This is a genomic window from Pseudarthrobacter defluvii (genome assembly GCF_030816725.1).
Taxonomy (GTDB): domain Bacteria; phylum Actinomycetota; class Actinomycetes; order Actinomycetales; family Micrococcaceae; genus Arthrobacter; species Arthrobacter defluvii_A.
The window spans coordinates 2912229-2969899 of the sequence record NZ_JAUSYG010000001.1 but is presented as its reverse complement, the minus strand read 5'-3'; the positions used below and the strand labels follow the sequence as shown (position 1 = coordinate 2969899).

General features: G+C 67.3%; 44 protein-coding genes and 1 tRNA gene (2 of these 45 cut by a window edge). 25 read left to right on the top strand and 20 right to left on the bottom strand.

Annotated features, from left to right (window positions below; translation table 11 throughout):
• A protein-coding gene (gene ahcY, locus QF031_RS13845) for an adenosylhomocysteinase (RefSeq protein WP_307429122.1) crosses the window boundary here: on the top strand, positions 1-366 show its 3' end. 1101 nt of this gene lie to the left of the window's left edge; only the last 366 of its 1467 coding nucleotides appear in the window; its start codon lies off the left edge, out of view; it ends in the stop codon at positions 364-366.
• A gap of 64 nt (positions 367-430) precedes the next feature.
• Entirely contained in the window at positions 431-1669 is a 1239-nt protein-coding gene (locus tag QF031_RS13840; RefSeq protein ID WP_307429119.1) for a L,D-transpeptidase, read from the top strand.
• 1 nt (position 1670) lies between these two features.
• Here QF031_RS13840 and QF031_RS13835 read toward each other — a convergent pair whose 3' ends face one another.
• Positions 1671-2471 carry an RDD family protein gene (locus QF031_RS13835; protein WP_307429116.1) on the bottom strand — a complete coding sequence of 267 codons (801 nt, stop codon included), beginning with the start codon at positions 2469-2471 and terminating at the stop codon, positions 1671-1673.
• 78 nt (positions 2472-2549) lie between these two features.
• Between QF031_RS13835 and QF031_RS13830 the strand changes: the two genes are divergently transcribed.
• Complete coding sequence (locus QF031_RS13830; protein WP_307429113.1) at positions 2550-3542, top strand: stage II sporulation protein M; 993 nt, start codon at positions 2550-2552, stop codon at positions 3540-3542.
• A gap of 124 nt (positions 3543-3666) precedes the next feature.
• The gene (locus QF031_RS13825) at positions 3667-4941 is read left to right on the top strand and encodes a TIGR01906 family membrane protein (protein WP_307429111.1); all 1275 of its coding nucleotides are present in this window, start codon (positions 3667-3669) and stop codon (positions 4939-4941) included.
• Here the strand turns inward: QF031_RS13825 and QF031_RS13820 are convergent.
• Both QF031_RS13820 and QF031_RS13815 read right to left on the bottom strand, forming a co-directional pair.
• Positions 4932-6761, bottom strand: coding sequence for an AMP-dependent synthetase/ligase (locus tag QF031_RS13820; protein ID WP_307429108.1), 1830 nt, complete (start codon positions 6759-6761; stop codon positions 4932-4934). The two genes, QF031_RS13825 and QF031_RS13820, sit on opposite strands and share 10 nt — an antisense overlap.
• Positions 6762-6828: 67 nt before the next feature.
• Positions 6829-8571, bottom strand: a complete 1743-nt coding sequence (locus QF031_RS13815; protein WP_307429105.1) for a dolichyl-phosphate-mannose--protein mannosyltransferase — start codon at positions 8569-8571, stop codon at positions 6829-6831.
• A gap of 45 nt (positions 8572-8616) precedes the next feature.
• Here QF031_RS13815 and rsmI point away from each other — a divergent pair, with 45 nt between their 5' ends.
• Together rsmI and QF031_RS13805 are read left to right on the top strand one after the other, a co-directional pair.
• Positions 8617-9492 carry a 16S rRNA (cytidine(1402)-2'-O)-methyltransferase gene (rsmI, locus tag QF031_RS13810; protein ID WP_307429102.1) on the top strand — a complete coding sequence of 292 codons (876 nt, stop codon included), beginning with the start codon at positions 8617-8619 and terminating at the stop codon, positions 9490-9492.
• Positions 9493-9673: 181 nt separating this feature from the next.
• Complete coding sequence (locus QF031_RS13805; RefSeq protein WP_307429096.1) at positions 9674-11173, top strand: NAD-dependent succinate-semialdehyde dehydrogenase; 1500 nt, start codon at positions 9674-9676, stop codon at positions 11171-11173.
• Between the two features lie 72 nt (positions 11174-11245).
• Here the strand turns inward: QF031_RS13805 and QF031_RS13800 are convergent, their stop codons facing one another.
• From QF031_RS13800 to QF031_RS13790, 3 genes are read right to left on the bottom strand one after another with little or no spacing between them, the layout of a single operon-like run.
• Entirely contained in the window at positions 11246-13825 is a 2580-nt protein-coding gene (locus tag QF031_RS13800) for a transglutaminase family protein (RefSeq protein ID WP_307429093.1), read from the bottom strand.
• Entirely contained in the window at positions 13822-15288 is a 1467-nt protein-coding gene (locus QF031_RS13795; RefSeq protein ID WP_307429090.1) for a DUF58 domain-containing protein, read from the bottom strand. The genes QF031_RS13800 and QF031_RS13795 overlap by 4 nt, the downstream gene beginning before the upstream one ends.
• A 9-nt stretch (positions 15289-15297) precedes the next feature.
• Entirely contained in the window at positions 15298-16401 is a 1104-nt protein-coding gene (locus QF031_RS13790; protein WP_307429085.1) for an AAA family ATPase, read from the bottom strand.
• A 162-nt stretch (positions 16402-16563) separates the two neighbouring features.
• Here QF031_RS13790 and QF031_RS13785 point away from each other — a divergent pair, with 162 nt between their 5' ends.
• The 5 genes from QF031_RS13785 (at position 16564) to QF031_RS13765 (ending at position 22751) form a co-directional block, all read left to right on the top strand.
• Positions 16564-17469: a TatD family hydrolase gene (locus QF031_RS13785; protein WP_307429083.1), complete on the top strand. Its 906-nt coding sequence runs from the start codon at positions 16564-16566 to the stop codon at positions 17467-17469.
• A gap of 281 nt (positions 17470-17750) precedes the next feature.
• Entirely contained in the window at positions 17751-18932 is a 1182-nt protein-coding gene (locus tag QF031_RS13780; RefSeq protein WP_307429081.1) for a resuscitation-promoting factor, read from the top strand.
• A 109-nt stretch (positions 18933-19041) separates the two neighbouring features.
• Entirely contained in the window at positions 19042-19914 is an 873-nt protein-coding gene (rsmA, locus tag QF031_RS13775; protein WP_307429078.1) for a 16S rRNA (adenine(1518)-N(6)/adenine(1519)-N(6))-dimethyltransferase RsmA, read from the top strand.
• Complete coding sequence (locus tag QF031_RS13770; protein ID WP_307429076.1) at positions 19911-20888, top strand: 4-(cytidine 5'-diphospho)-2-C-methyl-D-erythritol kinase; 978 nt, start codon at positions 19911-19913, stop codon at positions 20886-20888. Before rsmA ends, QF031_RS13770 begins: the two co-directional genes overlap by 4 nt.
• Positions 20889-20921: 33 nt before the next feature.
• Entirely contained in the window at positions 20922-22751 is a 1830-nt protein-coding gene (locus QF031_RS13765; protein WP_307429073.1) for an ABC-F family ATP-binding cassette domain-containing protein, read from the top strand.
• 365 nt (positions 22752-23116) lie between these two features.
• Here QF031_RS13765 and QF031_RS13760 read toward each other — a convergent pair whose 3' ends face one another.
• A complete protein-coding gene (locus QF031_RS13760; RefSeq protein WP_307429070.1) occupies positions 23117-23743 on the bottom strand; it encodes a TetR/AcrR family transcriptional regulator in 627 nt (208 codons plus the stop codon).
• Positions 23744-23885: 142 nt separating this feature from the next.
• Between QF031_RS13760 and QF031_RS13755 the strand changes: the two genes are divergently transcribed.
• The 9 genes from QF031_RS13755 (at position 23886) to sufU (ending at position 35837) form a co-directional block, all read left to right on the top strand.
• A tRNA-Gln gene (locus tag QF031_RS13755) sits at positions 23886-23957 on the top strand.
• A gap of 103 nt (positions 23958-24060) precedes the next feature.
• Positions 24061-25539, top strand: coding sequence for a bifunctional UDP-N-acetylglucosamine diphosphorylase/glucosamine-1-phosphate N-acetyltransferase GlmU (glmU, locus tag QF031_RS13750; protein WP_307429067.1), 1479 nt, complete (start codon positions 24061-24063; stop codon positions 25537-25539).
• A 2-nt stretch (positions 25540-25541) separates the two neighbouring features.
• Positions 25542-26522 (top strand): ribose-phosphate diphosphokinase, encoded by a 981-nt coding sequence (locus QF031_RS13745; protein WP_307429064.1) that lies wholly within the window; start codon positions 25542-25544, stop codon positions 26520-26522.
• 234 nt (positions 26523-26756) lie between these two features.
• Positions 26757-27377 carry a 50S ribosomal protein L25/general stress protein Ctc gene (locus tag QF031_RS13740; protein WP_307429061.1) on the top strand — a complete coding sequence of 207 codons (621 nt, stop codon included), beginning with the start codon at positions 26757-26759 and terminating at the stop codon, positions 27375-27377.
• A 98-nt stretch (positions 27378-27475) separates the two neighbouring features.
• Positions 27476-28081: an aminoacyl-tRNA hydrolase gene (gene pth / locus QF031_RS13735; RefSeq protein ID WP_307429058.1), complete on the top strand. Its 606-nt coding sequence runs from the start codon at positions 27476-27478 to the stop codon at positions 28079-28081.
• Between the two features lie 109 nt (positions 28082-28190).
• The gene (locus QF031_RS13730) at positions 28191-30926 is read left to right on the top strand and encodes a helix-turn-helix transcriptional regulator (protein WP_307429055.1); all 2736 of its coding nucleotides are present in this window, start codon (positions 28191-28193) and stop codon (positions 30924-30926) included.
• A 136-nt stretch (positions 30927-31062) separates the two neighbouring features.
• A complete protein-coding gene (locus QF031_RS13725) occupies positions 31063-33567 on the top strand; it encodes a helix-turn-helix domain-containing protein (RefSeq protein ID WP_307429051.1) in 2505 nt (834 codons plus the stop codon).
• A gap of 472 nt (positions 33568-34039) precedes the next feature.
• Positions 34040-35365 (top strand): SufS family cysteine desulfurase, encoded by a 1326-nt coding sequence (locus QF031_RS13720; protein WP_307429048.1) that lies wholly within the window; start codon positions 34040-34042, stop codon positions 35363-35365.
• A gap of 22 nt (positions 35366-35387) precedes the next feature.
• The gene (gene sufU / locus QF031_RS13715) at positions 35388-35837 is read left to right on the top strand and encodes a Fe-S cluster assembly sulfur transfer protein SufU (RefSeq protein WP_307429045.1); all 450 of its coding nucleotides are present in this window, start codon (positions 35388-35390) and stop codon (positions 35835-35837) included.
• Positions 35838-35926: 89 nt separating this feature from the next.
• On the opposite strand, the gene QF031_RS13710 is transcribed toward sufU, so the two are convergent.
• From QF031_RS13710 to QF031_RS13700, 3 genes are read right to left on the bottom strand one after another with little or no spacing between them, the layout of a single operon-like run.
• The gene (locus tag QF031_RS13710; RefSeq protein WP_307429043.1) at positions 35927-36148 is read right to left on the bottom strand and encodes an SCO4848 family membrane protein; all 222 of its coding nucleotides are present in this window, start codon (positions 36146-36148) and stop codon (positions 35927-35929) included.
• Between the two features lie 3 nt (positions 36149-36151).
• Positions 36152-36649, bottom strand: coding sequence for a DUF2505 domain-containing protein (locus QF031_RS13705; protein WP_307429041.1), 498 nt, complete (start codon positions 36647-36649; stop codon positions 36152-36154).
• Between the two features lie 43 nt (positions 36650-36692).
• On the bottom strand, positions 36693-38189 hold the full coding sequence (locus QF031_RS13700) for an SDR family oxidoreductase (RefSeq protein ID WP_370874565.1): 1497 nt from the start codon (positions 38187-38189) through the stop codon (positions 36693-36695).
• 286 nt (positions 38190-38475) lie between these two features.
• On the opposite strand from QF031_RS13700, the gene mfd reads away from it, so the two are divergent.
• Together mfd and QF031_RS13690 are read left to right on the top strand one after the other, a co-directional pair.
• Positions 38476-42168, top strand: coding sequence for a transcription-repair coupling factor (mfd, locus tag QF031_RS13695; protein WP_307429036.1), 3693 nt, complete (start codon positions 38476-38478; stop codon positions 42166-42168).
• 6 nt (positions 42169-42174) lie between these two features.
• Positions 42175-42987: a metal-dependent hydrolase gene (locus QF031_RS13690; protein ID WP_307429034.1), complete on the top strand. Its 813-nt coding sequence runs from the start codon at positions 42175-42177 to the stop codon at positions 42985-42987.
• A 126-nt stretch (positions 42988-43113) separates the two neighbouring features.
• Here QF031_RS13690 and QF031_RS13685 read toward each other — a convergent pair whose 3' ends face one another.
• From QF031_RS13685 to nirB, 6 genes are all read right to left on the bottom strand, one after another.
• On the bottom strand, positions 43114-43377 hold the full coding sequence (locus QF031_RS13685) for a hypothetical protein (protein WP_307429031.1): 264 nt from the start codon (positions 43375-43377) through the stop codon (positions 43114-43116).
• 53 nt (positions 43378-43430) lie between these two features.
• On the bottom strand, positions 43431-44150 hold the full coding sequence (gene deoC, locus QF031_RS13680; protein ID WP_307429027.1) for a deoxyribose-phosphate aldolase: 720 nt from the start codon (positions 44148-44150) through the stop codon (positions 43431-43433).
• A gap of 154 nt (positions 44151-44304) precedes the next feature.
• A complete protein-coding gene (locus QF031_RS13675; RefSeq protein ID WP_307429025.1) occupies positions 44305-45183 on the bottom strand; it encodes an FAD-dependent oxidoreductase in 879 nt (292 codons plus the stop codon).
• 201 nt (positions 45184-45384) lie between these two features.
• A complete protein-coding gene (locus tag QF031_RS13670; RefSeq protein WP_307429022.1) occupies positions 45385-46548 on the bottom strand; it encodes a uroporphyrinogen-III synthase in 1164 nt (387 codons plus the stop codon).
• 14 nt (positions 46549-46562) lie between these two features.
• Positions 46563-47612, bottom strand: coding sequence for a uroporphyrinogen-III C-methyltransferase (gene cobA / locus QF031_RS13665; protein ID WP_307429019.1), 1050 nt, complete (start codon positions 47610-47612; stop codon positions 46563-46565).
• 3 nt (positions 47613-47615) lie between these two features.
• Entirely contained in the window at positions 47616-50258 is a 2643-nt protein-coding gene (nirB, locus tag QF031_RS13660; protein WP_307429018.1) for a nitrite reductase large subunit NirB, read from the bottom strand.
• 259 nt (positions 50259-50517) lie between these two features.
• On the opposite strand from nirB, the gene nirD reads away from it, so the two are divergent.
• Positions 50518-50910 (top strand): nitrite reductase small subunit NirD, encoded by a 393-nt coding sequence (nirD, locus tag QF031_RS13655; protein ID WP_307429016.1) that lies wholly within the window; start codon positions 50518-50520, stop codon positions 50908-50910.
• A gap of 64 nt (positions 50911-50974) precedes the next feature.
• Here the strand turns inward: nirD and QF031_RS13650 are convergent, their stop codons facing one another.
• Both QF031_RS13650 and QF031_RS13645 read right to left on the bottom strand, forming a co-directional pair.
• A complete protein-coding gene (locus tag QF031_RS13650) occupies positions 50975-52726 on the bottom strand; it encodes a phospho-sugar mutase (protein WP_307429013.1) in 1752 nt (583 codons plus the stop codon).
• A gap of 56 nt (positions 52727-52782) precedes the next feature.
• Complete coding sequence (locus QF031_RS13645) at positions 52783-53601, bottom strand: purine-nucleoside phosphorylase (RefSeq protein ID WP_307429010.1); 819 nt, start codon at positions 53599-53601, stop codon at positions 52783-52785.
• Between the two features lie 102 nt (positions 53602-53703).
• Here QF031_RS13645 and QF031_RS13640 point away from each other — a divergent pair, with 102 nt between their 5' ends.
• Both QF031_RS13640 and QF031_RS13635 read left to right on the top strand, forming a co-directional pair.
• A complete protein-coding gene (locus QF031_RS13640; RefSeq protein WP_307429007.1) occupies positions 53704-55119 on the top strand; it encodes an NAD(P)H-quinone dehydrogenase in 1416 nt (471 codons plus the stop codon).
• Positions 55120-55246: 127 nt separating this feature from the next.
• Complete coding sequence (locus tag QF031_RS13635) at positions 55247-55495, top strand: hypothetical protein (protein WP_307429004.1); 249 nt, start codon at positions 55247-55249, stop codon at positions 55493-55495.
• Positions 55496-55568: 73 nt separating this feature from the next.
• Here the strand turns inward: QF031_RS13635 and QF031_RS13630 are convergent, their stop codons facing one another.
• Both QF031_RS13630 and QF031_RS13625 read right to left on the bottom strand, forming a co-directional pair.
• Positions 55569-57026: a benzaldehyde dehydrogenase gene (locus QF031_RS13630; RefSeq protein WP_307429001.1), complete on the bottom strand. Its 1458-nt coding sequence runs from the start codon at positions 57024-57026 to the stop codon at positions 55569-55571.
• 91 nt (positions 57027-57117) lie between these two features.
• Positions 57118-57671: the 3' portion of a hypothetical protein gene (locus QF031_RS13625; protein WP_307428999.1), read on the bottom strand. 151 nt of this gene lie beyond the right edge of the window; only the last 554 of its 705 coding nucleotides appear in the window; the start codon falls outside the window, past its right edge — the gene reads right to left on this strand; it ends in the stop codon at positions 57118-57120.

Sequence of the window (57671 nt, the reverse complement as noted above, 5' to 3'; positions counted from 1 at the left end):
AAAGTCGAAATCAAGCCGCAGGTCCACGAGTGGGTCTTCGACGAAGGCACGGGTACCGAGCGCTCGATCATCGTCCTGTCCGAGGGCCGGCTGCTCAACCTGGGCAACGCCACCGGCCACCCGTCCTTTGTCATGAGCAACTCGTTCGCCAACCAGACCATTGCGCAGATCGAACTGTGGACCAAGCGGGACCAGCACGAGTACGGGAACCAGGTCTATGTCCTGCCGAAGGTTCTGGATGAGAAGGTGGCCCGGTTGCACCTGGACGCCCTGGGTGTTGAGCTCACCGAGCTGACCAAGGAGCAGGCGGAATACCTGGACATCGACGCCGCAGGACCGTACAAGCCCGAGCACTATCGTTACTGAGATGTAAGGGCCCGGGCGCTGCCAAGCGCCCGGGCCGTTATCCGCTGCACGTAGGATCAAAAACATGGAGCCTGATGTAAAGCCCCGCAGCCGGGGGAAAGCCAAGAAAATACTTGCGGTGGTTGCCGTCTGTGTCCTGGCTGCCCTGGGCGGGGTTTTCGCCGCCGTCGCTCCGGGCCTTGCCGGCGGACCCCTGGAATCGGAAGCAGGTTCCGCGCTGCGCACATCGCCGGGCATCGCATCGCCCGTTGTCCCGCCGGTCAAGGTCGACGCCGCACCTGCCGACGGCGCCAAGCAGGTCAATCCCGCCGCGCCTGTTTCCCTGAAGGTGGGCAACGGGATCATCCAGCGCGTCACCCTCGCCAGCACTGCCGGAAAGACCATAGACGGCAGCATCGACGACGGCGGGACGTCGTGGTCGGCCACCGCGCCTTTGGAGTTCAACACCGAGTACAGCTACACCTACGTGGTCAAGGACTCTGCGGGGCGCGAAACAAGCACCACCCAGTCCTTCAACACCGTCTCCAGCTCCCACGAGGCAGACGCCGCCATCTACCCCCTCAACGGGATGAAGGTGGGTGTAGGCCAGCCCCTGCAGGTCATCTTCAGCGAGCCTGTGACCAACCGTGCTGCGGTGGAAAAAGCCATAAAAATCACCACCACGGCAGGGCAGACCGGGGCATTCCACTGGTACAGCGACACCATGGTCCGGTACCGCCCGGAGAACTTCTGGGCTGCCAACTCCACCGTCACCATGGACATGCAGCTCTTCGGCGTTGACCTCGGAAACGGGCAGATTGCCAACTTCAACAAGAAGGTGAACGTCGCCATCGGGGACAAGAAGGTGGCCGTGGCCGATGCCACGGCGCACACGTTCACGCTGAGCGTCAATGACCAGCCGGTTAAGACCCTGCCGGTCAGCATGGGGGACAAGCGATTCCCCTCGGCCAAGGGATTCGGGGTGCTGATGGAGAAGAACCGCTACGACCATTTCCGGGCGGCGAGTATCGGCCTGAAGCCGGACGACCCCGCCTATTATGGTGAGGTCGACGTCGAATACACCATCCGCCTTACCCTGAGCGGCGCCTACATCCACCAGGCACTCGAGTCCGCTTACCCGTACATCGGGAACGCCAACGTGTCCCACGGCTGCATCGGTTTCCTGCCTGACGGGGCGGCCTGGGTGTTCGACAACATGGGCACCGGTGACGTGGTCCAGATCATCAACACCGAAGGGGACTACGCGGCGAACACTGACGGGTTCGGCGACTGGAACATCCCGTGGGCTGAGTACGACAATTAGGTCAGTTGCCGAACGGCAGCCGCTGCAGCCGCTGCCCGGTTTCGGTGTACCGGCGGCGTGACTGCGACAACCTGGTGAACTCCCTGTTCCGCCGTTCAGCTACGACGGCGGCCAGGTAGTCATCGGGGCCGGTTCCAGGCGGCGGCGCCGGGGCTACATGGGCGGAAAGTTCGGCGGCGATCGCTGCAGCCATCCCGGCCCTCGACAGCGGCGCCATGCGGCCCGCCTGACGGATGAATTGAGCGGCCCTGCGCGCGGTGGCGTCGGGGATGCGCCCAATGTCCGCGGCGGCGGCCCAGGACTGCAGGTGCGGTGGTACGTAAACCTGGATGGCCTGCTCCGCCGGAACCCGGCTTCGCACGGCGTAGGTTCCGGCCAGCAGGTCGCCCAGCCGCCGGGACTTTTCGTTGAAGAGCGCCACGGCAAGGGCAAGGCCGCCGAACGTCAGGTAGATCTCCAGGAATCCGGTCAGTCCGCGGATCACGGCGTGCCGGAACCGGGTGGCGCCGCCGTCCTCACGGACCACGCGCAGGCCCGTGGCCAGTTTGCCGAGCGACCGCCCCCGGCTCAGCGTCTCCACTGCCACCGGCACCACCACCAGGCAGAACACGACCGCGGCAAGGCCAAGGGCGCGTGCGGCCGCCTCATCCAGGTCGGCGCCGGCGGCCGACAAGCCGATCATGATCAGCACGAGCAGGACCACGTGGACCACGACGTCGATGGCCAGGCCCAGGGCGCGCGCGGCGAAAGTCGCGGGCCGCAGTTCCAGTACTACGGCCTCGCCGGTGATGATTGGGCTCACTCTGCGGACCAGCCCTTCGCAGTTGATGATCGGACGGTGCGGACGCTCAAAGTCTATGCCGGGCGCTAGGCTGTAGCCGTGGACATGGATGCCTTCGCCGCCGTCAACGCGGACAAATGGGCACGGCTGCAGGCACTTGCCGGAAAGGGCAGGCTGACCGGTGCCGAGGCCGACGAATTGCTGACGCTGTACCAGTCCACGTCCGGGCACCTCTCGCTGGTCCGCTCGCTGGCCCCCGAAAGCGGGCTCTCCGCGTCCCTCTCCGCCACGCTGGCGCTGGCCAGGACGCGCTTCACCGGTGCACGGTCCAACGCAATGGCCGACCTGGCCCGGTTCTTCGTGGTGGCCCTGCCGGCGGCGCTGTACCGGCTGACCTGGCTTACCGTCGCCTGCGGAGCAGCATTCGTCCTCGTCGCGGCCAGCTACGCCGCGTGGATCGGCACGTCCCCTGAAGCACTCAGGGCGGTGGCCTCGGAGACCGCGGCAGCCCAGTACGTGAACGAGGACTTCATCAATTACTACTCGGAGAATCCTGCAGCGTCCTTTGCCGGGGCCGTGTGGACAAACAACGCATGGATCAGTGCGCAGGCCGTGGCACTGGGCATCACCGGAGTGTGGGTACCGATGATCCTGTTCAGTAACGCCCAGGGGGTGGGCATCGCTGCCGGCATCTTTGCCTCAGCCGGTAAATCCGACGTGTTTTACAGCTACATCCTGCCGCACGGGCTGATGGAGCTCACCGCCGTCTTTGTTGCCTCCGCGGCAGGCCTGCGGATCTTTTGGGCTATGGTCTCGCCCGGGCCGCGCACCCGAGGCCGCGCGGTAGCGGAGGAAGGCCGGTCACTGATCACGGTGGCCCTGGGGCTGGTCCTCGTACTGTTCGTCTCGGGGCTGGTGGAAGGGTTCGTCACCCCGAGTCCGCTGCCCACGTGGGCCAGGATCGGCATCGGCGCCGCAGTTCTCGCCGCGTACTGGGTCTATGTCCTGCTGTGGGGCAGGCGGGCGTTCCTGGCCGGGGAACGCGGGGACATCCGCCGGGAAGACGCCGGCTACACGGAAATCGCTGCCTGAATCGTTGTAATCCTGCCGGGGTGGTTCTTCGCCCAGCGGAAGTCCCGGACGGTAGGCTCGTCAGCAGAATGAATCGCGCCGGCGGACTGGGACCGGCGCGGAACCCAACGGAAGTGACGCTGCTGTGAATGACGAAACACCGGCCCGCGCCAAAAGCGCTGCGCCGCAGCCGGAACCTTTCCTGGACACGTCCGGGGACTCCGACGAGCCCGCGTTCTCCTGGCTGACGCCCGCTGGCGGAGGCACATCTCGCGGACACACATCTCACGGAGACACCCCAGAGGGGGATAAGCCCACCGGTGAAACAACGGACGGGGACAAGCCCGCCGGCGACACGTCCGGACAGGCCCAGCCCGGCGCGGAGGGGCCAGGTACGGGAGTGCCGGGCGACGAAGCCGGCCCCAAGACGCCCCGGAACAAGGCCAACGCGGCACAGCCTGAAAGCCGGGCTGACCGCAAGGCTGCGGAAGCCGCCGCCGGATCATCAACCGCTGGACATGCTCCGGCAGGATCGTCGGCAGCCGGTTCCTCAAGTGCGGGATCTTCGGCTACGGGGCCTGGCAGCAGCGACGATTCTCCTGTCTTCAAGGAACCCCTTCCCACGTCGGCGCTGCACGTCCGTCCGCCCGAGGAGGAAGTGGAGCGTCGCAACGCCCAGCGTGAAAGCGCTGCGAATGCCAAGCCAGTGGCGCCGCGCGTCATGCAGGTCCTGCTCGCCGTCATCTATCCGTTCATCCTGCTGATCCTGGCCGTCCGGGCCGTGACAAGCCCGCTCTTCCTCTGGGTGGAATACAACCGGCCCGGCTTTCCCGGCGATGGGTACGGCTTCAGCACTGATGACCGAATGACCTACGGTTCCTACGCGGTGGACTACCTCAGCAACTGGGCGGGCCCGCGGTACCTGGGCGACCTGGTGCACCGCGGCGGCGAGAAGCTTTTCAAAGACGGCGAAGTCAGCCACATGGCGGACGTCAAGGTGGTCATCCTGTCCACTTTCGGTGCCGGCGCGCTGCTGCTCCTCCTTGCCCTGATCGCCATCCTGTACCTGCGCAAGCGCAGCACCGGCGGGATCCGGCGCGGTCTCTTCGCCGGCTCCGTCATCACGCTGGTCCTGATCCTTGGCCTTGGCACGCTGGCGGCCCTGGGCTGGCAGCAGTTCTTCACTGAGTTCCACCGGATCTTCTTCGCCGACGGGTCCTGGACCTTCAGCCTGGACGACACCTTGATCCGGCTGTTCCCCAGCCAGTTCTGGATGGACGCCGGCATCGCCATCGCGGCCATGGTGCTCCTGGCATCCATCGTGACGCTGGTCCTCACCTGGCCCACCCGCCGCCGCCGTGGTGTGGTGCGCCGGGAAGAGCCTGTGGAAGCGGAGCAGGAAAAGGCTGCTCAGCCGTAGATTTTGGCGATCTCCGCGTGGAACTCCATGACGACCGCGGACCGCTTCAGCTTCAATGACGGCGTGAGGTGCCCTGACTCCACGCTGAAGTCCGCGTCCAGCAGCCTGAACGTGCGCACCGACTCCGCCTTCGAAACGGTCCGGTTAGCCCCATCCACCGCTTCCTGGAGGGCGGCCAGTACCTGGGGGTCGTTGGCGGCTTCGCTGAGGGGGAGAGGGGGCAGGTTCCGTTCAGCACGCCAGTCCGCAACGCCTTCCGGGTCGAGGGTCAGGAGGGCTGATACGAAGGGCTTGCCGTCGCCCACCACCACGGCGTGGGCCACCAGCTGGTGGGTCCGGATCAGCTCTTCCAGCGGCCCGGGCGCCACGTTCTTGCCGCCGGCCGTGACCAGGAGGTCCTTTTTCCGGCCCGTCACGCTGAGGAAGCCGTCCTTGTCCAGCTCGCCAAGGTCGCCGGTGCGGAAGAAACCGTCCACGAACGCCTCGGCGTCCGCCGCCGGGTTGCCGTGATATCCCCTGAAGACACCTATTCCCTTGACCAGGATCTCGCCGTCCCCGGCCACGCGGATGGTGGTTCCGGGGATGGGGATGCCAACCGTTCCCACCCTGGTGCGGGACGGTGTGTTGACGGTGCACGGTGCCGTGGTCTCGGTCAGCCCATACCCTTCGAGGACGGGAATCCCCACGCCCCGGAAGAAGTGCGCGTCCTCGGAAGCAAGGTGGCTGGCACCGGAGACGGTGTAGCCCACCTCGCCGCCGAATGCCTGGCGCAGCCTGGGGTAGACCAGCCGGTCATATACTGCATGGCGCGCCCGGTTCAGCAGTCCCGGGCCGGGGCCCTCCCCGCGGTTTTGCCGGTCCTGCTCGCGCGAGTACGTGATGGCGGCGGCTGATGCCGCAGCGAAAAGCCTGCCTTTGCCTGCCACTGCAGCCTTGTGTGCTGCCGTAGCCCGGACCTTTTCGAAAATGCGCGGCACCACCAGCAGGAAAGTTGGTCGGAACGTGCCAAGATCTTCGAGGAGCTGTGCCGCACCTGGGCTATGACCCAGGGTTGCGCCGGCGGTAACGCAGACCACCTGGACGGCCCGGGCCAGGACGTGGGCCAGCGGCAGGAACATCAACGTGCGGGCCAGGTCCCTCTGCAGGATCTCCGGCAGGAACGCAACGATGTTCTTGGCCACCAGGGCGAAGTTTCCGTGCGTGATCTCGCACCCTTTAGGCCTTCCCGTGGTGCCGGACGTGTACACCAGGGAGGCGAGGTCGGCCAGCCCCGCACGGCTGCGCTGCCGCTCCAGTTCAGCGTCACTGACTCCGGTCCCTGCAGCGGCGAGGCTGGCAAGGTCCGGAGCCTCGCCGTCGTAATCCATCCGCACCACGTTGACCAGGCGGTCGCTGAGCTCGGCGGAGCCCGCCACCACGCCGGTGACCAGCTGCACCATGGCCCGTTCGCCTGCGAAGACGCGCCGGACTCCGGCGTCCCGGATAATCCACTCAACCTGGCTCGCTGAGGACGTTTCGTAGATCGGCACCGTAACACCGCCGGCGAACCAAATGGCAAAGTCCACCAGTGTCCACTCATAGGAGGTGCGGGACATCACGGCCACGGTGTCGCCGGGTTCCAGGCCGCCGGCGATGAGTCCCTTGGCCAGGGCGCTGACGTCCCGGAGGAATTTCTGCACGGGAACGTCCACCCAGCCGTTGGGGCCCTTCCGCCGGTACAGGGCGCGGGCCGGGTTGGCGGCGTGCTGTTCCAGCAGCAGGTCGGTCACGTTGCTGTTGGCGTCCAGCTCAACCAGCAGTTCCGTGCTTGCTTCTCTCACAGCCGGTCTCCGTTTCCGCTGCCACGCCGCGGCAGCGGCTCCTCCAGGGTTCTGTTGACATCCTGCCCTAGATCCAGGACGGCATCCACATCCGGACCTTCCAGTCGACGTAGGGGATCACTTCGGCTGTCCAGATGGGGTAGAAAAATGCGGACAGCAGGACTGCCGCCACAAGGAACAGGACCACCAGGTACAGCCCGGAGCGGCGGCGCCAGGGCGGATCCGAGGCCCTGCCCAAGACCAGGCCAAGGCAATACACCAGTGCCAGGACCAGGAACGGCTCGAAGGACACCGCGTAGAAGTAGAACATGGTCCGCTCCGGGTACATGAACCACGGCAGGTAGCCCGCCGCGACACCCGCCAGCACGGCACCGGCCCGCCAGTCCCGGCGTCCCGCCCACCAGAACAGCAGGACCACCAGCGCGATGGCCGCCGTCCACCAGATCAGCGGGTTTCCGACGGACAGGATGGCGGACGTGCACTTCTCCACGTCGCAGCCGGGCGTGCCCTGGGGCGGGGATTCATAGAAGAACGAGGTGGGCCGTCCCATCACCAGCCAGCTCCAGGCGCTCGCCTGGTATGGGTGCTCGGAGCTGAGCCCCTGGTGGAACTTGTACGCTTCCAGGTGGTAATGGACAAGGGACCGGACCGGGTCGGGCAGCCAACCCCATTCTGCTGACGGGTTGCTTTCGGCCCAATGGCGGAAGTAGGCGTTGTCCGACAGGAACCAGCCCGTCCAGGTGGCGGCGTAGATGATTCCTGCCACCGGGACCATGCTGAGGAACGCAGGAATCCCGTCCCGGATCACGCCGCCGCTGATCCAGCCGCGGATGCCCGCCACCCGCCGTGCGTTGAGGTCCCACAGCACGGTGAGGAGGCCGAATCCGGCGAGGAAGAACAGTCCGGACCACTTGGTTCCCACCGCCAGGCCCATGCAGACGCCTGCGGCAACCCGCCACCAGCGCACACCCAGCCATGGCCCCGCCAGCAGCGCCGAAGCCGGCGGCTGCCCGCCGTATCCGGCAGCGGCACGGGCCAGCCGTGCAGCCAGGCGGCGGCGGCCGTCGTCGCGGTCCATCAGGAGGGCGCCGAAGGCGGCAAGGATCCAGAAGGTGAGGAAGATGTCCAGCAGCGAGGTCCTGGACATCACCAGGTGGTGGCCGTCGACGGCGAGGAGCAGCCCGGCGGCGCCGGCCAGCGGAAGCGAGCGGAACAGTTTCAGGGCGATCAGGGAGACCAGCAGCACCGTGAGGGTGCCGGTGAGGGCCGCCGCGAAGCGCCAGCCGAAGGGGTTCTCCGGCCCGAACAGCCACATGCCGGCCGCAATCATCCATTTGCCCACCGGCGGGTGGACTACATATTCGGGGGTGTTCAGCAGGAGGTCCGGATTGCCGCCATTGAAGGAATCGTTCGCTTTGTCCGGCCAGCTGCGCTCGTAGCCGCTGATGAGGTAGGAGTAGGCGTCCTTGACGTAATACGTCTCGTCGAACACCAGCTTGTGCGGCACCTCAAGGTGGATGAACCGGAGGAGGCCGCCGATGACTGCCGTCAGGACCGGGACCAGGACGAACCAGAGCCGCAGCGACGGAGGGTACTCGCGCCACGACGTGCCGGTGCCGATCAGCCTGGCCCGCAGTGCCTCAACGGTGAACGCTTCATCTGGCCTGCTGATCCAGGGCCGGGCGGCTTTCCTGCCAGCCTCCACCGCGACCGCGGTGGCCCCGGTTGCCCCGGCTGCCGAGGGGGATGCCGCCGGGCTGGGTTTCCCGGCACCGGCGGGCCGCGTCGAGGTCTGCGTCACGAGCCCCATGCTACCTTTTGCGGCTGGAAGACCCCGCAGCAGTAGGCTTGGTGGGTGGACCCGAACCCCAGCACCCTTCCCGAGCCCGCCCCTTCGACGGCGGGACGGATCGTCCTTGCCGCCACGCCGATCGGGAATACCGGCGATGCCTCAGCCCGGCTCGTGGAACTGCTGGGCACGGCCGACATCGTCGCCGCCGAGGACACCCGCCGGCTGCACCGCCTGGTTCAGAGCCTGGGCGTTGCCGTGGCAGGCCGCGTCATCAGCTACCACGAACACAACGAGGCCACACGGACGGCGGAGCTCCTCGACCAGGTGCGTGCGGGCAGCACGCTGCTCATGGTGACCGACGCCGGCATGCCTGCCGTATCCGACCCCGGTTTCCGTCTGGTGGAAGGTGCCATCGCGGCGGGCCTGCCCGTCACCGCGGTTCCCGGTCCGTCAGCGGTGCTTACGGCACTGGCGCTGTCCGGCCTGCCGACGGACCGGTTCTGCTTTGAAGGTTTCCTGCCCCGTAAGGCCGGAGAGCGGGCCTCCCGCCTCGCGGACCTTGCGGGGGAGCGGCGCACCATGGTGTTCTTCGAGGCACCGCACCGGCTTGAAGCCATGCTGCGCGCCCTGCAGGAGAGGTTCGGCCCGGACCGTCCCATCGCTGTGTGCCGGGAACTGACCAAGACGTACGAGGAAGTCATCCGCGGCACCGTGGGCGAACTCCTCCAGTGGGCTGAGGACAACGAGGTCCGCGGCGAGATCGCCGTGGTCCTTGGCGGCGCCCCCGAGCAGGCAGCCGGCACCCCGGAGGACCACGTAGCTGCAGTCAACGAACTGGTGGCCCAGGGTATCCGGCTGAAGGAGGCTGTGGCCGCCGTCGCCGAGGACGTGCGCGTCAGCAAACGCGAGCTCTATTCAGCTGTGCTCGCGGCCCGGTAGAGGCCCGTAGAGCCGCGTCCGGTTCCTGTGCAGCTGCACAGCAAGGCCGCGATTGTGCAGTGCGCAACGGCGTAGACCGTGGGGTTGCCCGGCAGTAGTCTGGCAGTTAATCAGCCCCATGATCCCGGTCACTCCGGCCGCGGCGGCGGGCTGCCACAACCCTACTGACGAGGGAGTCATCGTGACTGTCACTGCACAGCCGGCCGTTACCGCCGAGCGCGAAACCCGGCTTTTGGCCTCTGTCCCCACCGGGCTGCTCATCAACGGTGAATGGCGCGACGCCGCCTCAGGCAAGACGTTCGACGTCGAGGATCCCGCCACCGGGAAGGTACTGCTGAGCATTGCCGACGCCGGCCCCGAGGACGGCGCCGCCGCCCTGGATGCTGCCGCCGCTGCCCAGGAATCCTGGGCGAAGGTGCCGCCCCGGGAACGCGGGGAGATCCTCCGCCGCGCCTTCGACCTGGTGACCGAACGGGCAGAGGACTTTGCCCTCCTGATGACCCTCGAAATGGGCAAGCCGCTGGCCGAAGCCCGCGGTGAAGTGACCTACGGCGCCGAATTCCTGCGCTGGTTCTCCGAGGAAGCAGTCCGGGCCTTTGGCCGCTACTCCGTCTCGCCGGACGGCAAGTCCCGCCTGCTGGTGACCAAGAAGCCGGTGGGTCCCTGCCTGCTCATCACGCCGTGGAACTTCCCGCTGGCCATGGCCACCCGCAAGATCGCCCCGGCCGTCGCCGCCGGCTGCACCATGGTCCTCAAGTCCGCGAACCTGACGCCCCTGACGTCCCAGCTGTTCGCTGCCGTCATGCAGGAAGCCGGACTGCCTGCCGGTGTCCTCAACGTGATCCCGACGTCCACGGCGGGAGCCACCACCGGCCCCCTGATCAAGGACTCACGCCTGCGGAAGCTGTCCTTCACCGGCTCCACCGAAGTGGGACGCCGCCTGCTGGCCGATGCGTCGGAAAACGTGCTGCGGACCTCCATGGAGCTGGGCGGCAACGCCCCGTTCCTGGTATTCGAGGATGCGGACCTGGACGCCGCAGTCACCGGTGCCATGGCAGCCAAGCTGCGCAACATGGGCGAGGCCTGCACCGCGGCCAACCGCTTCATCGTCCACGAGTCGGTGGCCGGCGAATTCGCGGAGAAGTTCGCCGCAAAGATGAAGGAAATGACCACCGCCCGCGGGACCGAGCCCGAGTCCAAGGTGGGCCCGCTGATCGATGGCAAGAGCCGCGACAAGGTCCACGAACTGGTGTCCGACGCCGTGGCCTCCGGCGCCAAGGCGGTCCTGGGCGGCGCTCCCGTGGAGGGCCCGGGGTACTTCTACCAGCCCACCATCCTGTCCGGTGTGGCCGAGGGGTCGCGGATCCTGTCCGAGGAAATCTTCGGCCCCGTTGCCCCGATCATCACCTTCAGCAGCGAGGACGAGGCCGTTCGGCTGGCCAACAACACTGAATACGGGCTGGTGGCCTACGTGTTCACCAAGGACATCAACCGCGGCATCCGGATGGGTGAACGCCTCGAAACCGGCATGCTCGGCCTGAACGCCGGCGTCATCTCCAACGCTGCCGCACCCTTCGGCGGCGTCAAGCAGTCCGGCCTGGGACGCGAAGGCGGCCTGGAAGGCATCGAGGAATACCTCTACACCCAGTACATCGGCATCGCCGACCCCTACGCCTGCTAGCAGCCCGCGGTCCGCAACCGCAAGCAAACCCACAAGTGCCGCCCGGGAGTTTCCCGGGCGGCACTTGTGGTTTCAGCGTCTGCCCACCCTGCGTCCGCCGTCGTCCGCATGCCGTTTGCCGGGCCATCCTGTGGTGGCGGGCCCTCCTGTAGTTTCCCGCCTTGAATGCAGGGTAAGCGGATGCGCCGCAGCCCGGATGGCCCTGGCGGCGGCGCGGAACGGCAGCCTGAAGAGCAGGCCCAGCCGCCGCGTGACGGACGGGGGAAGCCACGCCGCGGCCAGGCGCCGGGGCAGGGTGGCGTTGGCACGCAGGGCTGCTTCCACGGCGGCAACCCCGGCGGAAATGTCCGCAACGGCAGTGTCAACGCGAACGCCGGTACCCCGGGAAGTGCCGGCGCTGAGTGAACTGCCGGCGCTCTCGCTGATACCACCGCTGGGGCGGCCGTACCGGTAGTGTTCAAACGCCGCGGTCAGCGATGCAACCGCTTGGTGCGCGTCCCGGTCCATGCCATCCTGCCCGCCCAGCAGCGCCCCACGGAACCGGGACGAATAAGCCCGCGGCGTTTCGCTGTCCGCCGGAGCCAGCCCGTAATCGGTGCCCAGGTCCCTGATCTCGCTCCAGGCCAGCGGGACTGCCTGCTCCGGTCGCTTTGGCCGCAGCCTGCGCGACCTGGTACCGGCGCGGACCAGGTGCGGGGTGGCCGCCAGGAGCGCGAGGCCGGCCACTGCGGCCGCGCCAAGGAGCCACGGCATCAACTCGGTACCGCTGCCCGTGCTGCTACTGCCTGCGCCGGGCACGGCCTGGGCGGTGGTGCTGGGCGTCGGGGTGGGTACCGGGGCGGTGTCGGGGATAAGCCCGTCGTTGTTGCCCAGTGCATCCGGGACCGATTGCACTGATGCCTCGGTGGCGTAATCCGGGACCACACCCCGGGACGGCGTCGGTTCAAATGGCACCCATCCCAAGCCCTGGAAGTAGAGTTCCGGCCAGGCGTGGGCATCGCGGGCGTCCGCCTCGTACTCCGGAAGGGGGCCTTGGCCCGCGACCGTTACCGTGGCTCCGGTCAGCCGTCCGGGGGCATATCCCACCGCGATCCTGCTGGGAATTCCTTCCAGCCTGGCCATGACCGCCATCGCCGAGGCGTAGTGGATGCAGTAGCCGCTCTTCTGCTGCAGGAAGTCTGCCAGAACGGAGAGCCCGTTGCCGTCGTACCCTCCCTGCACGGGGGACTGCAGGGAGTAGGTGAACTCGGACGAGCGGAGGTACCTCTGCATGGCCATGGCTTTTTGGAACGGCGTGGCCGCTGCCCCCGCCACGGTTTGGGCAGTGGTTTTGACGATGTCCGGGACGTTGCCCGGTATCCGGGTGAACACGTCCGGGATGCCCCGTGCCTGTCCTGTTGACTGGGCAAGGAGCGCCGACGAAAGCTTGGGCACTGCCGAGGTCACCAGGTATTCCTGCCGCCGGGTGCTGGTATCAGTGCCTTTGATGCTTAGCGTGGCGGGATCCCAGGTCCACTGGCCGCCCAGGCCGCGGACCGCTTCTGGCGCGTAGGGGACCGGCAGGTAAGGGCTGGTGAACGAGCCGGCGTCGATGGCGGTGACAAGGCGCACCTGCTCGTCGGCCAGGACCGCGTAGCCGGGGTCGATCCGGCCGTCAAGGGGAACCCGGGATGCGTTGCGGTCGTCAGGGCCCCAGGAATCGCCGTCGAAATTGTCCACTGTGACGGATCTCAGGTAAAGGGGGGTGGGGGAAGTCGTGGCATAGGTGATCCTGCCGCTCCCATCCGGGGCGCGCAGGCTGTTGCCCAGCGTGATCATCGGATTGAGGCCGGTGGCGGCACCCCATGGGTTGAGCCGCGAGCCTTGGGGGAAACTCCCGCGGTCGAACCCGGGAATTGCCAGGGGCAGCACCAGTGCGGACGCCAGGGCCACGGCGCCCGTCAGCGCGGCCCGCCGCACCAGACCCGGACTGCGCGCGGAACCGCCCTGCAACCTGCCGTCCGGAGCAAACCACTGGCTGCAGCCGAGGATTAGCAGGTATCCCGCTGCCGTCGCCACGAAACTCCATACCCCCACGCTTTGGGGCTTGATCATGGCCGGCACCACCAGCAGGGCCAGCAGGCCGGTGCCGGAGGCGGCCGGCATGGCCAGGGGAACTGCGAGTGCATCGACCAGGATGACTGCCAGGCCGAGCACGGCGCAGACCACCAGGACGATCCCGGCGTTGGGCGCCACGGGCGCTGTCTCCGACAACACCGTCTCGCTGGCCCGCCGCACCAGCCGGTCCAACTCGGGGAGGGTGGCGCCGGTGGGGACCACCCAGAGCAGACTGGAGCTGCGGAAGAACGTCAGGGTCAGGACGGCGCCGAGAGCCAGGAACCCGCCCGCGGTGACCAGAAGGGGTTGGGCGCGGAGGGAACGCAGCGCGGCGAGGGTGAAACCCACCGCCAGCACCGTGGTCATTGCCGGCCAGAACCAGTTCCAGCCGCGGAGCACCCCGTTCAGGGACAGGGCCGCGCCGCAGACCGCCACGGTGATGGCTGCTGCCATGGCCCAGGGATAGGCGCCCAAGCGTGTGCGGCCAGGAGACAGTTCCGGCTGGGGCTGTGCCTGATGCGCCGCGCCGGTTGGCCGTGCCGGTGCCATCGTCACGTGGCCACCCCCGCTCCGCGCCGTACCTCTGATGCCGGAGACTCCGGCAGGCCGGGATCCTGGTCGAACTGGCCCCATACGGCAGCGAGTTGGGCCTTTGGTGCCACGGCCACCGCCCGCCAGCCACCCTGCCGCAGCACTTCGAGGACATCCTGGAACTCCGACGGCCGTTCCACCGCCACCAGGGCGACCGCATTCGTGGCGTATGCGGCAGCAGGCGCCAGTGCGGTGGCCTCCTGGACGGTAATGCGTCCCAGCAGTGCGATCAGCGGCCCCCGCATCCGGTGGGCGGAGAGCTTGTCCATCAGGTGGTCATCAAAAGCCTGCGGCTCCTGGTCGTTGCCTGCCGTAGCCCGGGTGACCGGTTCAACCCCGGTGCCGACGTTCCTGCCCGCGATGTCCCGGAGGTTGCCGTCCCGCCGGGGGTGGACGGTGCCGGACAGATGGATTGCAGCCAGGCTTTCGGCGATGGATTGCAGCCCGGAGGTCCCGCTGAATTCTTCCACTGCCGGTTCGGGTGAGGACGGCGAGTGGAGGAACGCGGGAGCGCCGCCGGCGTCCAGCGCCCGCAGGCTGTAGTTCCGCTCGGCAAGGTGGGCACCGATGGACATGGCGGCAACGACGGACCATTCGAAGGCTGCGCTGGTGGCCAGGGGGTGTCCGTCCTGGCCGGGGAGGCCAGGCATTGCCGTTCCGGGCCCTCCGGCGAAGGCGGTGGAGCGGTGGTCAAGGATGAGGGTGGCCTCCGGAGTGGTGACGGATTCCTCCTGCCGGACCATCAGCTCGCCGTGCCTGGCGGTGGCTGCCCAGTGGACCCTCCGCATCGGGTCGCCGTGGCGGTACTCGCGGGTCATGACGTCGTCGTCGCTGGGGTTTGCCCTGACGCGGGTGGCGGTGACGCCGTCGTTACCGCGTGCTCCAGCGAGCCGGGTGGCGGGAAGGACGACGGCGGCAGGCGTCACGGTGAGGACGTCGCCGTCGTCAATGGCCTGGCGGTGCAGTGCGAGCCCGAAGGGGTCGGTGAACTCAGCGGTGACCGGACCGATCCTGTACTGGCCGCGGTGCCTTGAAGTGAGGTGGTATTCGTAACGGCTTGTGCCGCCGGTGGCAAAACGGGAGGGGAACCGAAAGGCCGGTGCCTGGCCGAACTGCGCCGGCAGCCGCTCCTCCATGGCCACCCGCCCGGTGCCGGGGCCGGTCCGGGCCACAGCAAGGTGGACGCCGGCCGGCGCGGAGGTCTCCACCGGGGACGGGTTGAATTCGCGGTAGACCTGGAACCGGGGTTTGACCAGCCGGACGCCCGCAAGGCTCGCGAGCGGGAGCACGAGCAGGAGCAGGGCCAGCGTCAGAAGGTCCCGGCGCCCCATGACCTGCGCCGCGGCCAACGTGAAGGCCCCGGCGGCGAGCATGCCCCAGCCGCGCCTGGTGAACAGGTGCCGCGGAAGCTTGTCCAGCAGGGCCATGATGCCCGCCTAGCGGTTCCTGCTGCTGCCGGCGGCAGCGGCCGCACGGCCCGGTTGTCCCGGCTGGGCCTGCGGCACGGGCAGCCGGGACAGGAGGCCACGCAGGACACTGTGCGGCGTCTCGCCCGCCCCGGCGGCTTTCCGGTCCAGGATGATGCGGTGTGCCAGGACCGCTTCGGCCACATCCCGCACATCGTCCGGCAGCACGAAGTCGCGTCCGTCCAGGGCAGCGGTGGCCTTCGCGGCGCGCAGCAGCTGCAGCAGCGAACGGGGACTGGCGCCGAGCCGCAACAGCGGGCTTTCCCGGGTTGCCCGGCCCAGGGACACCGTGTATTCCTTCACGGATTCGGACACATAGACCTGCTGGACGGTGGCTGTCATGGCTGCCACGTCCGCGGCGGTGACCACGGGGGAGACGCTGGCCAGGGGTGAGACCGCCTGATGGGTTTCAAGCATCTCGATCTCCGCCTCCCTGTCCGGGTAGCCCATCGAAATCCGGGCCATGAACCGGTCGCGCTGGGCTTCCGGCAGGGGGTACGTCCCCTCCATCTCGATAGGGTTCTGGGTTGCGACCACCATGAACGGCTCGTCGAGCTTGTAAGTGTTGCCGTCAACCGTAACCTGGTGCTCTTCCATGCATTCCAGGAGGGCGGACTGTGTCTTGGCGGAGGCCCGGTTGATTTCATCACCGATGACGATGTTTGCGAACACCGCGCCGGGCCGGAATTCAAAGAGCCTCGAGGCTTGGTTGTAGATGGACACCCCGGTGACGTCGGAGGGCAGCAGGTCGGGCGTGAACTGGATCCGGTTGACGGTGCAGTCGATGGACCGGGCAAGGGTTTTTGCCAGCAGCGTTTTCCCGACGCCGGGCACGTCCTCCACCAGCAGGTGGCCCTGGGCAAGGAGGACGGTGAGCGCCAGCTTGGCGGCATCGGACTTGCCGTCGATGACCGTGTTGACGGTGCTGAGGATACGTTGGGCCGCGGCATGGAAGGAGGCCGGGTCCATGGCTGCCGGCCGGTGCCCGTTAAGGTGGCTGACGGAATCGGCGACGCCGGCAAGGTTCAGGTTCGGTGCGCTTCCATTGTTGGCAGTGCGTCGGAGGGGTTCCATCGGCAACCTTTCAGCCCGGGTTCACCTGGACGGGACAGCAAGCCTGCCTTCGCCCCTCGGTGGGCGTGCGCGTGTGTTCGTTCCAGACTACTAACACAACTGCCGTGGCTGACAGAGAGTTCCGGCAAATATGGGGGTACCCGCGGCCACTAGGCTGATTGGATGTGCACTTCGTCGATTCCCGCCGCTTACCGGCTGCCGGCCGCGGACCAAACCCTGGACCCTGATGCCGGGCGCCGCAGGGATTTCCCGCCGGCGCCGGAGCCCCTGCCCGTGCCGGTCATGGACAACCACACCCACCTGGACTTCCCGGAAGGAAACAGTCCCGTGGGAATCAAGGCTGCACTGGATGCGGCTGCGGCAGTGGGCGTGCAGGGGGCGGTGCAGGTGGGCTGCGACCTGGAGTCCTCACGGTTCACGGTGGAGGCGGTGGAACAGGACCAACGGCTCCTTGGAGCTGTGGCACTGCACCCTAACGATGCTCCGCGGTATGCCGCCGACGGGGGGCTTGAGGACGCCTTGGCCGAGATCGAGCGCCTGGCTGCGCATCCCCGGATCCGTGCCATCGGAGAAACCGGCCTGGACTTCTACCGCACGGAAGGGGAAGGACTTCGGGACCAGGAATACTCGTTCCGCCGGCACATCGACATCGCCAAGCGCTTGGGCCTCACCCTCCAGATCCACGACCGTGACGCGCACAGTGACGTGGTGCGGGTGCTGCAGGAGGAGGGAGCGCCGGAACGGGTGGTGTTCCATTGCTTTTCAGGTGATGAGGAGCTGGCCAGGACCTGTAACAACCAGGGCTGGTGGATGTCTTTTGCGGGCACGCTGACGTTCAAGAATGCAGCCAATCTCCGGGCTGCGCTCGCCGTGGCCGACCGGCAGCTCATCATGGTGGAAACGGATGCCCCGTTCCTGACCCCGCACCCGCACCGGGGGCGTCCGAACGCCAGCTACATGGTCCCCTACACGGTGCGCGCCATGGCAGAATTGACAGGCTCCGATCTTGCCGGACTCTGCACCGCAATCAGCGAAAATACCCTGCGGGCATACGGATCCTGGGCGTGACATCCCTCGCAGTGGTACCCGCTTCATGAATACCTGGTATGTAAAAATGTTGGCCCGTTTATAACGCTCCGGTTACAGTAAGAAACTATTAGCCGGGGTCGGGGAAGGCCAGCGGGTAATTTCACTCCTTTCGCAGCCGGACGGGTATGTCCAAAAGCCAGCCATGCCGCTGCCCGGAGTGTGGCGGCGCACCGGTGCCCGGACTGTCCTTTGCAGGCTTGTTCCGGGCATTTTTCTGCGCGTTTCCCCGTGCCCGGATGGACCTAGAGTTACGGGCAATCGTGATCAAGTTCTTCACATCGGACGGCAAGTTCAGCTTTATCAAGGTTGGCGCCCAACTGTTGGTGCTCTGCGGCCTGGTCGCAGGCCTCGTAGCCTTCGTGGGCAATAACAAAACAATCACGCTCAACGTGGACGGCAATGCGTCGTCCGTGCAGTCCTTTGGCGGAACAGTGGCGCAGGTGGTCAAGAGCGCCAACCTGGACCTGAAGCCCGGTGACCGCGTGTCACCTTCACTCGATGCAACGGTGCAGAACGGCACCGTCATCAACATCAACCAGGCCAAAGAGGTCAAGGTTAGCCTGGACGGTGCCGAGAAGACCGTGAACACCACCGCGCAGGATGTTGAAGACCTGGTGACTGAGCTTGGCGTGGCCAGTGCCTCGTCCGTCTCGGCGCCCAAGGATGCCACCCTCTCGCTGGCTGGGTCCTTTGTCTCCATCTCCACCCCCAAGACCGTCAGCATAGTTGCCGACGGCAAGGTGGACACCGCCACCACTACGGCGACCACCGTCGGCAAGGTCCTGGACGAGTCCGGGGTGACCCTGGGAGCCAATGACCGTACCTCCCAGCCGGCCAACGCCAACGTGGTGAACAACATGGTCATCAAGGTCTCCCGGGTGGACACCAGCCAGACCACGGTTACCAGCGAAGAGGTGCCCTTCGAGACGGTGACGGCAGAAAGCGCCGACATGCTCAAGGGCGAGAAGGAAGTCACGCAGGCAGGCGCGGCCGGAAAGCTTGAGCGCACCTTCAAGCTGGTGCTGGTGGACGGACGGGAAGCCTCCCGCACACTCGTGTCCGAGAACGTGGCTGTCCAGCCGGTTACCGAGAAGATCACCGTTGGCACCAAGGCCAAGCCTGCACCGCAGGCCGCCCCGGCTCCTGCCGCTCCTGCCGCTGCAGGCGCCAATAGCGGCGCGGCAGCACCGGCCATGATGAATGAAGCCATGTGGGACAAGATTGCCCAGTGCGAGTCCACCGGAAACTGGAGCATCAACAGCGGCAACGGCTACTACGGCGGCCTGCAGTTCGATATCCAGACCTGGATCGGCGCCGGCGGCGGCGCCTACGCGCCGAACGCCAGCCTCGCCACCAAAGCGCAGCAGATCGACATTGCCAACCGCGTCTACGCGCAGCGCGGACTGTCGCCGTGGGGCTGCGGCTGGGCGGCCAGCCGCTGATCGCCTGATCAACAGGCCATGCAAAGTCTGGCCGGGCCCGGGTACACCGGGCCCGGCCACTGCCGTTAACCAGGCAAAGCCCAAGGGCGGCGCGGGATAGGATACCTAGGTGACTGAACCGATTCCCGCCGTGCCCGCACCATTGTTCGGCGCTTCCGACATACGCCGGATGGCAGAGGAAATCGGGGTCAGGCCCACCAAGACGCTGGGCCAGAACTTTGTGATTGACGGCAACACCATCCGCCGGATCGTAGCCGCAGCGGGCGTGGGGCCGGATGAAACCGTACTCGAGGTGGGTCCGGGGCTGGGATCCCTCACGCTGGGACTGCTGGACGCGGCAGCAGCCGTTGTCGCCGTCGAAATCGATCCCGTGCTTGCCGCCAAGCTTCCGGAAACCGTGAAGGAATGGCGGCCGGCCGCCGCCAATGCTTTCCACCTGGTGCGCGCCGATGCCATGAAGGTCACCGAACTTCCGGCGGAACCCACCGCGCTCGTAGCCAATCTGCCCTACAACGTGGCGGTTCCCGTGGTGCTGCACCTCCTGCAGCACTTCCCCAGCCTGCGGCATGGCCTGGTGATGGTGCAGGATGAGGTGGCCGACCGCCTGGCAGCCGGCCCAGGCTCCAAGACCTACGGGGTACCCTCCGTCAAAGCCGCCTGGTACAGCCAGATGCGCAAAGCCGGCGTGATCGGCATGAACGTTTTCTGGCCGGCGCCGAAAATCCATTCCGGGTTGGTGGCCTTCACCCGCCGCGAACCCCCGGCCACCACTGCCACGCGTGAACAGGTGTTCGCCGTGGTGGACGCCGCGTTCGCGCAGCGCCGCAAGACCCTCCGGGCTGCCCTCGCCGGGTGGGCGGGGGGAGCGCCGGAAGCCGAGCGCTGCCTGCTCGCCGCCGGCGTGGACCCGACTGCACGCGGCGAGGTCATCGACATCGCGGCGTTCGCCAGGATTGCCGAAGCCAGGGAAAACCGCCCGTGAGTGCGGGACTCGAGAAGGCAGGCAGAAGGCGGTTGGCCGCCAGGACCGTCCGGGTGAAGGCACCGGGCAAGGTCAACGTATCCCTGGCGGTGGGTCCGCTCCGGCCGGACGGCTACCACTCCGTGGCCAGCGTCTACCTTGCCGTGTCCCTCTACGAGGAAGTGGCGGCCACCAGCACCGCCGCCCCCGGGATCACCATCAGCCTCAGCCCCGAAAGCACCCTGGACCTCGACGCCGTCGACATCCCCCTGGACAGCCGTAACCTGGCCTACAAGGCGGCCGCCATCATGGCCGACGTCTCCGAACACGCCACCGGCGTGCACCTGGAAATCACCAAACGGGTGCCCGTGGCCGGTGGGATGGGCGGCGGATCAGCCGACGCCGCCGCTACGCTCCTGGCCTGCGACGCGCTCTGGAACAGCGGGTTGTCCCGCGAGGAACTTGCCCACCTTGCAGCCGAACTCGGGGCCGACGTCCCCTTCTCGCTCCTGGGCGGAACCGCCGTCGGCCTTGGCCTGGGCGACGAACTGTCCCCGGCCCTTGCCAAGGCGCAAACCCACTGGGTGCTGGTGGTGGCCGACTACGGCCTGTCCACCCCGGAGGTGTACCGGACCCTGGACCGGTTGCGCGAGGCCGAGGGGATCGAAGCCGGTGAGCCCACCGGGGTGGATCCGCAGATCCTGGCCGCGCTTCGGGGCGGCGACGCCGAATCCCTGAGCCGGGTGCTGGTCAACGACCTGCAAAGGGCGTCCATTGAACTGTCGCCCGCGCTGCGCGATACGCTGGGAATCGGCGAGTCCCACGGCGCTATCGCGGGCATGGTCTCCGGGTCCGGCCCCACCGTGGCGCTCCTCGCAGAGGACTCCGTCGCTGCCGAGGCACTGGCGGAGGACCTGCGGCACTACGGCCTGGCAGCCCTTCCCGTCCACGGCCCGGTCCCGGGCGCGCGCATCATCTCCGACACCCTCCTTTAAGACTTCCAATCCGGCAGCAGAAAGCAGTTCCCTTTGGCACACCTTCTTGGCGGCGAGAACCTCACGGTTTCCTACGCAACCCGCACCGTCCTGGACGGCATCACCCTGGGACTGGAGGAAGGTGACCGGATCGGCATGGTGGGCCGCAACGGCGACGGCAAGTCCACGCTGATGCGGCTCCTGGCCCTGCGGTCCACCCCGGACTCCGGCCGCGTCACCAAACGCGGCGACGTCAACGTGGGCTACCTGGACCAGAGCGACGTGCTCGACGGCGACCTGACCGTTGGGGCGGCAATCGTCGGGGACCAGGCGGACTACGAATGGGCGAGGAACCCACAGATCCGCGAGATCATGGGTGGACTGGTGTCCGACGTCGACTGGCATGCCAACGTGCACGCCCTCTCCGGCGGCCAGAAGCGGCGGGTGGCCCTCGCCAAACTGCTCATCGAAGACCACGACGTCATCATGCTCGATGAGCCCACCAACCACCTCGACGTAGAAGGGGTGGCGTGGCTATCCCGGCACCTGAAGACCCGCTGGCGGGCCAACCAGGGCGCCTTCCTGGTGGTTACCCACGACCGCTGGTTCCTCGATGAGGTTTGCAACAAGACCTGGGAAGTGCACGACGGGATCGTGGACCCCTTTGAGGGCGGTTACGCCGCCTACGTGCTGGCCCGCGCTGAGCGGGACCGGACGGCGTCGGTGGTGGAAGGCAAGCGCCAGCAGCTGGTCAAGAAGGAGCTGGCGTGGCTGCGCCGCGGTGCCCCGGCCCGGACCGCCAAGCCGAAGTTCCGGATCGAGGCAGCCAACGCACTGATCGCTGACGTGCCCGCCCCGCGCGACTCCATGGCACTGAGCAAGATGGCCACCGCCCGCCAGGGCAAGGATGTCCTGGACCTTGAGAACGTCTCGCTGAACTTCCAGGGCAGCGACGACGGCCGGAAGCTGTTCGACAACATCACCCTCCGTCTGGCGCCGGGGGAGCGGCTGGGCCTGGTGGGCGTCAACGGCGCCGGAAAGACCACCCTCCTGAAGCTCCTCAACGGCGAAATCAACCCTGACGCCGGAAAGCTGAAGCGGGGAAAGACCGTGGTCACCGCGGTCCTCACCCAGGAAGTCAAGGAGCTCGACGACGTCGCGGACCTGCGCGTCATCGAGGTCATCGAGCGTGAAAAGCGTTCCTTCAACGTGGGCGGCAAGGAATTCACGGCCGGCCAGCTGGTGGAGCAGCTCGGGTTCACCAACCAAAAGCAGTGGACACCGGTGAAGGACCTGTCCGGCGGTGAGCGGCGCCGCCTGCAGCTGCTGCGGCTGCTGGTGGGTGAACCCAACGTGCTGATGCTTGACGAGCCCACCAACGACCTCGACACCGACACCCTCGCCGCCGTCGAAGACGTCCTGGACGGCTGGCCCGGAACCCTCGTGGTGGTCAGCCACGACCGGTACCTGCTGGAACGCGTCACCGACCACCAGATGGCCCTGCTCGGCGACGGCAAACTCCGCGGCCTCCCCGGCGGCGTGGACCAGTACCTTGAACTGCGCGAAGCTGCCCTGGCCGGATCCACGGTCACGGGCGGTGGCAACCCCGTGACCAGCGCCGGCCAGGCACAGGCCGCCGGTGCGGGGACCGGCCCCTCCGAGGCCGAAAAGCGCGAGGCCCGCAAAGCCCTTAACAGGATCGAGCGGCAGATCAAGAAGCTTGACCAGCAGGAGAAGAAACTCCACGACGACATGGTCAAGAGCACAGAGAAGTCCGATTTCGACGCCCTCGCCCAACAGAACAGCCAACTCAAGGAACTGGCCGAGGAAAAGGACACCCTCGAACTCGAATGGCTGGAAGCCTCAGAACTCCTCGGCGACTGAGCCTGTCCCCCTCCGATGCCGGCTTGGCGCCGGACGGCGGCCCTTCCGCGTCGCTTAGACACGGGGCAAAGGGAACGCTGCGGTCGCTGAGCGACCTCCACGCTCTGATGCCCCGCGATGCGCTCCTTTCGGAAGGACCGCCGTCCTGGAATGTACCGGCAGCTTCCAGCGGCTCAGTTCAGCAACGATGAGGGGTTGGCTGAGGTGGTGGGGTAGGGGCAGGTGCGGGGCTGGCATTGGCGCCTGGGCGCGTGGATCCTTCTGTTCTTACGCCGCCAAGGCGACGTGCGCCGCGGAGGGAACCACGGTGAAGGGCTCCTGTGCCGCGAAGGCGAACCGGGAAGCTGGCGAAGGTGAGTTGGAGGCTAAGGCTCAGACTGCAGCTCAGGTTCTTTCTGCAGGCCGGTCAGGCCGTTCCAGGCGAGGTTGACCAGGTGCGCGGCGACGGTGTGCTTGTCGGGCTGGCGGCTGTCCTGCCACCATTGGCCGGTCATGGCCACCATGCCGACGAGCATTTGGGCGTACATGGCGCCGTCCTCGCCGCTGAAGCCGCGGCGGGAGAATTCGTCGGAGAGGATGTGTTCCACGCGTGCGGTGACGTGGGACAGCAGGGTGGAGAAGGCGCCTTCCGGCTGGGACGGGGGAGCGTCGCGCATCAGGATGCGGAAGCCTTCGGTGCGTTCCTCGATGTAGGTGAGCAGGGCCAGTGCGGCGCGTTCAACGAGGACGCGGGGCTTGGCTTCCTCGGTGAGGGCTGTGTTGATCGAGTCCAGGAGGATATGGAACTCACAGTCAACCACTTCTGTGTAGAGGCCCTCCTTGGAGCCGAAGTGTTCGTAGATGACCGGCTTGGACACGCCTGCGCAGGCGGCGATTTCCTCGATGGTGGTCCCGTCCAGGCCGCGGACGGCGAAAAGGCCGCGGCCGACGTCGATCAGCTGGCTTCGGCGCTGCCGGCCCGTCATCCGCATCCGCGGAAGGTTGTTGCTCACCTTCCCATCATGCCTCACCGCCGGCGGCCGGATTCCGCTACCGGCATGGCCGGGAGGTCGGCGGGAAGGGCCGTGTCGCGCGGCGCCCTGAACCCGTGGCAAAATAGGGACTTGTGCCCGGGCCTTGAGTCTTTCGGCACGGTCCGCTCTGGTGTAATGGCAGCACCCCGGCCTTTGGAGCCGTGGAGTATAGGTTCGAATCCTATGGGCGGAACTGCTGCGCAGGGAGCGATCATGAGGATGGCACCGGGTGTCCGGCGGCCTGGGCCGCGGGGCACCGTAAAGCGCCAGCACAACCAAGCAAGGAGAGCCCGTACGTGATCCCCGAGAATGCCGGTCCGGCCGCTGTAATCGTTCTGGCGGCAGGCGCCGGTACCCGGATGAAATCGCGTACCCCCAAGATCCTGCACGAAATCGGCGGCCTGTCCATGGTGGGGCACGCCCTCCGCGCGGCCCGCAGCATCAATCCGCAGCGGCTTGCCATTGTGGTGCGCCACGAGCGCGACCTGGTGGAGAGCCATGTGGCTGCCCTCGACCCGCAGGCTGTCATCGTGGACCAGGACGACATCCCCGGCACCGGCCGCGCTGTTGAAGCTGCGCTTGAGGCGCTGCACGCTGACCAGGACCTGGCTGGAACCGTGGTGGTCACCTACGGTGACGTGCCGCTGCTGTCCGGCGGGCTGCTGACCGAACTGGTCGCAACCCACGAGCGCGAAGGCAACGCCGTCACGGTCCTCACAGCAGTCCTTGACGATGCCACCGGCTACGGCCGCATCCTCCGGGGCGAGGACGGCTCCGTCACCGGCATCCGCGAACACAAGGACGCTTCGGAAGCCGAACGGCTGATCCGCGAAGTCAATTCCGGCATCTACGCCTTCGACGCCTCAGTGCTCCGCGATGCCCTGGCCAAGGTCACCAACGACAATGCCCAGGGTGAAAAATACCTCACTGACGTGCTGGGTCTGGCGCGGGAGGCAGGCGGCCGGGTGGCCGCCGTCGTCACCGCGGACCGCTGGCAGGTGGAAGGCGCCAACGACCGTGTCCAGCTGGCCGCCCTCGGCGCCGAGCTGAACCGGCGCACCGTGGAAGCCTGGATGCGCGCCGGCGTGACCGTTGTGGATCCCTCCACCACCTGGATCGATTCCACCGTCACCCTCGACGAGGACGTCCGGCTGCTGCCCAACACCCAACTGCACGGCGCCACCACCGTGGCGAGGGACGCCGTCGTTGGCCCCGACACCACCCTCACCGACGTTGAAGTAGGCGAGGGCGCCACGGTAATCCGCACACACGGCTCCGGTTCCGTCATTGGCCCGCGCGCCGCCGTCGGCCCCTTCACGTACCTTCGCCCGGGCACCGTACTGGGTGAAAAGGGCAAGATCGGCGCCTTCTACGAAACCAAGAACGTCACCATCGGCCGCGGCTCCAAGCTGTCCCACCTGGGGTACGCGGGTGACGCTGAAATCGGCGAAGACACCAACATCGGCTGCGGCAACATCACGGCCAATTACGACGGCGAGAAGAAGCACCGCACGGTGATCGGCTCGGGCGTCCGAACAGGCTCCAACACCGTCTTTGTTGCCCCGGTCACCGTGGGGGACGGCGCCTACAGCGGCGCCGGCGCGGTGATCCGCAAGGACGTACCTGCCGGAGCGCTTGCGCTGAGCGTCGCTGCCCAGCGCAACGCCGAAGGCTGGGTTCCCGCGCACCGTCCGGGAACCCGCTCCGCCGAACTGGCCGAGGCGGCCACCAAGAACTCCTCAAGTACCCCGGCATCTACAGAAGAGGGCAAGTAACAATGAGCGAAATTACGGCGCACGGCGAAAAGAAGCTGGTGCTCGCCACCGGGCGGGCCCATCCGGAGCTGGCCCGGGAAATCGCAAAGGAACTGGGCACTGACCTCCTTCCCGTCGACGCCTACGACTTCGCCAACGGCGAGATCTACGTCCGGGCCGGCGAGAGCGTGCGCGGAACCGACGCCTTCGTGATCCAGGCGCACCCCGCACCGCTGAACAACCACCTCATGGAACAGCTGATCATGATTGATTCGCTGAAGCGGGCCTCCGCCAAGCGCATCACCGTCGTCTCGCCGTTCTACCCCTACGCCCGGCAGGACAAGAAGGGCCGCGGCCGTGAGCCCATCTCCGCCCGCCTGGTGGCAGACCTCTACAAGACTGCCGGCGCCGACCGCATCATGAGCGTGGACCTGCACACCTCGCAGATCCAGGGCTTCTTCGACGGCCCGGTGGACCACCTGATGGCCATCCCGCTGCTCGCCGACTACATCCGCACCCGGGTGGACGCCGAGAACATCACCGTTGTGTCCCCGGACACCGGCCGCGTCCGCGTCGCCGAGCAGTGGGCCGAACGCCTCGGCGGCGCGCCGCTGGCCTTCGTCCACAAGAGCCGCGACCTCACGGTGCCCAACCAGGCGGTCTCCAAGACCGTGGTGGGCCAGATCGAGGGCCGCACCTGTGTCCTGATCGACGACATGATCGACACCGGCGGAACCATTTCCGGTGCCGTTACGGTACTGAAGAACGCCGGCGCCAAGGATGTCATCATCGCAGCCACCCACGCTGTCTTCTCGGATCCCGCGGCCCGCCGTCTCTCCGAGTCCGGCGCACGCGAAGTGGTGGTCACCAACACCCTCCCGCTGAACTCGTCCCAGCGCTTCCCGCAGCTGACGGTGCTCTCCATCGCACCGCTGATTGCCAGGGCCATCCGTGAAGTGTTCGACGACGGCTCGGTCACCAGCCTGTTCGACGGCAAGGCGTAGCCGGACCGCCACCAGTCCCGGGCCTGTTGGGATTTAAGCAAACAGGCCCGGCACTGGTAGGCTTTTAGGCGATACCTTGGCGAGGGAGGGCATAGCCTCCGTTATCGACTGGGTCTGCTGGTCCCCTTACAGGGACTGCCTTCTTGAAGGGCCGCCTTTCCGGCCGCCCGGCGTTGAAGGTCACACCAGACCTCCGCCCTTGCTGAACACCGTTTAGTTTTCAAGGAGATATCCATGTCTGAGCAGAAGCTCGCAGCAGAACTGCGCACCGAATTCGGCAAGGGCTACGCCCGCCGCGCCCGTATGAACAACCAGATCCCTGCGGTGATCTACGGCCACGGCGCCGAGCCCATCCACGTCACCCTGCCGGCAAAGGCCACCACCCTGGCCGTCCGGACGCCCAACGCCCTGCTGTCCCTGGACATCAACGGCGAAGGCCACCTGGCCCTGGTCAAGGACGTTCAGCGCGATCCGGTAAAGCAGATCATCGAGCACATCGACCTCCTGACCGTCCGACAGGGCGAGAAGGTCACGGTTGACGTTCCGGTCCACGTTGAAGGCGAAACCGCCCCCGGCACCGTCCACAACCTGGAACTGACCGTCGTGTCCCTCGAGGCCGAGGCAACCCACCTGCCCACCGCCGTCCAGGTCAACATCGAAGGCCGCGCCGCCGGCGAGCACATCCACGCCTCCGACCTGGTCCTGCCCAAGGGCACCACTCTCCTGACTGACGCCGAAGCACTCGTGGTCAACATTTCCGAAGCTGTGGCTACCGAGGAAGAGGGCGCCACCGAAGGCGGCGAGGCTGTTTCCGGCGAAGCTTCCGAAGCTGCCGAGGAAGCCGCAGCCGAGTAATTCGGTATTCCTTTGCCAATGGCCGGATCCCGGAGGGGTCCGGCCATTGGCATGCCTGAGCCCCGACACTTTAAGACGCCCACTTTAGGATTGATTCCATGACAGATACCTGGCTGATCGTTGGCCTCGGCAACCCCGGGGCGCAATACCAAGGCAACAGGCACAACGTGGGCCAGATGGTGCTCGATGAACTTGCCGGCCGCATCGGCGCCGGTTTCAAGACACACAAGGCCCGCGCCCAGGTCCTTGAAGGCCGGCTGGGCATCGGCGGTCCGCGTGTCGTCCTGGCGAAGCCGATGAGCTACATGAACGTTTCCGGAGGCCCCGTCTCCGCCCTGGCCAACTTTTACAACATTCCTGCAGACCATGTTGTGGCCGTCCATGACGAGATCGACATCCCCTTCAACACCGTCAAACTCAAGCTCGGCGGCGGGGAGGGAGGCCACAACGGGCTGCGGGACATCTCGAAGGCGCTCAACACCAAGGACTACCTGAGGGTCCGCGTAGGGGTAGGAAGGCCGCCGGGCCGGATGGACACCGCCGACTACGTCCTGCGGGATTTCGGCACGACGGAACAGAAGGAATTGCCCTTCCTGCTTGACGATTCCGCTGACGCCGTTGAGTGCCTGCTCCGTGACGGGCTCACTGCGGCGCAGCAAAGGTTCCACCCGGCCAAGTCCGCGTCAGGCCAGCCGGAATCGTAAAAGTTCCCTTCGGCCCTATTTCCTTGTCTGTGGCACAGGGTACTCTTCTTCCTATGCGGGGGAGCAAAGGGGCTACATCCCGCTATTGCAGGATGTAGGGGATAAGTTCATGTCAATCGAGCCACTCAGCTGGGGACGTGGGTCAACACCTCAAGGTGACAGGCTGCCCACGCCACCCTCCGCCGGGACGGAGAGCCAGCAATGGTCCGTGCCCGCACGCAGCGCCAACCTGGACGCCGTCCGCACCGCGTTGACCAGCGAAAACTCCCTGGGCGTTGTCATCACCGGACCCAGGGGTGTGGGGAAATCCTCACTGGCGCGCGCGGCGGTGGCAGATCTGGGCCCCGATATCTGGTCGCTGCAGTTGCGGAACGGCCCTTCCGGCTCCACTACCCCCTACGGTTGCCTCTCCTTCCTCTTGGCCCGCCTGCCCCAGGCCTACATGGGTTCACCCACAGCCATCCTGCGGGGCATCACATCCCTGATCCGCAGCGACGCTGCCGGCAGGCCATGCATTATTACCCTGGACACCTCCGCCAGCATCGACGACATGAGTGCCGGGGTGCTGTTGAACGTCCTGCTGACGGGCACGGCAAAAATCGTTGCAGTCGCCCCCAACTCCAGCGACTTGCCCGCGGACTTCCATTGGCTGCTGACGGACCGGAAGCTGACCGAGGTACGGCTCAGCAACCTCAACGAACTCCAGACCCGGCAGGTCCTGCTGTCACTCCTGGGCCACCGCGTCGCCTCCTCCCTGGTCAGCACCTACCACCAGATGGTGGGCGGAAACCCGTTGCTGCTCAAGGCCCTGGTCACCGAACAGCAGCTCTCGGGAAACCTGGTCCTGTCGGACTCCGTCTGGACCCTCAGGGACAAAGTCGTGCTCGACGGCGCCGCCAGCCTCGATGACATCGTCCGCTCACGCTGGTCACGGGAAACCTCCCAAACCCGGGAGGTCATAGAGATGCTTTCCTGTGCCCGCAGGGTGGAGCTCTCCAGCCTCACCGCGATTTACGGTGCAGACGTCATCGCGGACATGGAGGACGGAGGGCTGCTGGAGATCGACGACTCCGAGTACCGCTGGGTGTCACTGCGCGAAAAATACATCGGGGACGTGGTCAGGACCTGGCTGAGCATCTCCCGGCGTCGGGAACTTCGCAGTGTACTTCTGGGCGGCCAGGAGCCGGACCCGGCGTCCATGACGGTGGAGGAACTAATGTCCTTCGCCGCCTGGACCCACGAATGCGAGGCCGAGCTCAGCCCGGCGCTGGCACTTGCAGCCGCCCAGGCCGCAGTTCAGCTCTTCGACCCCCGCTTTGCCCTGACCTACGCGGAGATGCTGCGGAGGACGGACGCCGAGTGGGCATCGGCGCAGCGCCAAAAGGCAGCGGCGTACCTCCAGCTGGACATGCCCGCCCAGGCCCTTTCGGCCCTGGACGACATCTCCCAGCCCGAACTCGATGCCCTCGCCCCCGAGGACTACGCCCAGGTGATCGCCGCCAAAGTGCGGGTCATGCTCGCTATCCCGGAACAGGCGGGTAAAGTTTCGGAACTCCTCACCTCCGCCCGCAAACGCCTGGACGTGGAAGCCCAGCATTCTTCCTGGCCTGCACCCGCCGTGGTGGCAGCCAACCGTATATCGCTGAGTGAATTCGAACATCTGGCCCACGCCGGTGATTTTGCAGCCATGATCCCTGCGCTGGAGCGGGCGGCCGATCCTGCCGTGAACCCGGATACGGCGTTCCGGCTTCAGTCCGCCGTCATCCTGATGAGCGCCCTCGCGTTCACCGGTCGCGAGATGGACGCCCTGGGCCTCATGCGCCAGCTCGGCGGCCAACTTACCGACGCCTCCCACATCGTGGGTCTCCGGGAGCGCTATACCAGGGAGGCCTACCTCGTCCTGCTCATGGCGGGCCAGTGGCGCCGCTGCATCGACCTCCTCAGCCCTTACGGCGCGGGGCAGCCCCACCGGCTTCCGTACCGCAGCGCCGCCACCGAGCTCGCGGCCGGCGTGGCCTTTGCTTTCTCCGGGCGCGGCGAGGCCGCCCTGGAACCGTTGATTTCCGCCACCGCGCAGCTGGAGTTGCAGCCGGTCCAGGCTGCGTTGCGCACGGCCTACGCGGCGACGGCCTTGGCCTATGCCCAGACCGGCAACGCAGGGTTTGCCCGTAAGCACCTCACCAAACTCCAGCGGACATCAGGCCAGGCAGGGTTCGCCACGGAAAGCATCATCGATTTCTGCACACTCGTCGCGGGACGCTGGCTCGGCGACGCGGAAGCGGCGACAGGCCTGAAGCAAGGAGCCCGCCGGAACCGGGAGGCGGGCCGGCACACGGTTGCCGGCATCTACCTGCTGGCGGCAACCGTTAATGGCAGCGACGCGGACTTCCGGCACCTGGAGGAGATCGCCGGCGACCGGCAGGGCCCGCTGGCCGAAGTCTCACGGCTAATCGCCGTAGGAAGCAGGACGAAGGATGCCAAGGCACTCCTCGCGGGCGGCGAACTCGCTGCCACGCTGGAGCTGGATGCCGTCGAGGCCCGGTGCATGGCACTGGCAGTGGATTTCGCCCGCCAGGACGGGGACGCCCTTTCGGCACGGACGGCGCAGGCACGCCTCGACATCCTGGCCGCCACAGTGGCCAACCTTCCCATCGTGCCAAGCAGCGGCAGCCCGCTGTTGACAAGCAGGGAACGGCAAATTGCCAGGATGGCCGGCCGCGGCGCTTCCAACCGCGACATCGCCATGGAAATGGGTGTGTCGGTCCGCACCGTGGAAGGCCACCTGTACCAGGTCTTCACCAAGCTGGGCGTGACTTCAAGGGGTGATCTGACTGGACTCGTCTAATGGCCACAAGCAGGCGGCGGCGCACCGGCTCCTGACCGGCCGCCGGGAGCCGGTGGAGCGCATCTGCGCTATTCTCCACAACGGAAACCACCGGGCCGTCTTCATTATGGCGGGCGCGGGCATCGGCAAATCTGCCGTGACCGACGCCGTGACAGAGCGCCTTGCCGGCAGCATGAACATTATGCGGATCCACGCCAGCTCCGCCTTGGCAGGCGTTCCGTTCGGGGTCCTGACGCCCTATACGGGCGAGCTCACCGCTGAGGAGTCCGTGTCGCCCGTGGCGGTGCTCCGGTCCATGTGGTCATACTTTGAAAAATTGAAGGCCGGCAAGAGCGGATCCGTCCTGCTCACAGTTGACGATGCCCATCATCTGGATGACGCTTCCGCCGGCGTGCTGGCTGACGTGATCTCGGCCGGATGGGCCACAGTGGTTGCGGCGGCCCGGCCCCGCCCGGGCCTGCCGCAGCCGCTCGACCAGCTCTGGTACGACGGCCTTGCCGAACGTGTAGACCTGCGCCCCCTCAACCGTGACCAAATCGAAGAGGTCCTGGCGCACGCCCTTGACGGGACCGTCCCCGGTGCCACAGTGGATGCCATCTGGAATGCGACCGGCGGGAATCCCCGGATCCTTGATGCCGTGCTCCATGACTCCGCAGAAGCGGGCGTCCTGGTCAAGCGCAACGGAATCTGGATGCTCCTCGGCTCCCTGCCCAGTGACGGGGTACGGCTCGCATCTGTGGTTGCCAAAGACCACCTGCGGCGGGGGCCTGAGGAGCAGGAAGCCCTGAAGCTCATTGCCCTGGCCGGCCCGGTAGGCAGGAAAGTCATCGAAGACATCAGCGGCGCAGCAGTGGTCCGGTCACTGCTGGACCAGCAGATGATCGTCGAAGCACCTGGCATCCCGGCCGAGCTTTCCCTGTGGAACGGGCTCTTCGCCGGGGCCATCAGGAACACGGTTTCGGTCTCCCGCAGCCTGCAGCTGCTCGAGAAGGTCAAGGCGCACCAGGAGCCCACCCTGCTGCAGGGAGAGGGCAGGCTGCGGTCCGTGGAGTGGGCCCTTGAATGTGGGGTCAGGGTCAGCGATGACGAGATGCTTGCGGCGGCCAGGGAGGCCCTGCTTCGGTTCCACAACCACAGTGCACGCACCATCGCAGCACGGATCCGCCAACCCGCGCTGGTTCCCCTGGCCCAGGCGATCCAGGCGCGTGCGCTGTACAACGACGGCGCTTATGCGGAGGCCGCTTCCCTCCTTGATGAATGCTGGCTCCCGCTTGCCGACGACGCCCAGGGCCCCGCCGTGCTGCTGCTCAGGGTCTCGGCGCATCAGGCCATTGGCCACCCGCTGGCTGTGGTGGCCGAGGACATTGAAAAGCACGTAGCCGATGGCAGCGGGAAGAGCTGGCAGGCCGAACTCCTGCACCTCCTCCAGCTGGGAGCGGAGGTGAGCGTCCAGGCGCTGAACGACGCACTGGAGAGGATCCGTAAGGGGCCTCCCGCTGACGTCGGGGGAGAACCGCTGCGTGCGTTGGCTGAGGGCCTCCTGGCCCATGCCCTTGCTTCAGCGGGGCGGCCTGTCCAGGGGCTGGAGGCCGCCCTGTTCGCAGCCTCGGAGCTTCCACCGCTGGAAGGCAGCCTTTTTTTCTTTCCCGAGTTCGTGCTGGGAAGGCTCGTTACCGATTACCTGGCCATGGGCGAATGGGAGTCGGCAGAACGGGAAATCAACCACTACGCCGCCGGGCATGCCCCCGGCGCGGCCACCTTCAACGGCAGCCTGCAGCTGCTTCAGGGCTACTCGCTGCTGCGGCAGGGAAGGATGGAACGCGCCTACCAGGTCCTGCTGCCGGCAGTGGAAGCGCTGAGGCTTAACGACCCCCTGCAGTTGTACCGCTTTAGCACTGCCCTTGGGTTTTATGCAGCTGCCCGGCTTGGTGATGCAGAGCAGGCCAAACGCCTGGAACAGGACCACAAAGACGCCGACGCCGGCTGGCCCCCGCACGATCTCCTGGCCCAGGCCTACGGGGCAGCGGCCGCTGAATACCTGGCCCGCGACGGCAAAGGCCTGGCTGCCCTGCAGACATTGATGACCACCACGGATGCCTCCGCGCGGACCGGAAACCTTCTTGAAGTCCTGGCCATGTGCTGGGATCTGGGGGACCCCTCAGTGGTTCCCATGGTCCAGGCAACGGCCACGGGCGTGGAAGGCCGCTGGGCGGAAGCGCTGCTGACCCTGGCCACCGCATGGGAAAACGCCGATGGCGACACCCTCATGACGACGGCTGTCTCGCTGGAGGAGGCAGGCTTCGTCAATCTCGCCCGGGAAGCCTATGCCCGTGCCAGCACCGTACTTGAGCAGGCCGGGGAACGCCGCCGGTCCCGCCAGGCCGTTGCGCAGCGCGAGAAGTGCGACCACGAACTGGGGGAGCGGTTCCGGGAAGGCCGGTTCATCGCAGCAGCACCCACCGTCCGCCTCACCCGGCGGGAGCAGGACATCGTCGAACTGGCGGTGCAGGGCCTCACCGACCGGGAGATTGCGCAGCGGCTGATGGTTTCGGTCCGGACCGTGGAAGGCCACCTGTACCGAACCTACGTCAAGCTCGGGGTCCGCAGCCGCGATGAGCTGGAGTCGGCACTGCCAAAGTAGGCCCGGCGTCCAAGCAACCCCCGGCGCTCTTGCCCGGAGGTCCTGCCTGCTGCCGAACCCCGCTGCCGTCGTGGCAGCGGGTACCCCTGCCGGCCTCATCCGCTTCCCGCAGGTGGCGCTTCAGCGCGGCCCGGTAGTGCCGCCGCCGGGATTCGAGTACACCCTACTCGTGTACGCGGCGACACCACGGGCTTTACTTAAGGAGGCAAAGCAAAGCGGCAGGCTGGAAGCCGCGGAGCAGCCGAACAGGACATTGAGGCCCTTTCAATTTCCGGTCCCATGGACCGGGCATAGACGGGGCCGGCGACGTCAGAGTCTTTCTGAGACCGAGACTCTCCCCCCAGCCGTCGCCGGCCCTCTGCTCCCTCGGCTGAAGCCCGGGGCAGCGGTGGCGGCTGCCCCTTCCGGGCGGCCGCCACAGCCGTGTGTGGGACAATTGGGTGTCAGACATTGGCAGCCCAAGGAGTTTGTTTTGGCCGTAGTATCAACGCCAGCCACACTGGAACGTGCCGTACCTGTCATGGACAACGCCGAGGTGCTGCGCATCCGCAATGACTTCCCGGTCCTTAACCAACTGGTCAACGGACAACCGCTGGTCTACCTCGATTCCGGCGCCACATCCCAAAACCCCGTGAGCGTCATCGAAGCCGAGCAGGAATTCTACGAGCAGCGCAACGCCGCTGTTCACCGTGGGGCCCACCATCTTGCAGTGGAGGCCACGGAGGTCTTCGAAGACGCCAGGCAAACCATTGCCGACTTCATCGGCGCCGACTACGCGGAAACCATTTGGACATCCAACGCCACCGAAGGACTGAACCTCCTTTCCTATTCACTGTCCAACGCCGGCTTGTGGGCCGCCCAGGGGCGTGGTGACCAGCGGCTCAAGGACCTGGCCCTGAACCCGGGCGACGAGATTGTGGTGACCGAAATGGAGCACCACGCCAACCTCATTCCCTGGCAGGAACTGGCGTTCCGTACCGGGGCCACGCTCCGCTACATCCCCATCGACGATGAGGGCAGCCTCCGCATGGACCAGGCCGCGGCTGTCATCGGCCCGCGCACCAAGGTCCTGGCCTTCACCCACGCCTCCAACGTCCTGGGGGTCATCAATCCGGTGAAGGACCTGACAGCCCTCGGCCGTGCCGCAGGCGCCCTGGTGGTGCTGGACGCCTGCCAGTCCGCTCCGCACCTCCCGTTGGACGTCAAGGATCTCGGCGTTGACTTCGCGGTCTTTTCGGGCCACAAGATGCTGGCCCCCACCGGCATCGGGGTGCTCTACGGCCGGCAGGAGCTGCTGGACATCCTGCCGCCGTTCCTGACCGGTGGATCGATGATCACCACCGTCACCATGGATCGGGCCGAGTACCTTCCGGCGCCCCAGCGGTTCGAAGCCGGCACCCAGCGCATCTCCCAGGCAGTTGCCATGGCTGCAGCCGCGAACTACCTCACCGAAACCGGCCTCGACCGCATCCACCGGTGGGAGGCCGAACTGGGCCAGCGCATGGTGGCGGGGCTGGAGAGCATTCCTGGCATCAGGGTCCTGGGACCGGCGGCCGGGAAGGAACGGATCGGCCTTGCCGCGTTCGACGTCGAGGGTGTCCACGCCCATGACGTGGGGCAGTTCCTGGACTCCCGGGGGATTGCCGTCCGCGTGGGACACCACTGCGCCCAGCCCCTGCACCGCCGGCTTGGGCTGACCGCCACTACCCGGGCCAGCGCCTACCTCTACAACACCACCGACGACGTGGACCGCTTCCTCGAGGCCGTGGCCGGCGTCCGGGCCTACTTCCGCGCCTAGCGCGAACACGAAAGTTGACACCATGAGTCTTGACCAGCTGTACCAGCAGATCATCCTGGACCATTCCAAAGCCCGGCACGGCAGCGGGCTCGCCGCCGTCGACGCGCCCCACGGCAGCTCCACCGGTCAGTCACACCAGCTCAACCCGGTGTGCGGCGACGAGGTGACCCTCCGCCTTGCGGTGCAGGACGGCAAGGTGGCGCAGGTTGCCTGGGACGGGGCGGGCTGCTCCATCTCCATGGCCTCCGCGTCGGTCCTCACCGACCTCGCCGAGGGCATGACAGTGGCCGAACTGCACGAGGTCATCGACAGCTTCCGGGAGGTACTGCGCTCCCGGGGCAAGGTCCACGCCGACCCCGAACTGCTGGGCGACGCGGCGGCGTTCGAGGGAGTGGCCCGCTACGCCGCCAGGGTCAAGTGCGCCATGATCTCCTGGGTCGCCGCCGAGGACGCCCTCAACCAGGCGGCCTGACACAGACAGCAAGAAGCCCGGGTCTTCCTCCAGCAGGAGGAAGACACGGGCTTCTTTTCGTGCGGAAACGCCCAGCTTGGCGGGGCAGGTCAGCCCAGCAGGCCGAGGACGCCGATCACTGCGGTGGCGAGCCCCAGCACCATGGAGATGCTCACCAGCACCACATGGACGGTCAGGAACTTCGTTGCCTTGCCGGCGGCGTCGCGTGCGCGCGGATCCTTCATGACCCGGCGCAGGAACTGCGGCCAGACCACCAGCGACCAGATGCCGGCAACGACGAGGACCAGTGCGGCGAAGACGGGAAGCTGCATGGGCTAGTGGCTTTCCAGCCAGGCCTGGGCCTGCGCGGCCTGCAGGTTCAGTGCCTTGGCCACCATGGGTTCGGCAGCATCGGCGATCTTGCCGCCCAGGAACGGTACGGAGGACTTGACTGCGCCTTCAAGCTCCACGCGGGTTCCGCCGGCGTCGGCCACGAGCCGCTGGACGGCGGTGACATCCACGGGGGCACCGGCGATCTTCAGCGAGATGTTGCTCTGGCGTGAGCCGTCCGCGCCGGGGGCTTCCCAGCTCTCCACCTGGGTCACCTTGAGGTGCTCGCCCACGAATTTCCGCGCGAATTCGGGCAGCCGGGTGGTGGGAAGGGTGCGCACCGAGGTGGTGTTGAACGCCCCTGCGATGTCGCCGTCAAGGGTGAAGGACTCCAGGCTGCCGCCCACCAGCTGGCTGACGTGGCGCTGGAAGTCCTCGTTCACCAGCACAGCGGCAACACTGTCAACGGGATGCGGAAGGGTGGTGGTTGCGCTCAGCGCCATGGGTCCTCCTGGGACGTGGGAGATGAATTAAGCCTCCAACATCCTACGGGGTCAGCTCGGCCCGGTCCGCATCGGCAAGTTTCTGCGCGGCCGTGGTGATGTTGCGCGCCATGGCCGGGAAGATCAGGCTGTGGAAGGGAAGCACGGCGAGCCAGTAAAGCCGTCCGCTCAGGCCCTTGGGGAAGAAGATGGCGCGCTGCCGGTAGCGGCTGCCCCCGCCGTCGGGCTCCACGGACAGTTCCAGCCAGGCCCGTCCCGGCGCGCGCATCTCCGCCCGGAGCCGCAGCAGGCTGCCGTGTTCGATCTTCTCCACCCGCCACCAGTCCACTACTTCCCCCGCCACCAGTGTGTGCGGGTGCCGGCGGCCGCGGAGCAGGCCTGCGCCGCCGGTGAGCTTGTCCAGCCAGCCCCGGACCTGCCAGGCCAGGGGCAGGGAATACCAGCCGTTGCGCCCGCCGATGCCTTCGATGATGGTCCAGACATGGGCGGGATCCACGTCGCCGTGGAACGTCCGTTCGTCGATGTACACCTTGTGCCCCGCCCACTCGGGGTCGCTGGGAAGGGGATCGGAGTCCGCGCCGGCGCTGGCCCACGTAGTCTCCACCTGGCCGTCCCGTTCCTTGCCGAGCGCCAGGGCCACCGCTGTCCGGTAGGGGGTCAGGCCGCCGTCGGGCTGCGGAATGTACCGGTCGATATCGTGCTCGTTGGACACCGCGTCATGCTGCAGCGACTGCACCAGGGGCACGGCCATGGAGAGGGGGATCGGCGTGGTCAGGGCCACCCACATGCCTGCGAGCTTGGGTGCCGGGACCGGCAGCGCCAGCACCACCCGGTACGGCAGGCCCGCTTCCGCGGCGTACTCCTGCATCATGCCCGCGTACGTCAGCACCTGCCGGCAACCGATGTCGAAGGTGCGGTTGATTCCGCCCTCCAGCGACGCGGCGGACACCAGGTAGTACAGGACATCCCGGACCGCGATCGCCTCAATCCGGTTGCGCACCCAGCTGGGCGCCGGCATCAGCGGCAGTGTTTCGGAGAGGTGGCGGATCATCTCGAACGATGCCGAGCCGGACCCGATCACCACGCCGGCCTGGAACACGACGGAGTCCACCGGGCTGTCGAGGAAGACCTTGCCCACCGCTTCGCGCGACCGCATATGCGTGGAAAGCTCCACACCCCGGGGGTGCAGTCCGCCCAGATAGACGATACGGTCGACGCCCGCTGCGGCTGCGGCGTCCGCGGCCGTGGCAGCCATTGCCTTTTCCTTCGCCTCGAATCCCGCCCCCGCGGCCATGGAGTGCACCAGGTAGTAGAAGACGTCGACGCCGGCCAGGGCTTCGCGGAGGGCCCCGCCGTCGTCGAGGCTGCTTTCCACCACGTCCACTTTGTCCCGCCATGGCACCCCGGCGATCTTGTCAGGGGAGCGGACCAGCACCTTTACCTTGTGGCCCGCCTCCAGCAGCCTCGGCACCAGCCGCCCGCCGATGTAGCCGGTGGCGCCGGTGACAAGCACGGTCTTCGGCGATGGCTGGGAACTCATGTCGGTCATACTGGCTCCTGTTCGTCCTGCCGTGTTCGTACCGGCGTCTTCGTACTGCCCTGTTCGTCTCCGGTGGTTCGAAGCGGCGGCCCCTCCGGACGGCCGCTGCGGCGAGGAAGGCCGCGGGAATGGCTCAGCCCTGCCAGCCTAGAGGTATTCCCACGCAGATGGTGCCGCGCGGGCATGTCATTCCTGCGCGGTAGGCTGGGAGTACCCGGGATTCGCAGCGAATTTCGGGTTTTCGCGTTGCCTGCTTGTCTTCATGAACACCACAGGAGCTTCCGCCATGAGTCTTCCCGGCCAGTCCGCCGCCGGCACATCCAGCACCGGCAAGTCCGCCGCGCTTCCGACGCTGGACGGACTCCGCCGCGCCCTTGAACCGGAGACGACGTTCGCCCGCGTCCGTGCCGAGGCCGCCCGTGGGTTTGCCGTCCGTGGGCAGGATTACCAGATCAGCGCCCCCGCAGGCCTTCGCGCGGTCCTGCTGGCGGAGATGGCGGACGGGCTTGCGGCTGCCTCCGATGGCGCCGAGCCGGGCGTGGTGCTGGCTGTGACGGCCACCGGCCGCGAGGCCGAAGACCTGTCCGCAGCCCTGCGGGCCTACCTGCCGGCGGATTCGGTGGCTGAGTTCCCCAGCTGGGAGACCCTCCCGCATGAGCGGCTTTCGCCGCGCTCGGACACGGTGGGCCGCAGGCTGTCCGTGCTGCGCCGGCTGGCACATCCGGAAAGTTCGACGGCGGGCCGGCTGCGCGTCGTCGTCGCGCCCGTCCGCGCCGTGGTCCAGCCGGTGGTGGCAGGGCTGGGTGACCTGGTGCCCGTCACGCTGGGAGTGGGCCAGGACGTCCCCTTCACCAGCGTCGTGAAGAGCCTCGCGGACGCCGCCTATGCGCGGGTGGACATGGTGACCCACCGCGGCGAGTTCGCTGTCCGCGGCGGCATCATCGACGTCTTCCCGCCCACGGAGGACCACCCCATCCGCGTGGAATTTTTCGGGGACGAGGTGGACCAGATGCGCTGGTTCGCCGTCGCCGACCAGCGCTCGCTGTCCGCGCCGGGGATCCATCACCCTACGGAGCTGCACGCCCCGCCCTGCCGCGAAATCCTCATCACTCCTTCCGTCATGTCCCGCGCCGCCACCCTTAAGGCCCAGCTTCCGGCCGCGGCGGATATGCTCGAAAAGATCGCCGGCGGCATTGCCGTGGAGGGCATGGAATCCCTGGCCCCGGTGCTGGTGGATGCAATGGTGCCGTTCGTGGACCAGCTGCCGGCAGATTCCATCGCCGTGGTGATCGAACCGGAGAAGGTGCGTACCCGCGCCCACGACCTCGCTGCCACCAACGAGGAGTTCCTCGAGGCGGCCTGGTCCACCGCGTCCGACGGCGGGGCCGCACCTTTGGATCTCAGCTCCCAGGCCAGCGCGGCGCTGCATTCGGCGAGCTTCCGCTCATTGGCCGAAACCCGCGGCTCCGCGCTGGGCCATGGCGTGTCCTGGTGGTCCATAACATCCCTGGCGCAGGACGCCGAGCTGCTGCCCGAGATCGATGTGCTGAACCTGCACGCGCGGGAGCCCCGCGGCTACCAGGGCGATGTCGCGGAGATGATGGACTTCATCGGATCCCACGTGCGCGACCAATGGCGGATCGTGGTGGCCACCGAAGGCCCCGGGCCGGCGCAGCGCCTCGCCGAGCTGTTCCACGAAAATGACATCCCGTGCGCGCGGGTGGACAGCCTGGACCACGAGCCCCAGCCGGGCATCATCGAGGTGACCACTGCCGCCGTCGGCCGCGGTTTTGTCCTGGACGCGCTCAAACTGGGCCTGCTCACCGAGGCCGACCTGCTGGGGCGCACCTCCGCCGGGTCCACCAAGGACATGCGGAAGATGCCGTCCAAGCGGCGCAACGCCGTGGACCCCCTGCAGTTGGTGGCGGGGGACCATGTGGTCCACGAACAGCACGGCATCGGCCGGTTCGTGGAGCTGATCCAGCGCAAGGTGGCCGGCGGCGGCGACGGCGTCCGGGAATACCTGGTCCTGGAATATGCGCCGTCAAAGCGCGGCGCCCCGGGGGACCGGTTGTTCGTCCCCACTGACCAGCTGGACCAGGTCACCCGCTACGTTGGCGGCGACACCCCGGTGCTGAGCAAGATGGGCGGCGCCGACTGGGCCAGCACCAAATCCAAGGCCCGCAAGGCTGTTAAGGAAATCGCCGGCGAACTCATCCGGCTGTACTCGGCCCGGATGGCCTCCCGCGGGCACGCCTTCGGCCCCGATACCCCCTGGCAGCGGGAGCTTGAGGAAGCCTTCCCGTATGTGGAGACCCCGGACCAGCTGACCACCATTAATGAGGTCAAGGCCGACATGGAGCGCGAAATCCCCATGGACCGCCTGGTGTCCGGCGACGTTGGCTACGGCAAGACCGAGATCGCGGTCCGCGCTGCGTTCAAGGCCGTGCAGGACGGCAAGCAGGTGGCCGTCCTGGTACCCACCACATTGCTGGCCCAGCAGCACTACGAAACCTTCACCGAACGGTTCTCCGGCTTCCCTTTGAGGGTCAAGCCGCTGTCCCGGTTCCAGTCCGCCAAGGAGTCCAAGGAAACCGCCGAGGGCGTCAAGAGCGGGGCGGTGGACGTGGTGATCGGCACGCACCGGCTTTTGTCCAAGGACTTCGAGTTCAAGGATCTTGGCCTGGTGATCGTTGACGAGGAACAGCGGTTCGGCGTGGAGCACAAGGAAGCGCTAAAGAAGATGCGCACCAACGTGGACGTCCTGGCCATGAGCGCCACCCCGATTCCCCGGACCCTGGAGATGTCCCTCACCGGGATCCGCGAAACATCAACGCTGGCCACCCCGCCGGAGGAACGGCACCCTGTGCTGACCTACGTTGGCCCGTACACGGACAAACAGACCTCGGCCGCAATCCGCCGCGAGCTGATGCGTGAAGGCCAGGTGTTCCTGGTCCACAACCGGGTGTCCACCATTGAGCGGACGGCCGCCAAGATCCGCGAACTGGTGCCCGAGGCGCGCGTCGAGGTGGCACACGGCAAGATGTCCGAAAGCCGCCTGGAGCAGATCATCGTGGACTTCTGGGAACGGCGGTTCGACGTCCTGGTGTGCACCACCATTATCGAAACGGGGCTGGACATCTCCAACGCCAACACCCTGATCGTGGACGGGGCGGACAAGTACGGCCTGTCCCAGCTGCACCAGCTCCGCGGCCGGGTGGGCCGTGGCCGGGAACGTGCCTACGCGTACTTCCTGTACCCCTCCGAGAAACCCCTGGGCGAGGTGGCACTGGAGCGGCTCAAGGCCGTTGCGGCCCACAACGAGCTGGGCGCCGGCATGCAGCTGGCCATGAAGGACCTGGAAATCCGCGGCGCCGGAAACCTGCTGGGCGGGGAACAGTCCGGCCACATCCAGGGGGTGGGCTTCGACCTGTACATCCGCCTGGTGGGCGAGGCCGTGGCCGACTTCCGCGGCGAGGCCGAAGAGAAGGCCGCGGAGATGAAGATCGAACTGCCCGTCAACGCGCACCTGCCGCACGACTACGTTCCCGGCGAACGGCTGCGGCTGGAGGCGTACCGCAAGCTGGCAGCGGCCCTCACCGACGAGGCCATCGATGAGGTCCAGGCAGAACTCGTGGACCGGTACGGCGAACTTCCGCTGCCCGCGCAGAACCTGGTGGCCGTAGCCCGGTTCCGGGTCGCCGCCCGCGAAGCCGGGCTGTCCGACGTGGCCCTGCAGGGCAACTTCATCAAGTTCTCCCCGGCCACCCTGCCGGAGTCCAAGACCATGCGCCTGAACCGGATGTATCCGGGGTCCCAGACCAAGCCTGCGCTGGACGCGGTCCTGATTCCCAAGCCCAAGACGGCCCGGATCGGGGGCCGGGACCTCCAGGACGCAGAGATCCTGGAATGGGCCAACGGCGTCATCCGGAACATCTTCTCCGACGCCCCTCTCGCCGCTCCGGCAGTCAGCGGTTAGGACTTGATGGGAGGACACCACGCCGCGTCGGGAGCCGCGGCGTGGGTAGCTGTTGCGTCCACCGGCCCGTACACGCTCGGCTGGTACCCGCTGGATCCCACGGGCATCCTCATCGGCGGCATGGCCACGGCCGGCACCGCGCTGGTCTGCGACTGGGACCACCGCTCAAGCACCGTGGCCCATGCACTGCCGCCGCTGTCCAACGCGATCGCGCGCGGCATCGAAAACGCCAGCGGCGGCCACCGGCAGGGCACGCACTCCATCCTTGGCGCGGCAGTGTTCGTGTTCCTGGCCGGCCTGGCATCCCAGGTCCACATGGACACCGCATGGGGCCGCCTGTCCGTTGGCGCCGGGCTGTTGTGCATGTTCCTGATCAACATCGCAGCGAAGGCGCTGAAGCTCTTCCCCAAATCCGGCTTCATCTCCAACTGGATTTTCGCGCTGGTGATGGCGGGACTGGTCACCGTCTACGCTCCGGAGCAGTGGACCTGGCTGCCCGCATCGATGCTCATCGGGGTGGTGGTGCACATCGTGGGCGACCTCATCACCACCGGGGGAGTGCCGCTGCTCTGGCCACTGGTGGTCCGGCCGCCGAAACTGCTGCGCCGGCTGCCCCTGCTGCGGAACGTCTGGCGGGCGAACGGCGCCCTGTCCCTGCCCTTGTTGGGCCGTGCCGGTTCCAAGCGGGAGTGGCTGGTGCTGATTCCAGTGAGCGCCTACGCCATGGTGGGCATGTCCATGGCCGGCTGGGCCATCGCCCAGCATCACTGGGGCCGCGTGGCCGCTGCCGCCGGCGCCTGGATCAGGCTCTGGTTCTAGCAGCAGCGTCAGACAGCAACGGGCCCCGGACAAATCCGGGGCCCGTATTAATTCTGCTCACCCAACTGCGTCACAGTACCTGTCGTTATGAGGGTGCATAACGACAGTTAGTGCCACCTGCTTGGGCTAGTGCTCGCCCGCAGAGTCGGAGCGGCCAAAGATGGTCTGCGGAAGCCAGAACGCCAGGGCGAACAGGATCAGGCAGGCGGCCATGGGCCAGGGGTTGCCCAGGCTCAGGAAGGACAGCGAGTAGATGGCGCCGAGGAAAAGGGCGAAGCAGATGATGAAGAGCACAATGCTGCCGCCGAGCTTGTTTTCGTTCTGCGGGGTCCTGACGTGTTCCTGGTTGGACGCCGTGTCCCGGCTGGACGCGTTGATCTGGCTGGACATGTGTTCCTCCTCGGCCCCGCGGGGCGTGGTCTGCGGCGGGCTTCCGGTTCCGGTCAGTAGGTTGCTGAACCCTGTTCACCCTTGACGATGGCAATCCCGGAGCTGGCACCAATTCGTGTTGCACCTGCTGCAATCATAGCCTGAGCGTCGGCCAGGGACCGTACGCCGCCGGAGGCCTTGACCCCCAGGTCGGGGCCCACGGTTTTGCGCATCAGTGCCACGTCTTCAACGGTGGCGCCGCCGCCGTTGAAGCCCGTGGAGGTCTTCACGAAGTCCGCCCCGCCTTCCACGGCCGCCTGGCATGCCAGCACCTTCTGCTCATCGGTCAGGAGGGCAGTTTCGATGATGACTTTCAGGATGGCCCCGCCCGCGTGCACGGTCTCTGCTACGGCGGCGATGTCATCCGTCAGGGCGCCCTTGTCGTTCGCCCGCGCGGCGGCAATGTTGATCACCATGTCCACCTCGTCGGCCCCGTCGAGCACCGCACCACGGGCCTCGAACGACTTCACATCGGTGGGAGTGGCGCCCAGGGGGAAGCCCACCACGGAGCAGGTGAGGACGCCCGAGCCCCTGAGCGCGGTGGTGACTGTCTTGACCCAGATGGGGTTCACGCACACGGACTTGAACCCGTACTCAGCCGCCTCCGTGCACACCTTGAGCACGTCTGCCTCGGAGGCCTCGGGCTTGAGCAGGGTGTGGTCGATATAGGAGGCAATGTTCGCGGTTCCGGCCGCGCCCGCGGTGCCGGCGTGGACAGTGGCTTCGTTGCTCATGATGGTCCTCTCGAAAGGCTTTGTGGGCCCGCGTTGACTCGGTTTTGGGAACCATCTTGTCACAGCGGGCCGCGCCCGAAGCAGGCCGCGGCAGCAGGCCGGATGCCGGAAGCGTGTGCAGCGGCCGAAGGGCACCCAAATCCAGGGGACCGGCTTAGGCAGCCGCCTGCAGGGCGGGCGCGGCGGCAGCGGCAGCGGCAGACAGCAGCTGCGTTGCGCAGGCTCCTGCCGCCGAAGCCGCCGCCACCAGCAGGCCCAGCCGCACGCCGTCGAACGCTGCTGCGTCCCCAATCGCCCAGATTCCAGGCACCGAGGTGCGGTAGTCCCGGGTGATCACGATGCCGCCGGCCGCCGCCGTCTGGAGGCCGCCGCTGGCTGCCAGGCCGTCGCGCGGAACCCGCTCCTCGGCGAGGACGACGAAGTCGCCGGTCATGCTGCTGCCGTCCTCGAAGACCACCGACGACGCGGCCAGCCGGGAAGCGGACCTGCCGGAAACGACCGCAGGAACGACGGCGGATGGCCTGGCGGTGGTGCGGATGGGCCGTACGCCCCTGGCCCGCAGGACCGCCTCGGCCTGGCCGGCCGCAGCGCCGGTCCCCACCAGGATGCCCACCGGACGGCGGCCCAGCTCCCGGGCAACCTTCTGGACGCCCCTCGATACGAGCGGTGCGTCGTCGATGGTGGCGTAGCTCAGGCACTGCGCGGCACCGTCCACAGGGCTGGCTACGGGGGCCGAACCCGTGGCAATCACCAGTTGGTCGTACGCGAATTCCATGCCGTCGGCCGTTGCCACCGTGCGGTTGACAGCGTCGATGTGGCTGGCGGGCTGGCCGAAACGCACGGAAACCTGGGGCAGCATGGCCAGCTCCAACAGCTCCCCGGGGGTGTCATCCCGGTTGCTCAGCACGATGATGGTGCCGGTGAACCGGGCGCGGTCCAGCTGGGCCACCAGGGCCTGGGCAGCGGGGCCGGCACCGGCGATGACGATGCGGGTTGCGGGGGAGGAGGACGTGGAGGGTGCCGGAGCGGACATGTGCTGGCCCTTTCGCTGGCGGCCGGAGGCGGCCGGAACTTCGTGATGGAACCCAGCGTAGGTGCGCGTCTTTTCCGGCGTGTTTCCCTGCAGTTGCTGTTTAGCGGGCCCTTGTTCGCCAGTATTTACCGGCCGGTAACAGAACCCGTGACACACCTCTCATCCGGCGGCCGGCGGACACATTCACCGCGTTGCAGCACGTCAGACGCGGATCCGGTAGCCGCGCTTGACCACAGTCTCAATCAGTTTGCCGTCGGGCAGGGAGGACCGAAGCCGGCTCACGGTCATGTCCAGGGCGTGCACGGATCCGCGGAGTTCCAGCAGGTCGGAAAGCGACTCGCGGGACAGGACCGCGCCGTCGGCGCCGAGCAGGGCGCGCAGGAGCAGCAGGGGAGCGGGGGCCAGTTCCACCTGCTTGCCGTCGATGCGCAGGCTCCGGCCGCGCAGTTCGATGTTCCCGGAGCGGGTGTCGAGCCGCCGGACATGGTTCAGCGCCAGGTGCTCGCAGACCAGCCTGATGAGGGCGCCCATGCGGAACCGCTCGGGCACCAGCGGCGTAATCCCGGCGTCCAGGAGCGGCTGCGCCGTGACCGGACCCACGACCGCGGTGGTGACGTTGAGCTTCAGGCTCTCCACCAGCTGCTTGTAGAGCCCCATCTCATGGGCCGTGCTCCACATCGCGTCCACCGCGGGGGCGCTGGTGAAGGTCAGGACGTCAAGGTTCCCGCTGCAGGCCGCTTCGATCAGCCGGGGAAGCCGGTCCTCGCCGTCGGGCTTGACCCAGCGGTAGGGCGTGACCGTGAGGAACGTTGCGCCGGACATCCGCAGCCGTTCAATCTGCCGGACGTCGGTGTACCCGTGCAGCTGCATGGCCACGGTTTTGCCGCGGACGCCTTCAGCGAGCAGCATGTCCACCAGGGTGGCGGTGGTCTCGTCGCTGCTGATGCCGACGTCGGCAAGGCCGGCCGCGCGCACGGCACCGCGGGCTTTGGGTCCCCGGACGAACATGCGGGTGCTTCCCAGCGTTTCCAGCAATTCATCACCGATGCCAAAGGAATCCGCGGCCTCGCACCACCGGCGCATGCCGTACGCTGTGGTGGCGATGCAGAGGTCCGGCCTGGCCGCAATGATGGCCTTGGTGTCCTCGATGAGGCGCATGTCCTCCTGGACGGGGGCGATCTTCAGCGCGGGCGCATGCAGTACTTCGGCGCCGCGCCGTTCCAGCGCCTCGATGAGGTCGCGCGAGCGACGGTCCGAGGTGACACCGATGCGGAAGCCCTCCAGCGGCGATTCGGCGATGTCCGCGGCTTCCTCGGCCCGGGGTGGTTCGGGCCGCAGCTGTTCGGCGGGTGCAAGTGCAGTCATGGGGGCCAATCCTTTCATGATCCCAGCAGCGACGCCGCCAGCCTGTCCAGGTCCACGGCCTCCCCGGCGTGATTCCGGTTCGCTTCAGCCACCCGCACCACCTCGCCGATGACCAGCACGGCCGGGTTGCTGCAGCCGGCAGCGGCGGAGGTGATGGTCCCAAGGTCCGCGATGGTGGTGCGCTGGCCGGGCCGGTAGCCGCGCTCCACCACGGCCATGGGCGTGTCCGGCCGCATCCCGGCCCGGCGCAGGCCGGCCGCGAGCTGGTGGAGGGTGCCGATGCCCATGAGCACCACAATGGTGCCGCCCAACCCTGCCAGGTGGTGGTGCTCCTGCTCGGTCAGCGGGGCGTGCCCGGAGACCACCGTGAACATGTGGCTGACTTCCCGGTGGGTGACCGGGATTCCCGCGGCGGCCGGCACCGAAATGGCGCTGGTCACCCCGGAGACCACCTGCACCTTCACCCCCGCGGACACGCAGGCGGCCACTTCCTCGCCGCCGCGGCCAAAGACATAGGGGTCACCGCCCTTGAGGCGGACCACATTGTTGCCGGCCAGGGCGCTTTCCACCATCAGCTTCTCGATGTCCGCCTGGCTGACCTTGTGGTGGCCCGGCTTCTTTCCGACGTCGACGAGTTCCGCCGACGTCAGCAGCGGCAGCTCCTGGTACGGGGCCAGGCGGTCGTAAAACACGACGTCGGCATCCCGCAGCGCCTTGACGGCGGCCACGGTGAGCAGGTCGCCGGTGCCGGGTCCGCCGCCCACCAGGGTGACGTTTCCGGCAGGGCCGGCGGCAGGCTCTGCCGCGACGGGGAGGCCGGCTTGCCGGCAGCGGCCCAGGAAAGCGCTCCAGCCCGGCTGTCCGTCCTCGACGGCGGCAACCAGGAACAGCTGCCCGGGCAACAAGGTGCCCTGGCCGCCCGCGTCCGGGCCGGCGTCGTGCGGGCTGGTGAGGCGGTGGACGACGGCGCCCGCGGCCTGGTACCGGCGCACCGCCTGCCGCGCGGAAGTGTCCGTGCCGGTCACCAGGACGTTCCGGCCGGTGAGGTCGATGTTGAGCTGCATAAGCTATGCCTCGTTTCCGGTGGTGTCCGCTGTGGCTGTCCGAACCGGGATTGAGGCGCCGATCAGGACCTTTCCCTTCTCCTCCTGGGTGGCGGGGCGCATCTGGCCGCGTTCGTCCGGGACGAAGGTGATGGAGTCGTCTTTCTGGTCCGGCGCGTTGACGAAGGAGCGGAACCGGCGCAGCCTCTCGGGGTCCTTCAGGGTGTCGGCCCACTCGTCGACGTAGGTGTCCACGTGCTTGGCCATGGCGGCCTCGAGGTCCGCGGCGATGCCCAGGGTGTCCTTGACCACCACGTCCTCCACGTGCCTGATGCCGCCGTCGAGCTCCTCCTGCCAGCGGGCCGTGCGCTGCAGCCGGTCCGCGGTGCGGATGTAGTACATGAAGTAGCGGTCGATGTACTTGATCAGCGTTTCGTCGTCCAGGTCCTTGGCCAGGAGCTGGGCGTGGGCCGGGGTGGCACCGCCGTTGCCGCCGACATACAGGTTCCAGCCGTCGGCGGTGGCGATCACCCCCACGTCCTTGCCGCGGGCCTCGGCGCATTCGCGGGCGCAGCCGGACACACCCATCTTGAGCTTGTGCGGGCTCCGCAGGCCGCGGTAGCGCAGCTCCAGCTGGATGGCCATGGCCACCGAGTCCTGGACGCCGAACCGGCACCAGGTGGACCCGACGCAGGACTTCACCGTCCGCAGGCTCTTTCCGTAGGCCTGTCCGGACTCGAAGCCGGCATCCACCAGTTCCTTCCAGATCTCCGGCAGCTGTTCCAGCCGGGCGCCGAACATGTCGATCCGCTGGCCGCCGGTGATCTTGGTGTACAGGCCGTATTTTTCCGCGATCGCGGCGATGACGCCGAGTTTCTTCGGGGTGATCTCGCCGCCCGCGATGCGCGGCACCACGGAGTAGGTGCCGTCCTTCTGCATGTTGGCCAGGGCGCGGTCGTTGGTGTCCTGCAGGGTTCCGCGGCCGGCGTCCAGGACGTAGGCGCTGTTCTGGCTGGCCAGGATGTTGGCGATGGTGGGCTTGCAGATGTCGCAGCCGGCGCCGGTGCCGTACTTGGCCATGATCTCCTCGAAGGAGGTCAGTTCCAGGACGCGGATGGCATCGAACAGTTCCTGGCGGGACAGCTCGATGTGCTCGCACAGGGCCTTGGAAACCTCGACGCCGGACTTGGTCAGCTCGGTTTCCAGCAGCTTCTTCAGCATCGGCACACAGGAACCGCACTGGGTGCCGGCCCGGGTGCAGCCCTTCAGCTCGCCCAGTTCCTGGACAGGTGCGTTGTCCTCACAGGCGCCGCAGCCGTTGACGGCGTCGCGGATGGTTCCGGCCGTGACGTTGTTGCAGGAACACAGGGTGGCGTCGTCCGGAAGCTCCGTTTCGGGGGCTTCACCGCCGCCGGCCGCGCTGAGGAAGGCACCGGGCTCGGCGGGCAGTTCGCGGCCCAGGAGCGGGCGCAGGCTCATGTACGGGGAGGCGTCGCCTACGAAGATGCCGCCCAGCAGGGTCTTGGCGTCATCGGTGGTCACGATCTTCTGGTAGACACCCCGGGCGGGATCGGCGTAGACGATCTCCAAGGCGTGTTCGGTCCGGGCGAAGGCATCGCCGAAGCTGGCCACATCCACCCCGGACAGTTTCAGTTTGGTGGCGGTGTCGAAACCCGGGAACGTGGCGTCGCCGCCGTGCAGCCGGTCGGCCACGATCTCGGCCATGGTGTTGGCGGGGGCCACCAGGCCCAGGCACATGCCGCCGAAGTTGGCCACCTCACCGATGGCCCAGATCCCTGGTACTTCGGTGGCGCAGTAGTCGTTGATGACCACGCCGCCGCGCTGGCCCAGGCTGAACAGCTGCTCGTCGCCCTCGCCGGCGCGGAAAAGCTCATCGCGGGGCCTGACACCGACGGCGACAATGACCAGGTCTGCCGGGATGATGCGCTCGTCCGCCATGAGCACCCCGGTGACCTGGCCGCCGTCGTCCGCCAAAATCCCGCTGGGGAACACGCCGCCGTGGACTTCGAAGCCCTTGGCTTCGATGAGCCGGCCCAGGGCCTGGCCGGCGCCCTCGTCCAGCTGGGTGTTCATGAGCCACGGCGCACCGTTGATGACCACGGGGGTGGCGCCCAGCTGCTCGGTGCCGGCGGCCGATTCGAGGCCGAGGAGCCCGCCGCCGATGGTCACGGCGTTAATTTTGCGGCCGAGCTTTTCGGTGAGGCCGGCAATGGCCTTGTTGATGGCCCACACGTCCTCGAGGGTGCGGTAGACGTGGGCGTGCTCAGCACCGGGGATGGGCAGGCGCACAGCATCAGAACCTGTGGCGACCACCAGCTCGTCGTAGGCGTAGGCGTTCCCGGCGGCGGTTTCCACCTTCTTAGCGGCGGCATTGATTTTTACCACGCGCTCGCCCGTCTTCAGGACCAGCGAGCCGTGGTCCCACATGGAGGCGGTGCCCAGGGTGAGGTCCACGCCGGTGTCGGTGAGAGCTTTGGAGAGCGCCACCCGGTCGTACGGGAGGTGCGCTTCCTCGGTAAGGACCGTGACATGCCAGCCGTCGAGGCCGCGGGCATGCATGGCGTCCGCAAAACGGTGGGCAGCGGGGCCGCCGCCGGCGACGACGATGCGGCGCGGAGTCTCTGTGCTTGAGGTCTGTTCGGTCACTGTGGGCCTTTCGCATGGGCCGCAGACGGTGCTCTGCAGCTTGTGCCTCCAGCCTAGGAAGGGGCAGTTTCGCCTCAGTTTCCCAATTGTTTCGTCAACTTAACTTCTGCATCACGGATGCGTTTCCGCCCGGGTTAGGTCTCTTTTACCCGCCGGACACATACGCCGCACCCCGCTGAAACACCTGGACCCTAGCGTGGGACATGGCCGCAGAAGCAGCCATCGAAAAGGACAACAGGCACAGGGAAAGGAGCCGGACATGACGGCAACACTGGAACTTGGGGCGCTCGCCGCCGAATCAGACCTCACCGGGTTCGGGACCGGCTGGCACCGTGTCTGCATGGTGGATGACCTCGAACCCGCCTGGGGTGAGGCAGCCCTCGTGGCAGGCCGCCAGATTGCGCTGTTCCGCACCGGCCCCAGCGAAGTCTTTGCGGTGGCCCATGAGGACCCTGCCACCGGAGCCCACGTCATGGCCCGCGGCATCCTCGGTTCCAAGGGAACGCGGCCCACTATCGCCTCGCCGCTGCGTAAGGAGGTCTACGACCTTGAGACCGGTGAGTGCTTCAGCACCCCCGGCTTGCGGCTGGCAGCGTACAGCACCCGCGTCAGCGACGGCTTCGTCGAGGTGCAGCTCCAGTACTTGGGCTGACCCACAAAAGGGGCGCCGGGCTTTCAGAAAGCCCCGCGCCCCTTTGGTGCTTAAGAAGAACCGGTTACAGCCCCAGCGCTTCGCTGACGTCGTGCAGGACCTCGTCCAGCGAGGCCCGCACGGCCTGGCGTGCCGCCGGCAGCTCCGCGGCGGAGCCCACCTGGTGGATGACCTCCAGGTAGCACTTGAGCTTGGGCTCCGTGCCGCTGGGCCGGATGATGACGCGGGTCAGGTTCCGCGTGATGTAAAGCAGCCCCTCGGTGGGCGGCAGCTGGGCGCTTCCCTCGGCAAGGTCAGTGAAGACCTCCACCGCTGACTGCCCGAACGATTCGGGCGGCGAAACCCGCAGACGGTTCATCATGGCGTCCAGCAGGCCCAGGTCCGCAACCCTGATGCTGAGCTGGTCGCTGGCGTGCAGGCCATGCTGGAGGTACAGCTCATCCAGAGTGTCGAAGACCGTCTTGCCTGCGGCTTTGGCGGTGGCGGCGAGTTCGGCGATCAGGACTGCGGCGGAGATGCCGTCCTTGTCCTTCACCAGGTCCGGCGCCACGCAGTACCCCAGCGCCTCCTCGTAACCGTAAACCAGGCCGGGAACACGGGAAATCCACTTGAATCCGGTGAGTGTCTCCTGGTGGGCGAAACCGGCAGCGGCGGCGATGCGGGCCAGCAGCCGCGAGGAAACAATGGAGTTGGCGAAGACTCCCTGGGCGTCCGCCTCGCCCCCGGGGACAGCACCGTCCGCGAGCCGGGCCACCATGTGGGCGCCGAGCAGCGACCCCACTTCGTCGCCGCGGAGCATCCGCCACGCACCGGTGTCGGGGTCCTTCGCAGCCACCGCGGCCCTGTCGGCGTCGGGGTCGTTGGCGATGACCAGGTCTGCGTCCAGCCGGGCAGCCGTCTCCAGGGCAAGGTCCAAGGCACCGGGTTCCTCCGGGTTGGGGAAACTTACGGTGGGAAAATCGGGGTCCGGGTCCGCCTGCTCGGCCACCACGGTGACATCTTTGAAACCTGCCGCCTGCAGGACGTCCAGCGCCGTGCCGCCGCCAACGCCGTGGAGCGGGGTGAGGACAATCCTCAGGTCCCGGGCCGGAAAGCGGTCCGGCATGGCGAGTGCCGCCGTCGCCTGCTGGTACCCGGCGGCGATGGAACCGTCCAGGACGGTCCACCCGTCCTCCGCCAGCGGAATCGACTCCAGCGGCCCCACGGCGCTGATGCGCGCGGCGATTTCGGCGTCGTAGGGAGCCACGATCTGGGCGCCGTCGCCGTCTGTCGTTACCGCGTGCCGGCCCAGGTACACCTTGTACCCGTTGTCCTGCGGCGGATTGTGGCTGGCGGTGACCATGACGCCGCCATCGCAGTCCAGGGCGCGGACAGCGTAGGCCAGCAGGGGAGTGGGGAGGGCGGCCGGCAGCAGGAACGTCTCGATGCCGGCAGCGGTGAAGATCGCCGCCGTTTCGGCCGCGAAGACGTCGGAGTTGTACCGGGCGTCATAGCCGACGACGGCGCGGGGCCGGGTGCCTGCCGCCGCCTTGGCCACGGCGTCCACGAGGAAGGCGGCGAGTCCGGCGGCGGCGCGGCGCACCACCACCCGGTTCATCCGGTTGGGGCCGGGGCCCAACGCCGCACGCAGGCCTGCAGTGCCAAACTGCAGGGTGCCGCGGAAGCTGTCTTCCAGTTCCTGCCGTGCCGCTGGATCGCCGTTGTCGACAAGGCGGACAAGCTCAAGGAGGGAGGCCCTGGTTGCGGGATCCGGGTCCTGGGCGGCCCAGTCGCGGGCCTCGGCGAGCAGGCGGAGTTCGGCATCGGCAGTGGTCATGGGCATAACGCTATCGTCATTGCACGCCGCGGCGATGCACCCGGGCGCGTGGTCGGCTAGAGCCGGGCGATGATGTCAGCCAGCAGGCGGGAGATGCGCGGGCCGGCAGCCTGGCCGGATTCTATGACTTCCTGGTGGCTGAGCGGCTGGGGGCTGATGCCGGCGGCAAGGTTGGTGACCAGCGAAATGCCGAACACCTCCATGCCGGCGTGCCGACCCGCGATGGCCTCCAGCGCGGTGGACATGCCGATCAGTTCGGCTCCGATCCGCTTGGCATACTGCACCTCCGCCGGCGTCTCGTAATGCGGGCCGGGGAACTGTGCGTACACGCCTTCGTCCAGGGTGGGGTCCACTTCGCGGGCCAGTCCGCGGATCCTTGGCGAGTACAGGTCCGTCAGGTCCACGAAGGTGGCGCCTTCCAGCGGGGAGGCAGCGGTGAGGTTGATGTGGTCGCGGATCAGGACCGGCGTGCCCGGAGCCCAGGCCTCGTTGAGCCCGCCGCAGCCGTTGGTGAGGACCAGCGTGCTGCACCCGGCGGCCGCCGCGGTCCGGACCCCGTGCACCACGGCGCGGACGCCCCTGCCCTCGTAGTAGTGGGTGCGGGCGCCCAGGACCAGGGCCCGCTTTCCGCCCTTGGTCAGTACGGAGCGGATGGTGCCGACGTGGCCCTCGACGGCGGGGGTGTGGAAGCCGGGAACTTCTTCGGCGGACAGGGTGGCGGTGGTCTCGCCGATCAGGTCGGCGGCCTCGCCCCACCCGGAGCCGAGGACCAGGGCGGTATCGTGGCGGTCCACGCCTGTCTCTTCGGCGATGTAGTCCGCGGCGGCGCGGGCGGCGGCGAACGGGTCCGTGTTCAGGAAGTCTGTAGTACTCACCAGTACAAGTTATCCTGCCGCCTTGTTACCCCTGTCACGGCTGGCCAGCAGGACGCCCTGTTTCTTGGTGGTCAGACGGTAAATGGGCGAGAATGGATGACTGTGACTACGCACCCAGATTTCAGTTCCCCCCGGATCGCAATCCTGGGAGGTGGTCCCGGCGGATACGAAGCCGCCATGGTGGCCGCCTCGCTCGGAGCGACGGTCACCATCATCGAGCGGGCGGGGCTGGGCGGCTCCGCCGTGCTGACGGACGTCGTTCCGTCCAAGACCCTTATTGCCACGGCTGACCTGATGACACGCGTCGCCGAGGCCGGCGAGCTGGGCGTGAAGTTCGACGTCGACGGCGGCGACTTCGTCCCGGTGATGCGCGCCGACCTCAAACACATCAACGACCGGCTCCTCAACCTGGCCCGCAACCAGTCCCAGGACATCCGCGACGGCCTCGAGAAGCAGGGCGTCCGCATTATCGCCGGCTCCGGGCGGCTCCTGGACAGCCACACCATCGAGGTTGTCACCGTGGACGGCACCGAGACGATCGAAGCCGACACCGTCCTGCTGGCCGTTGGCGCCCACCCCCGTGAGCTGGACACGGCCCGCCCGGACGGGGAACGGATCCTGAACTGGACACAGATCTACAACCTTGATGAGCTGCCGGAGGACCTCATCGTGGTGGGTTCCGGCGTGACCGGCGCCGAGTTCGCCTCCGCCTACAACGGCCTGGGCTCCAAGGTCACCCTGGTGTCCAGCCGCGACCGCGTGCTGCCGGGCTCCGATGTTGACGCCGCCGTCGTCCTTGAAGAAGTTTTTGAACGCCGCGGTGTCCGGGTCCTGTCCCGCTCCCGCGCCCAGACCGTCGAGCGCACGGACGGCGGCGTGGTGGTCACGCTCGCCGACGGGTCAAAAGTGACGGGCAGCCACTGCCTGCTGTGCCTGGGCTCCATCCCCAACACCGCCGGGATCGGCCTTGAAGAGGCCGGCGTGGCGGTCAGCGACAGCGGCCACATCAAGGTCGACGGCGTCTCCCGCACCACCGCCCCCAACATCTACGCCGCCGGCGACTGCACGGGCGTCCTGCCGCTGGCCTCCGTGGCCGCGATGCAGGGCCGCATCGCGGTGGCGCACTTCATGGGCGACGGCGTCACCCCGCTCAAACTCCACCAGGTGGCGTCCAACATCTTCACCTCGCCCGAAATTGCGAACGTTGGCGTGTCCGAAGCGGAGATCGAATCCGGCAAGTACCAGGCCGACGTCATCAAGCTCTCGCTGAAAAGCAACGCCCGGGCCAAGATGCGCAACGCCAAGGACGGGTTCGTGAAGATCTTTGCCCGGAAGGGCTCCGGTACCGTGATCGGCGGCGTGGTGGTTGGCCCCAACGCTTCAGAGCTGATTTTCCCCATCTCCATCGCGGTCAAGCAGAAGCTGCACGTGGACGACGTCGCCAGCACCTTCACCGTCTACCCGTCGCTGACCGGATCCATCTCCGAAGCAGCCCGCCGCCTGCATGTCCACATGTAAGGCGTTCCGCCGCACGCGAGGCTGGACCCCGCCGAGGCGTCCTGCCTAGACTCGAACCAGGCACGGCCGGGAATTTCCATGAAGTTCCCGGCCGTTCCTGTACCGGCGTCGACGCAAGGAGAAGCTTATGGAACTGCAGGACATCAAGTGGAACGAGCAGGCGCGGGAGAAGATCCTGCTGGATGCTGACAAGGCACTGCAGGAAGCGGTCCTCGAGGCGGCGTCATCCCTGTCCGGCTCCGGCAAGGACAAGGTGTACGAGTTCCTGTTTGAGAAGCTGAAAGGTCAGTTCGTGGACTTCCAGCCTGGCCCGGACCTCACCAAGTACGCAGAGGCCGTGGCCGCCGGCGAATTGGATTCAGGAGCAACGGCCTGAGCACGAGCTGCCGGTCCTGGCCTACGGCAGGGCCGGCAGCTCCGCACGTCCCGGCCGGGACGTGCAGGTTTTCCTAGAACGGATACGGTGCAATGTCCGGGCGCATGGTGAGCCACTGGATTTCGGTGAAGGACTCCATGTTGGCGTGGTGGCCGCCGATCCGTGAGCCGTTGCCCGAATCCTTCATGCCGCCGAACGGTGAGTTGGCCTCGTCCGAGACTGTCTGTTCGTTGATGTGGACCTTGCCGGAGTCCAACTGGTCCGCAATGGTCATGGCCAGGCCAACGTCGCCCAGGATGCCGATGGACAGGCCGTATTCGCTGTCGTTGGCCAGGGCCACTGCCTCCTCAACTGTCGAGAAGCTGGTCACCGGGGCGACGGGCCCGAAGATTTCGTCCTTCCAGGCCGGGCTGTCCTGCTTCAGGTCCACCAGGACGGTGGGCTGGTAGAAGCGGCCGTCGTGGGTGCCGCCGGCGGCCACGCGGGCGCCGGCTTTTACCGCATCCTGGACGATGCCATCCACACGGTGCAGCTGCCGCTCATCGATGACAGGTCCCAGCGCCACGGTGCCGCTCTTTGGGTCACCGACCGGCAGGTGGGCAGCCTTTTCGGACAGCGCGGCGACGTAGTCGTCATAGATGTCCTCGTGCACGATGTGCCGCCCGGCCGCCATGCAGATCTGGCCCTGGTGCATGAACGATCCGAATGCGGCCGCCGACGCCGCCTTGGCAAGGTCTGCGCCCGGCAGCACAATCAGTGCGTTGTTGCCGCCAAGCTCAAGGTGTGCGCGCTTGAGCAGGCGTCCGGCCGTTTCGCCGATCTTCCGCCCGGCCGCCGTCGAGCCCGTGAAGGCAATTACCCGGACCTCCGGTGCCTCGACGACGGCGGCGCCGATGTCCGCGCCGCCGGGCAGCAGTGACAGCAAACCCGGCGGCAGGCCGGCTTCCTCGAAGATGCGCACCAGCGTGACACCACCGCACACCGCGGTGCGCGGGTCCGGCTTGAGCAGGACGCCGTTGCCGAGGGCCAGCGCGGGAGCAACGGCACGGATCGAGAGGATCAGCGGGAAATTGAACGGAGCAATGACGGAGACGACGCCGACCGGCCGCCGGCGCGCGAAGGACCAGCGGTTCTCGTTCGACGTGAGCACGTCCCCGGACGGGAGGGAGGGCAGCGCCGAGGCGTCGTAGCATTCGTTGGCCGCGATATGGATTTCCAGGGCTGCCTTGGGCGGAATGCCGCCGGACTCACGCACAATCCAGTCCTGGACCTCGGCGGCGTGTTCCTCCCAGAGCATTCCGGCGCGGCGCAGCACGGCAGCGCGGTCCTCGGGGCTGCGCATGGCCCAGTCCTTCTGCGCCGCGGCTGCGGCGGCCGATGCCTCGCGGACGTCGTCCACCGAGGCGACGCCGTAGCTGCCGAGCCTGTCACCGGTGGCGGGCTCTACGGCGTCGGCGCTCCCGCCTCCGCCCTTGCGCCAGCCGTTGAGGTGGATCTTGCCCTCCCAGAGAGCGGAATCGAGCAGGGACATGTCCAGTCCTTTCATGGGAAACGTGGGTGCCGCATGGCCCGTTGCACCGGGCCGGACCCTTCGTACATCACATGCTGCCGGAGCGCAGTCGTCAAGAGACCTGGGAGCAGGCGTACGGCGGGACGGCGTCCCCCGCGCCGAAGGGCTCGAACCAGTGCCGGACGCCCAATCCGGCGGAGGCGCCGTGGGCCGCAGTGTCGTGGCTGTCCCCGTACAGCGGCGCACTTTCGGCGTCCTCCAACAGGACTTCCTCAACCTGTGCGCGCCAGTCAACCGGGAGGTCCAGCCCGTAAATCTCCTCGGTGATCTCCGCCTGGTCAAGCAGGCAGCGGACCACCAGTTCGGCGGCGAGGCAGCCGGGGGCGATCCAGCCGCGGACCAGGGAAGCGGTAACGTCCGCGGCCACTACCAGGAACTTTTGGGTGAACCTCGAGTCGTACTCCGACGCGAACTGCGGCGGCAGCGAGGACAGCACCGACGTCCCGGCGATGCCGGACGGAGTTGGTCCATCCAGTGTGTCCAGCGTTTTGAGATCGCGGAATAGTTGGTCGATGAGGACGCTTGACGAGTTCCACAGCAGTCCAGCCAGCAGGCGGGTCTGATGCGCGGCCTTTTGCCGTTCCTCCGGCGGGACCGCAGCCATTT

Bases quoted from the DNA above. Each gene is read 5' to 3' on its own strand.
- QF031_RS13785 (WP_307429083.1), top strand. From the start codon at position 16,564: ATGTGCACTTCGTCGATTCCCGCCGCTTACCGGCTGCCGGCCGCGGAC.
- QF031_RS13790 (WP_307429085.1), bottom strand. From the start codon at position 16,401: ATGGAACCCCTCCGACGCACTGCCAACAATGGAAGCGCACCGAACCTG.
- QF031_RS13635 (WP_307429004.1), top strand. From the start codon at position 55,247: ATGGAACTGCAGGACATCAAGTGGAACGAGCAGGCGCGGGAGAAGATC.
- QF031_RS13630 (WP_307429001.1), bottom strand. From the start codon at position 57,026: ATGTCCCTGCTCGATTCCGCTCTCTGGGAGGGCAAGATCCACCTCAAC.
- QF031_RS13705 (WP_307429041.1), bottom strand. From the start codon at position 36,649: ATGGCGCTGAGCGCAACCACCACCCTTCCGCATCCCGTTGACAGTGTT.
- QF031_RS13795 (WP_307429090.1), bottom strand. From the start codon at position 15,288: ATGGCCCTGCTGGACAAGCTTCCGCGGCACCTGTTCACCAGGCGCGGC.
- QF031_RS13650 (WP_307429013.1), bottom strand. From the start codon at position 52,726: ATGACCACTGCCGATGCCGAACTCCGCCTGCTCGCCGAGGCCCGCGAC.
- cobA (WP_307429019.1), bottom strand. From the start codon at position 47,612: ATGCAGCTCAACATCGACCTCACCGGCCGGAACGTCCTGGTGACCGGC.
- sufU (WP_307429045.1), top strand. From the start codon at position 35,388: ATGAGTCTTGACCAGCTGTACCAGCAGATCATCCTGGACCATTCCAAA.
- QF031_RS13815 (WP_307429105.1), bottom strand. From the start codon at position 8,571: ATGGGGCTCGTGACGCAGACCTCGACGCGGCCCGCCGGTGCCGGGAAA.
- deoC (WP_307429027.1), bottom strand. From the start codon at position 44,150: ATGAGCAACGAAGCCACTGTCCACGCCGGCACCGCGGGCGCGGCCGGA.
- pth (WP_307429058.1), top strand. From the start codon at position 27,476: ATGACAGATACCTGGCTGATCGTTGGCCTCGGCAACCCCGGGGCGCAA.
- QF031_RS13685 (WP_307429031.1), bottom strand. From the start codon at position 43,377: ATGTCCAGCCAGATCAACGCGTCCAGCCGGGACACGGCGTCCAACCAG.
- QF031_RS13700 (WP_370874565.1), bottom strand. From the start codon at position 38,189: ATGAGTTCCCAGCCATCGCCGAAGACCGTGCTTGTCACCGGCGCCACC.
- QF031_RS13740 (WP_307429061.1), top strand. From the start codon at position 26,757: ATGTCTGAGCAGAAGCTCGCAGCAGAACTGCGCACCGAATTCGGCAAG.
- QF031_RS13710 (WP_307429043.1), bottom strand. From the start codon at position 36,148: ATGCAGCTTCCCGTCTTCGCCGCACTGGTCCTCGTCGTTGCCGGCATC.
- QF031_RS13690 (WP_307429034.1), top strand. From the start codon at position 42,175: ATGGGAGGACACCACGCCGCGTCGGGAGCCGCGGCGTGGGTAGCTGTT.
- mfd (WP_307429036.1), top strand. From the start codon at position 38,476: ATGAGTCTTCCCGGCCAGTCCGCCGCCGGCACATCCAGCACCGGCAAG.
- QF031_RS13675 (WP_307429025.1), bottom strand. From the start codon at position 45,183: ATGTCCGCTCCGGCACCCTCCACGTCCTCCTCCCCCGCAACCCGCATC.
- QF031_RS13745 (WP_307429064.1), top strand. From the start codon at position 25,542: ATGAGCGAAATTACGGCGCACGGCGAAAAGAAGCTGGTGCTCGCCACC.
- nirD (WP_307429016.1), top strand. From the start codon at position 50,518: ATGACGGCAACACTGGAACTTGGGGCGCTCGCCGCCGAATCAGACCTC.
- QF031_RS13840 (WP_307429119.1), top strand. From the start codon at position 431: ATGGAGCCTGATGTAAAGCCCCGCAGCCGGGGGAAAGCCAAGAAAATA.
- QF031_RS13730 (WP_307429055.1), top strand. From the start codon at position 28,191: ATGTCAATCGAGCCACTCAGCTGGGGACGTGGGTCAACACCTCAAGGT.
- QF031_RS13670 (WP_307429022.1), bottom strand. From the start codon at position 46,548: ATGACTGCACTTGCACCCGCCGAACAGCTGCGGCCCGAACCACCCCGG.